Source organism: Paenibacillus jilunlii (assembly GCF_900102965.1).
GTDB classification, from domain to species: Bacteria; Bacillota; Bacilli; order Paenibacillales; family Paenibacillaceae; genus Paenibacillus_AQ; species Paenibacillus_AQ jilunlii.
The window spans coordinates 57,672-115,342 of the sequence record NZ_FNGM01000015.1 but is presented as its reverse complement, the minus strand read 5'-3'; the positions used below and the strand labels follow the sequence as shown (position 1 = coordinate 115,342).

Annotated in this window: 50 protein-coding genes (1 of these 50 only partly in view); 20 read left to right on the top strand and 30 right to left on the bottom strand. The window is 51.0% G+C overall.

The window, feature by feature from the left end:
- Window positions 1–250: 250 nt before the first annotated feature.
- Window positions 251–1,045, bottom strand: coding sequence for an SDR family oxidoreductase (locus BLQ82_RS22965; RefSeq protein WP_062520944.1), 795 nt, complete (start codon window positions 1,043–1,045; stop codon window positions 251–253).
- Window positions 1,046–1,058: 13 nt separating this feature from the next.
- On the bottom strand, window positions 1,059–1,367 hold the full coding sequence (locus tag BLQ82_RS22960) for a DUF1330 domain-containing protein (RefSeq protein ID WP_062520947.1): 309 nt from the start codon (window positions 1,365–1,367) through the stop codon (window positions 1,059–1,061).
- Between the two features lie 167 nt (window positions 1,368–1,534).
- Between BLQ82_RS22960 and BLQ82_RS22955 the strand changes: the two genes are divergently transcribed.
- A complete protein-coding gene (locus BLQ82_RS22955) occupies window positions 1,535–2,437 on the top strand; it encodes a LysR family transcriptional regulator (protein ID WP_244280953.1) in 903 nt (300 codons plus the stop codon).
- Here the strand turns inward: BLQ82_RS22955 and BLQ82_RS22950 are convergent.
- From BLQ82_RS22950 to BLQ82_RS22925, 6 genes are all read right to left on the bottom strand, one after another.
- Window positions 2,392–3,231, bottom strand: a complete 840-nt coding sequence (locus BLQ82_RS22950; protein WP_062520949.1) for a metallophosphoesterase family protein — start codon at window positions 3,229–3,231, stop codon at window positions 2,392–2,394. The two genes, BLQ82_RS22955 and BLQ82_RS22950, sit on opposite strands and share 46 nt — an antisense overlap.
- Window positions 3,232–3,352: 121 nt before the next feature.
- A complete protein-coding gene (locus tag BLQ82_RS22945; protein WP_062520951.1) occupies window positions 3,353–4,384 on the bottom strand; it encodes an alpha/beta hydrolase family protein in 1,032 nt (343 codons plus the stop codon).
- The gene (locus BLQ82_RS22940; protein WP_062520953.1) at window positions 4,381–5,037 is read right to left on the bottom strand and encodes a GNAT family N-acetyltransferase; all 657 of its coding nucleotides are present in this window, start codon (window positions 5,035–5,037) and stop codon (window positions 4,381–4,383) included. Before BLQ82_RS22940 ends, BLQ82_RS22945 begins: the two co-directional genes overlap by 4 nt.
- Entirely contained in the window at window positions 5,034–5,798 is a 765-nt protein-coding gene (locus BLQ82_RS22935; RefSeq protein WP_062520954.1) for a MerR family transcriptional regulator, read from the bottom strand. Before BLQ82_RS22935 ends, BLQ82_RS22940 begins: the two co-directional genes overlap by 4 nt.
- Window positions 5,799–6,636: 838 nt before the next feature.
- Window positions 6,637–7,203, bottom strand: a complete 567-nt coding sequence (locus tag BLQ82_RS22930; RefSeq protein WP_062520955.1) for a TetR/AcrR family transcriptional regulator — start codon at window positions 7,201–7,203, stop codon at window positions 6,637–6,639.
- A 261-nt stretch (window positions 7,204–7,464) separates the two neighbouring features.
- Window positions 7,465–8,085: a GNAT family N-acetyltransferase gene (locus tag BLQ82_RS22925; RefSeq protein WP_062520956.1), complete on the bottom strand. Its 621-nt coding sequence runs from the start codon at window positions 8,083–8,085 to the stop codon at window positions 7,465–7,467.
- Window positions 8,086–8,296: 211 nt separating this feature from the next.
- Here BLQ82_RS22925 and BLQ82_RS22920 point away from each other — a divergent pair, with 211 nt between their 5' ends.
- From BLQ82_RS22920 to BLQ82_RS22895, 6 genes are all read left to right on the top strand, one after another.
- Window positions 8,297–8,701 carry a hypothetical protein gene (locus BLQ82_RS22920; protein WP_062520957.1) on the top strand — a complete coding sequence of 135 codons (405 nt, stop codon included), beginning with the start codon at window positions 8,297–8,299 and terminating at the stop codon, window positions 8,699–8,701.
- Window positions 8,702–8,706: 5 nt separating this feature from the next.
- Window positions 8,707–9,108, top strand: coding sequence for a hypothetical protein (locus BLQ82_RS22915; RefSeq protein WP_062520958.1), 402 nt, complete (start codon window positions 8,707–8,709; stop codon window positions 9,106–9,108).
- Window positions 9,109–9,234: 126 nt separating this feature from the next.
- Complete coding sequence (locus BLQ82_RS22910) at window positions 9,235–9,606, top strand: hypothetical protein (protein ID WP_062520960.1); 372 nt, start codon at window positions 9,235–9,237, stop codon at window positions 9,604–9,606.
- Window positions 9,607–9,620: 14 nt separating this feature from the next.
- Window positions 9,621–10,856 (top strand): hypothetical protein, encoded by a 1,236-nt coding sequence (locus BLQ82_RS22905; RefSeq protein ID WP_062520962.1) that lies wholly within the window; start codon window positions 9,621–9,623, stop codon window positions 10,854–10,856.
- A 115-nt stretch (window positions 10,857–10,971) separates the two neighbouring features.
- Window positions 10,972–11,493 (top strand): DUF3231 family protein, encoded by a 522-nt coding sequence (locus BLQ82_RS22900; RefSeq protein WP_062520964.1) that lies wholly within the window; start codon window positions 10,972–10,974, stop codon window positions 11,491–11,493.
- 261 nt (window positions 11,494–11,754) lie between these two features.
- Complete coding sequence (locus BLQ82_RS22895; protein ID WP_425281039.1) at window positions 11,755–13,551, top strand: alpha-glycosidase; 1,797 nt, start codon at window positions 11,755–11,757, stop codon at window positions 13,549–13,551.
- On the opposite strand, the gene BLQ82_RS22890 is transcribed toward BLQ82_RS22895, so the two are convergent.
- The 5 genes from BLQ82_RS22890 to bcbE all read right to left on the bottom strand — a co-directional run bounded on the left by BLQ82_RS22890 (window position 13,548) and on the right by bcbE (window position 18,104).
- Window positions 13,548–14,813: an erythromycin esterase family protein gene (locus BLQ82_RS22890; RefSeq protein WP_062520966.1), complete on the bottom strand. Its 1,266-nt coding sequence runs from the start codon at window positions 14,811–14,813 to the stop codon at window positions 13,548–13,550. The two genes, BLQ82_RS22895 and BLQ82_RS22890, sit on opposite strands and share 4 nt — an antisense overlap.
- Window positions 14,814–14,917: 104 nt before the next feature.
- Complete coding sequence (locus BLQ82_RS22885) at window positions 14,918–15,220, bottom strand: spore coat protein (protein ID WP_062520967.1); 303 nt, start codon at window positions 15,218–15,220, stop codon at window positions 14,918–14,920.
- A gap of 15 nt (window positions 15,221–15,235) precedes the next feature.
- The gene (locus tag BLQ82_RS22880; RefSeq protein WP_062520968.1) at window positions 15,236–15,424 is read right to left on the bottom strand and encodes a hypothetical protein; all 189 of its coding nucleotides are present in this window, start codon (window positions 15,422–15,424) and stop codon (window positions 15,236–15,238) included.
- Window positions 15,425–15,476: 52 nt separating this feature from the next.
- Complete coding sequence (locus tag BLQ82_RS22875) at window positions 15,477–16,799, bottom strand: LTA synthase family protein (RefSeq protein ID WP_062520969.1); 1,323 nt, start codon at window positions 16,797–16,799, stop codon at window positions 15,477–15,479.
- A gap of 30 nt (window positions 16,800–16,829) precedes the next feature.
- Window positions 16,830–18,104, bottom strand: coding sequence for a bacillibactin exporter BcbE (bcbE, locus tag BLQ82_RS22870; protein WP_062520971.1), 1,275 nt, complete (start codon window positions 18,102–18,104; stop codon window positions 16,830–16,832).
- 176 nt (window positions 18,105–18,280) lie between these two features.
- Between bcbE and BLQ82_RS22865 the strand changes: the two genes are divergently transcribed.
- Complete coding sequence (locus tag BLQ82_RS22865; RefSeq protein WP_062520973.1) at window positions 18,281–19,135, top strand: manganese catalase family protein; 855 nt, start codon at window positions 18,281–18,283, stop codon at window positions 19,133–19,135.
- Between the two features lie 107 nt (window positions 19,136–19,242).
- On the top strand, window positions 19,243–19,875 hold the full coding sequence (locus BLQ82_RS22860) for a LysE family transporter (protein WP_062520975.1): 633 nt from the start codon (window positions 19,243–19,245) through the stop codon (window positions 19,873–19,875).
- Here BLQ82_RS22860 and BLQ82_RS22855 read toward each other — a convergent pair.
- Entirely contained in the window at window positions 19,872–21,317 is a 1,446-nt protein-coding gene (locus BLQ82_RS22855; protein ID WP_082722553.1) for an amino acid permease, read from the bottom strand. The genes BLQ82_RS22860 and BLQ82_RS22855 overlap by 4 nt on opposite strands.
- A 137-nt stretch (window positions 21,318–21,454) precedes the next feature.
- Here BLQ82_RS22855 and BLQ82_RS22850 point away from each other — a divergent pair, with 137 nt between their 5' ends.
- Entirely contained in the window at window positions 21,455–22,234 is a 780-nt protein-coding gene (locus BLQ82_RS22850) for a helix-turn-helix transcriptional regulator (protein ID WP_062520977.1), read from the top strand.
- Window positions 22,235–22,271: 37 nt separating this feature from the next.
- Here the strand turns inward: BLQ82_RS22850 and BLQ82_RS22845 are convergent, their stop codons facing one another.
- From BLQ82_RS22845 to BLQ82_RS22825, 4 genes are all read right to left on the bottom strand, one after another.
- The gene (locus tag BLQ82_RS22845; protein ID WP_082722554.1) at window positions 22,272–25,220 is read right to left on the bottom strand and encodes a glycosyl hydrolase 115 family protein; all 2,949 of its coding nucleotides are present in this window, start codon (window positions 25,218–25,220) and stop codon (window positions 22,272–22,274) included.
- Between the two features lie 328 nt (window positions 25,221–25,548).
- Window positions 25,549–26,247 carry an SDR family oxidoreductase gene (locus tag BLQ82_RS22840; protein WP_062520979.1) on the bottom strand — a complete coding sequence of 233 codons (699 nt, stop codon included), beginning with the start codon at window positions 26,245–26,247 and terminating at the stop codon, window positions 25,549–25,551.
- Between the two features lie 26 nt (window positions 26,248–26,273).
- Entirely contained in the window at window positions 26,274–26,729 is a 456-nt protein-coding gene (locus BLQ82_RS22835) for a VOC family protein (protein ID WP_062520981.1), read from the bottom strand.
- 456 nt (window positions 26,730–27,185) lie between these two features.
- Window positions 27,186–27,866: a hypothetical protein gene (locus tag BLQ82_RS22825; RefSeq protein WP_062520985.1), complete on the bottom strand. Its 681-nt coding sequence runs from the start codon at window positions 27,864–27,866 to the stop codon at window positions 27,186–27,188.
- Window positions 27,867–28,191: 325 nt separating this feature from the next.
- Here BLQ82_RS22825 and BLQ82_RS22820 point away from each other — a divergent pair, with 325 nt between their 5' ends.
- The 3 genes from BLQ82_RS22820 to BLQ82_RS22810 are packed head-to-tail and all read left to right on the top strand — an operon-like array spanning window position 28,192 to window position 31,216.
- A complete protein-coding gene (locus BLQ82_RS22820; RefSeq protein ID WP_062520989.1) occupies window positions 28,192–29,073 on the top strand; it encodes a carbohydrate ABC transporter permease in 882 nt (293 codons plus the stop codon).
- Complete coding sequence (locus tag BLQ82_RS22815; protein ID WP_062520992.1) at window positions 29,073–29,912, top strand: carbohydrate ABC transporter permease; 840 nt, start codon at window positions 29,073–29,075, stop codon at window positions 29,910–29,912. Before BLQ82_RS22820 ends, BLQ82_RS22815 begins: the two co-directional genes overlap by 1 nt.
- A gap of 38 nt (window positions 29,913–29,950) precedes the next feature.
- The gene (locus tag BLQ82_RS22810) at window positions 29,951–31,216 is read left to right on the top strand and encodes an ABC transporter substrate-binding protein (protein ID WP_062520995.1); all 1,266 of its coding nucleotides are present in this window, start codon (window positions 29,951–29,953) and stop codon (window positions 31,214–31,216) included.
- An 81-nt stretch (window positions 31,217–31,297) separates the two neighbouring features.
- On the opposite strand, the gene BLQ82_RS22805 is transcribed toward BLQ82_RS22810, so the two are convergent.
- Window positions 31,298–31,882, bottom strand: a complete 585-nt coding sequence (locus tag BLQ82_RS22805; RefSeq protein ID WP_062520997.1) for a TetR/AcrR family transcriptional regulator — start codon at window positions 31,880–31,882, stop codon at window positions 31,298–31,300.
- Between the two features lie 294 nt (window positions 31,883–32,176).
- On the opposite strand from BLQ82_RS22805, the gene BLQ82_RS22800 reads away from it, so the two are divergent.
- Entirely contained in the window at window positions 32,177–33,613 is a 1,437-nt protein-coding gene (locus tag BLQ82_RS22800; protein ID WP_082722555.1) for a DHA2 family efflux MFS transporter permease subunit, read from the top strand.
- A gap of 79 nt (window positions 33,614–33,692) precedes the next feature.
- On the opposite strand, the gene BLQ82_RS22795 is transcribed toward BLQ82_RS22800, so the two are convergent.
- The 6 genes from BLQ82_RS22795 to BLQ82_RS22770 all read right to left on the bottom strand — a co-directional run bounded on the left by BLQ82_RS22795 (window position 33,693) and on the right by BLQ82_RS22770 (window position 43,474).
- Complete coding sequence (locus BLQ82_RS22795; RefSeq protein ID WP_062521001.1) at window positions 33,693–37,454, bottom strand: GH32 C-terminal domain-containing protein; 3,762 nt, start codon at window positions 37,452–37,454, stop codon at window positions 33,693–33,695.
- A 168-nt stretch (window positions 37,455–37,622) separates the two neighbouring features.
- Entirely contained in the window at window positions 37,623–38,510 is an 888-nt protein-coding gene (locus tag BLQ82_RS22790; protein WP_062521003.1) for an ROK family protein, read from the bottom strand.
- A gap of 4 nt (window positions 38,511–38,514) precedes the next feature.
- Entirely contained in the window at window positions 38,515–40,011 is a 1,497-nt protein-coding gene (locus BLQ82_RS22785; RefSeq protein WP_062521005.1) for a glycoside hydrolase family 32 protein, read from the bottom strand.
- Between the two features lie 33 nt (window positions 40,012–40,044).
- Window positions 40,045–41,658, bottom strand: a complete 1,614-nt coding sequence (locus BLQ82_RS22780) for an ABC transporter substrate-binding protein (RefSeq protein ID WP_062521007.1) — start codon at window positions 41,656–41,658, stop codon at window positions 40,045–40,047.
- Window positions 41,659–41,717: 59 nt separating this feature from the next.
- A complete protein-coding gene (locus BLQ82_RS22775) occupies window positions 41,718–42,599 on the bottom strand; it encodes a carbohydrate ABC transporter permease (RefSeq protein ID WP_025703040.1) in 882 nt (293 codons plus the stop codon).
- 17 nt (window positions 42,600–42,616) lie between these two features.
- Entirely contained in the window at window positions 42,617–43,474 is an 858-nt protein-coding gene (locus BLQ82_RS22770; protein ID WP_244280958.1) for an ABC transporter permease, read from the bottom strand.
- 508 nt (window positions 43,475–43,982) lie between these two features.
- Between BLQ82_RS22770 and BLQ82_RS22765 the strand changes: the two genes are divergently transcribed.
- Window positions 43,983–45,029, top strand: a complete 1,047-nt coding sequence (locus BLQ82_RS22765; RefSeq protein WP_062525333.1) for a LacI family DNA-binding transcriptional regulator — start codon at window positions 43,983–43,985, stop codon at window positions 45,027–45,029.
- A 167-nt stretch (window positions 45,030–45,196) separates the two neighbouring features.
- On the opposite strand, the gene BLQ82_RS22760 is transcribed toward BLQ82_RS22765, so the two are convergent.
- The 3 genes from BLQ82_RS22760 to BLQ82_RS22750 form a co-directional block, all read right to left on the bottom strand.
- A complete protein-coding gene (locus BLQ82_RS22760; protein ID WP_062525335.1) occupies window positions 45,197–45,403 on the bottom strand; it encodes a P-loop NTPase family protein in 207 nt (68 codons plus the stop codon).
- A 213-nt stretch (window positions 45,404–45,616) separates the two neighbouring features.
- Window positions 45,617–46,753, bottom strand: a complete 1,137-nt coding sequence (locus BLQ82_RS22755) for a serine hydrolase domain-containing protein (RefSeq protein WP_244280951.1) — start codon at window positions 46,751–46,753, stop codon at window positions 45,617–45,619.
- A 43-nt stretch (window positions 46,754–46,796) separates the two neighbouring features.
- Window positions 46,797–48,770 carry an alpha-amylase family protein gene (locus BLQ82_RS22750; protein ID WP_062525337.1) on the bottom strand — a complete coding sequence of 658 codons (1,974 nt, stop codon included), beginning with the start codon at window positions 48,768–48,770 and terminating at the stop codon, window positions 46,797–46,799.
- Between the two features lie 161 nt (window positions 48,771–48,931).
- Here BLQ82_RS22750 and BLQ82_RS22745 point away from each other — a divergent pair, with 161 nt between their 5' ends.
- Window positions 48,932–49,801 (top strand): helix-turn-helix transcriptional regulator, encoded by an 870-nt coding sequence (locus BLQ82_RS22745; protein WP_074648522.1) that lies wholly within the window; start codon window positions 48,932–48,934, stop codon window positions 49,799–49,801.
- Window positions 49,802–49,861: 60 nt separating this feature from the next.
- Here BLQ82_RS22745 and BLQ82_RS22740 read toward each other — a convergent pair whose 3' ends face one another.
- Complete coding sequence (locus tag BLQ82_RS22740) at window positions 49,862–50,746, bottom strand: AraC family transcriptional regulator (protein ID WP_062525341.1); 885 nt, start codon at window positions 50,744–50,746, stop codon at window positions 49,862–49,864.
- A 118-nt stretch (window positions 50,747–50,864) separates the two neighbouring features.
- On the opposite strand from BLQ82_RS22740, the gene BLQ82_RS22735 reads away from it, so the two are divergent.
- From BLQ82_RS22735 to BLQ82_RS22720, 4 genes are all read left to right on the top strand, one after another.
- Complete coding sequence (locus tag BLQ82_RS22735) at window positions 50,865–51,995, top strand: glycoside hydrolase family 88 protein (protein ID WP_062525343.1); 1,131 nt, start codon at window positions 50,865–50,867, stop codon at window positions 51,993–51,995.
- Between the two features lie 55 nt (window positions 51,996–52,050).
- On the top strand, window positions 52,051–53,019 hold the full coding sequence (locus BLQ82_RS22730) for an alginate lyase family protein (protein WP_062525345.1): 969 nt from the start codon (window positions 52,051–52,053) through the stop codon (window positions 53,017–53,019).
- A gap of 247 nt (window positions 53,020–53,266) precedes the next feature.
- A complete protein-coding gene (locus BLQ82_RS22725) occupies window positions 53,267–54,259 on the top strand; it encodes a YiiG family protein (RefSeq protein ID WP_062525347.1) in 993 nt (330 codons plus the stop codon).
- A gap of 204 nt (window positions 54,260–54,463) precedes the next feature.
- A complete protein-coding gene (locus BLQ82_RS22720) occupies window positions 54,464–55,372 on the top strand; it encodes a GNAT family N-acetyltransferase (protein WP_062525349.1) in 909 nt (302 codons plus the stop codon).
- A gap of 219 nt (window positions 55,373–55,591) precedes the next feature.
- On the opposite strand, the gene BLQ82_RS22715 is transcribed toward BLQ82_RS22720, so the two are convergent.
- Window positions 55,592–57,671: the final stretch of an OmpL47-type beta-barrel domain-containing protein gene (locus BLQ82_RS22715; protein WP_062525352.1), read on the bottom strand. 2,447 nt of this gene lie beyond the right edge of the window; the window shows 2,080 of its 4,527 coding nt (coding positions 2,448–4,527); its start codon lies beyond the right edge, outside the window — the gene reads right to left on this strand; it ends in the stop codon at window positions 55,592–55,594.

Here is a 57,671-nt window from a genome sequence, read left to right as displayed (position 1 = left end):
CCTGTACACACAAGCAGAAACGGCTTCGCCGTCCTTTTAAGGGAGCCTCTGCTTCCGAAGCAGCGATACAGAGTATCGCCTTCAGGTACCGTTTCTGCCAAAAATAGAAGGATCATTTTTTACATAAGTATATAAATTTCGGCATATACAACAAAACCAGCCGTCACCGGCTGGTTTGCAGCAAATACTCCATACTCTTCTGCTGCGGTTACTATAATGTTCTATTTGCTGCATACCTCCATTTCTCCGGTTACACCGTCGGAATCGTCCCGCCGTCAATCACATATTCACTGCCTGTAATCGACGCCGCCCGGTCAGACACCAGGAATGCCACCAGCTCCCCAACCTCCTCCGGCAGGCCGGGACGGCCAAGGGGGATGCCGCCAAGTGAATCCATCAGCTGCTGCAGGGCAGCTTCCCGGCTTCCTGCCGCCTGGGCGATCCGGTCAATCATCGCATCCGCCGCCTTGGTCTGGATAAAACCCGGAGCCACAGTATTAATGCGGATGCCGCGCGGCGAAAATTCATTGGACAAACCTTTGCTGTAGTTGGACAGAGCCGCTTTGGCTGCGGCATAGGCCAGCGTAGTTTCATACAGCGGCAGACGTCTCTGAATAGAGGAAATATGGACGACGGCACCGGAGCCCTGCTCCAGCATCATCGGCAGCAGCCCGCGGTCCAGCCGGACAGCGGCGAGCAGATTCCAGTTCAAGGCCTGAAGCCAGTCTTCATCGGTCAGGACAAGCGCCCCGCCCGGAGGTGTACTGGAGCCTCCCACATTGTTCACCAGAATATCAATGCCGCCGAGCACTTCTTTTACCCCGTGAACAACCTTCTCCACTCCTTCAGGAGTGGCAATATCCGCCTGCACGAACAACCCCGGCTCCTGAAGCTCAGCAGGCATCGTGCGGGCCGTCGTCAGTACGGTTGCTCCGCTGCCTGCCAGTCTTTTGGCGATGGCTTCCCCCATGCCCCGGGTGCCTCCGGTCACCAGTACTCTTTTCCCTTCAAATTCATGTGATGGATCTTTATACGCTGCTGCCATTTCTGCTTCCTCCTTAGGATTGTGATGCTGCTGCGGGCACGCCCTCAATAATGATCCCGCGGTAGGTTCCGCCCCGGAGCCGATGCTGTACCGCATCCTGGTACGCGGGACTGTAATACCAGACCTTAGCCTCTTCAAAGCTGGGGAACTCAAGAATGGCCGCTCCTTCAATAGCAGGGCCCTCGATCACTTCATGGGTTCCATACACCGCAAGCGGGGTTACGGGATGGCCTGCCAGACCGCCGGGCGCTTTTTGTGAATAGATTCTGAGCTCTTCCGGATCATAGCTGTGCTCACGGATAAAAATAACATAGGCGCTCATTGCTCCCCTCCATTTCATATACAGTAAGTTGCTGTATCGCCGTGTCTGCTTGTCAGGCACAACGTTAGTTTACATCGCCTTTTTATATAAGTATAATTTATCTTATTCATCTGATTGATTACTATAATTCATATAAAATGGAGGGGCTTCTCCTGGAACTCACACAATTGGAATACTTCATTACCGTCGCCAAGCTTCAGCATATGACCAAGGCCGCTAAGGCCCTTAACCTGACCCAGCCCGCCTTAAGCCATGCCATTTCCAAGCTGGAGGATGAATTGGGGCTGCCGCTGTTTGACCGGGGCGGACGAAATATCCGGCTTAACCGTTACGGGGTGCAGTTCGCCAAGCGGGTAGAAGAGGCTCTGCGCAGCATTGAGGACGGAATGCAGGAGATCAGAGAGTGGTCCGATCCGGATACCGGCGTAATCTCCATATCCTATCTGAATATTCTCGGAGTTGATCTGGTACCTAACCTAGTCCAGGAGTACATGCAGGAGCACCCTAAGGTCCGTTTTGAATTGTTTCAGGGCAATCTAGGGGATCTGGATGAGCATTTCGGGATGGGGAGATCGGACCTGATGATTACTTCCAGGGAATCCACCGTGATGAAGCACGAATGGCTGACCATGCTGAAAGTGCCGCTGTACATCGTTGTTCCCGCCCGTCACCCCTTTGCCCGGCAGACTTCACTTAGTCTTACCAAGCTGTCCGGCGAACCTTTTGTCGGTCTCAAAAAAAACTGCGGCCTCAAAGCCACCATCACCGCCCGCTTCGACAATACCGGATTTCAGCTCGCTTCCACCTACGATGCGGAGGATCTGGTTACAGTAGCCGGCTTCATCAAAGCAGGACTCGGCGTATCTGTCCTTCCGCAAACGCCCGGGCTAATGCTGGAGGGGCTCGCCTGGATTCCGATTGCCGAGGAAGGCTGGGTATGGGAAATCGGACTCAAATGGCGAAAAGACCGCTACCTTCCGGCAGCGGTCAAAGCGTTTATTGATTTTGTTGAACAGCGGCAGGTTCATCCTGTAACAACCTGCACCCGAAACGCTTCAATACTGGCTTGATTCCCGTTAATCGTCAAGGCAACATCATAGTAGCCCCGGTCCCCGTTCGGCTTGCATTTATAATCTCCCGAGCATCCGCAGACGAAAAACTTTGTCTTGGTAAATCCCGGGTAGATATTGTTAAGCTTGCGGTAAAATAAATGCCCATGATGGGTAAATATCGCCAGCACCTTGTCTCTGGCCTTGGCAGGAATCGAAGCAAAAAATCTGCTCGTCTCAGCTCCGCTTAACACATGACTGGAGTCAACGGTAATTCCGCTCACCTTCAAAGGCCAATGAAAATCAATAATATAATCATGCTGGTCATCCAAATTCGTAAGCAGATTTATACTGGCCGGGGTGAACCGTCCAAGCGCACAATCCAGCCACACATACTTCACCCTGCCCTGTGTCCCCGGAAAATTCATCTTTCCCGAAACAGCCCCCAGATATTTGGTGAACAGATTCGCGGTACTTGCCTCCCAATTGCCTATCGAAGCTTTGTAAGGAATATTGCCCAGCGTGCCCGTCACAGTATCCTTGAAGTCTTTGTAAAAAGCATCCGCATGATTTCCGTGATCCGCACCTGCCTGCGTGTTGTCGCCTCCGAATATCACAAACCTCGGCTTCACGCCAGCAACCGCTTTGGGCAGAAGATTCTTAAATATGCTGGAGCTGTTCCCATATCCCACATGACTGTCCCCGATCACCGCAAAACGGATAATCTGGGCTTTAGCTGATGGTGTGGCTGTCCGTTTCCGTTCAGTCCTGGAGGACAGAGCTCTTTTTTTGACAGGTGAAGCCTGCTTTTTCATCGGGATCCCGCCCCTCTCTATGGATTAACAATATGTAATAGTATGTATATTCAATACCAAGTTACATATCTTGGACAAAGAGAAGCTAGGCCGGAGAAAATAACAGCCAGCAGCTATATTCCTATGCTCCGGGAGTTCTGCTTCCCGGCAAGCTCACTTTCTGCAGAAACTGTTCAATTTGCTCCATATACCCGTTGACCGTGATTTGTCTTGGTGCGAACAGGCTGATAAGCACGGCACGCAGCTTGGAACCGGCGGTTCGGGTGGACAGCATGGAATGCTCGGTATCCGGGAAGACCTTAACCGTGAGCAAGGATGGACTCACATTGTGGCGGTATACCTGTTCCGTTTCCTTCCAGTCTACATTCACATCCTCATCGCCCAGCAGCAGGAGCACAGGAGTTTTGAAGCGGTGCAGACCGGCGGTCGCGTCGGCCCGGAAGTTCTTGCTCACAAAAGTCCAGCGTTCCCGGGACATGACATCCCCCTTATGTGCGGCTTGTGCATATTCCTCATACGTTGCGCCCCTTTTCAAAAGCTCCTTTACTTGCTGTTCATACGCTGCCTGTGCGGAAATTTCATCCCCGGAGTATCCTTCCTTTGCCATCTGCCTGCGTGTATTATACTCGCCCTGGGTCAGCCAGTTGATCGCCGGAGATACCAGAATACTGAAGGCAAGCGGCTCCTTCCCCGCAAGCTTCGGAATTACCCATCCGGCCTGGCTGGCTCCCCACACCCCAATCCGCGAAGGATCAATCATCGGCTGTGTTCTGGCCCAGGCCAGCGCCTGGCGCGCTTCGTCTACCCGGTCATCGATGCTCTGGTCGAGCCAATTCCCTGCGGAGCCGCCAATACCTCTCTTGTTCAGCGACAGCGAAGCATAACCTTGCTTAGCAAGCATCTCCCATAGCGGCTTATAGCCGTCATCATGGGAAGCATTAACCGCTCCATCACCGTGAATGAACAGCACAAGCCCCAGCTTGCCGGACACCTCCTTGGGCAGGACAAGCGTGCCGGTTAATTTGCCCTGCGGAGAGGGAATTTCAATGGACCGCTCCTCCATATCAAAAGTGTTCTGCTCCAATACATAGAGCACCGCACCTGCACAGATGAGCATTAAAACGATAAGCGTGAGTTTTATTTTTCTTTTCATAAAAGCTCCTCTTGTTTAGATACCCGATTTGCTTGCTGCAGTGGCAGGACCATATACTCCCATCTCCATTCATGAAAAAGAAGAAACCTCACCAAACTGCGCTCTTCCGCCTGTGTGCGGAAGGAGATTTGTTCATACAGGCGCTTTGCGCCTGGATTATGCCCGGAGACATGCAGGCTCAGCACGTTCAGGTGTGGATCACTGCTGGCATAATGCTGTACCCAATGCAGCAGCTGCTTGCCTACCCCCTTCCCGCGGGCCGCCGGATGCACGGACAAATCCGCGATATAACATTCTCCCTCCTGCGGCTTATGGTCCAAAAAGTGCAAGGCTGTCAACAGCTTGAACATCTTCCGTCTTTCATCCCGGGTGATGACTGGTTTATGGTCCTCCCCTGCCAAAAGGCCAGCTCCAGCTTTCCGTTTGAGGCATAGTGTACCGATGACTTCCCCTTCCCGAAGCGCCACCAGCCTTTGGCTCGCCGGTTCTTCCGGAAAAGCATCCAGCAGCTGTTCAAACAAAGCTGCCAGCCCGCCCGGCTCAAGCCTTGTCAATGGATAAAACTTGCTATAGAACGCTTCCACAAGCAAATGGCTAACCTGCCGGTTGTACTCCGCCTGCATTGGTGCAATGATGACGTGTGCTTGCTTCATACGGTTTCGATCCGCTGCAGCAGCTCATAATGAAGCCTGTCCTGGCTGAACAGGGAAAGGTATGATTTCTCAATGAGTACAAGAGGTCCTGTCATATGAAGGGTTTTATCTGCTGCATACGAACTGAATTGCTCCATCCGCCGCTTCAGTTCATCTTCATGGGCTGCGGGAAACTGGGAGGACAGATAATCTCCTGCTGGCAGCAGCAGACTGGCTTCCTCCGTGGCTTCCGTGCAGAGGACAGCAGGACCTTCCCCCTCGAACACATAATGAATATCTGCTTCGAACAGGTTGAGACCGGGACCCGCTTGACCGGCAAGCTGTCTGGCCTCCAGTACATTCTGTGAGCTGAGCCCGAACCAGCGCCGCAAATTCACAGCCTCCCGCCGCTTGACCCGGTAAGCCTCCATCTCTTGACCGAAGTCCCGGTGCTCCTGAAGCACCTTGCCTATGAACAGCTGAAGCTGCTGGAGCCGCAGAATCTCCGCATGCGTATTCTCCAAAGAGGTCTGAAGCATTTGCCGGACCTGGTCCGGGCCAAAGCCCGTCATGCATTCTTTGACTGCCTGAACCGGCAGCCCCAGCTTCCGCAGCAGCAAGATATGGGCCAGCTGATAGATCTCATGCATACTGTACATCCGGTACTGGTTGTCGCCAATATAAGCAGGCTGAAGCAAACCCTTTTCCTCGAAATAGCGGATCTGGTGCACCGACACATCCATAAGCTTAGCCAGCTCACTGATGGTAATCTCATTTCTCACGTCTCCTCACTCCTTCCCCGGGATGCATCTTTAAGATACACCTTAGGTCTGGCCTAAGGTCAACGCCATTTTCTCAGAATAATTTAGATTTCTTCCGTTGTGTTCCGCCGTTGTGGATTTCAGTTTAGCGTTGCCTGGAGAAGCCTATATGAATCCTTCAGCCATCCCAAGTGGAAAAAAGATAACTAATCTTGCTCATTTCACCCCTGATGAGGTAAAACGGCCTAATTAAGTTCCCTTTTTCCACTTCAATCTCACAATTGCTGATTTTGGGGAGAAATAAGCTCCCTTTTTCCAACTAGCCACTGCTTACCTGCTTCGTTGCAAGCACTATTTAGAAAAAGACTCCACAAGGTTATCAACTTTCGACTGATTGGGTGAACTCTGTTGAAGGCCTCCCTGTTATTTATCATCTGGTTTCATGATTCTCCATTTTTCACATTGTATAGTCTAGACCAACCAACGAAAAGACCCTTATCCCCTTACACTTATCCTCAACTGAAAAAACACATAATTACCTATACAATAAAAAAGGGCATGCCTACCGGATCCTTCCGGTGAACATGTCCCAACAGTCCGGCTATGCAGATATGCAGCGTATAGTCCATCAATAGTGCGGCCATGGCGGCATGGATCTTCAGCAGCCATGCAGGCAATGCAGGCAATGCGGGCAGGCCATTTGCAGCACACTGAGCGATTACAATGAATAATCATCCGGCTGCATTCCCTGCAGCCAGCTTGTGTCTTACAGCCGCAGCAGCTCCGATCGCTCCAGCCTGGCTGCCCAAGGCTGCCTGCCTGATGGTCAATGGATTATGAGGGTTGCTTCATTTAATTATTACAAAGATTCTGCCTTGATCAGGCCATATAAAATAATATCACTCATAGCCTTGATGCCGGATTCGAAGCTGACCTGATGGCCCGCAATAAACTCATAGTCCAGCAGCTTTTTCAGTGTCTCATTCAGCATAAGCTTGAGAATGACGGTGTCCACCTTGTGCAGCTCGCCACGGTTCATCCCTTCCTCCACCAGTTCAATAGCACCGTCCCAAATCATATCCAGGTGATGATTCACCTTCTCGTAGAGCCGGGGATAATACCGCTGAAAGTCATCCATGTGCCGGATAATCGTGCCTATCGAATAGGCGTCGGGAATATTCTGAAAATAAAGCCTCATTTTCTCCTGAATAGGGAGCGCTGCATTTTCCAGAATTTCTGTATCCGATTGGATAATCTGCGAAAAGACGAAATCAATCGTTTTCTCTATCATTTCATCTTTACTCGAAAAGTAGGTATACACGGTGCGTTTACTCGTGCCCAGTTCTCTCGCCAGGTCCTCCGTGGTAAACCGCGTGCCTTTGGCTCCAAAACATTTCAAAATTTTCAAATAGACCTGGTCGTCCATGTTCTTGCCAGTCCACCCTTCATCTATATAAGTTGAACTTTAGTTTTACATTGTGGGGTATAGACGTCACTGCGGGGAATGTTTGGACTTCCAGCCGCTGTTGTCCCCAGATTTCTTATATTGAATCGCCTTTGGCGGTTGAAATCCGGTGACAAAGGCGGACGCTGCCGCTCTTCCAGTTCCAAACTTCCCCTCCGCACTTTTACCCTTTTTATGAATTTTTCAAGTTCAACTTATATCTTACCGTCTACACCTGAATTCTCAGGTAAGGATACGCGGAAGGGGTTTTACCATACGGTACAGATAATACGGTTTGTTCTCTATGGAATCAGTAATCCGGTATCCCAGCCGCTCATACAGCTTGATGGCCCGGAAGTTCTCTTGCCTGACGGTCAGGGAGCATTTGCCGTAGTTGTTTAATCTGGCTTTGTCCTCTGCATGCTGAATTAATTTGGAACCTGCCCCGTATCCCCGGCTTTCCGGCAATGCAGCCAATGCCCCGATATGGTATTCATCCGCTCTTCCCTCCTTCAAGCTTACCATAGACCACAGCTCCTGCAAATGCAGCAGAGAATGCTTGATAAGCTTCCATTTACGCAGTTTGATTAGCTCCCGGGCGGTGGGCCAAGCCAGCTTATCCATCACAGATACCGGGTAGCAGGAGATAATTCCAATCGTTCTGTTATCCAACCTTGCTTCAAAAGCATATTGATGGCTGAAACGGTTTTTTCCGAGAACCCATAATTGTTGCAGGGTGTTCTCAATTAATGCTTTATCTGCCGTTCCGATCACCGGATAGGCCATATAATCCAGTGCCATCCCCAGGAGTCTGCCTCCTGACGCCGATTTGGGGTTGCCGTGTGTGATTGAAATATGATCCATATATAAGCTCCTTCCGATTCATATTGGTACTTAAATAGTTTTTATAGTACCAAAATACCCGAAGCCCTGCCTTTTGTCAAACAAAGCCGGTTTCACGGATCACATCAAGAATTCACATCAGGTCTGCAATGTTTCTTGTTACGTCCAATCATCCAACTGTCAAAGCACATAATTTATTACTGACCAAATATATGTTAAGGAGCTGAGTACCGTGGCCCAGATTCTCGATTTCAGTAAAAGCGTTGCCGCCAGCTTCAGCCAATCGATCTCGATTCCCATTGTTGCTTCGCCTTCGAGCAATACGCTCGCCCAATTCGGTTTGACAACCGGGACAGGCGGAAATGTATGGCTTGATGCTTCAGTCGGCACCCAGACCACCCTGGGCAGTCCGGATTTACTGTTCACCATTTTACGGGGAAGCACGGCCATTTTTTCAATTACGGCCAGTGCGCTAAGTGCCAATCAGTTTGATCCGATCAGCTTCTCTTTTGTGGACAGTGGTTTGACTGCAGGATATTTTGCCTATACCCTTACCGTTTCTCAGGTCAATTCAGCTGTCCTGAACAGTGCAAATCTGGTAGGTCCCGTGTTGTTCTCGGGCCTTTCTCTGGTGTGACCGCCATGCCGCAGATTATTGATATTGGTAAAAGCATCCCGTCCAGCTTCTCCCAGTCCACCTCTTTATCCGTTTTAGCTGTGCCGAGCAGCCTGATTCTGGGGCAATTCGGATTAAATGTCTCCACTGGCGGATCAGTCTTGCTGGGAGCTACAATCGGCCTGCAGAATACCGGCAGCAACCCGCCCGATGTGATCTTCACGATCGTGCGCAATGCGGTGGCGATCAGCAGCTTCCGTTCCAGTAGTACCGCTGCCAATGCGTTTGATGCAGTCAAATTATCTTATGTAGATTCAGGACTTGCTTCCGGCTACTATGCTTATTCCATAACTGCCTCTTCTGTATCGGGCGGAAATCTTCCCAACATTATCGGACCTATTGTATTTACTGGCCTGTCCATTCTTTAAGCCCCGCAGAGGGAGCTTCGCCCTCCCTCTGTAATCATACATATTCTGGAATTCCGGCATAGGACAAAATCGCTCCACATACGTTTTACTAAACGTCGTCAACCAAGGCCGGAAGGAGTTCATGCCATGCCTTTTACAACGGGAGCGGTGTACAATCCCCCAACAGGCTCCACCCATTTGGACCGGATCCAGATCTCCTGCTTGAACGATTCCATAGTTTCCCCCATTAACCTCACCTTGCAGATTTTTCATTTCCGGGGAGCAAGCTTCACACGTGTTGCTGTCGGAGAAACCCTTTTCCAGCTCAATCCCCAGCAGCTTGTTGTCCAGACCTATTCAGTTACTCTTGCCGATTACTATGAGGTCCAGGTCAATTTCTACAGCGCGGTTAACACCATCATTAACATCTTTGCGCTTGATGCAAGCGGGAACATTCTGGACCGGATTCTGCAGCCTGAACTTACATATTTTGACCGCTTATCCATTATTTCTACCTAAAATGAGGTGATCCATTGGCTAACGTCAACATTACTGCCGCTTTGCCGGGGAATCATATCGAGCCCTCGATAGCGGTAAGTACGCTGGACCCGAATGTTATGTGTGTCGTGGCCGTTGAAGACAGTTCAGGAACTGCATTAACAGGCTTCTATCGTTCAATCGACGGTGGAGTGACCTGGTCAAATACCGTTCTGCCGCAAGCGCCAGGATATATGAGTGCAGAAGCGCCAACGATCGATTATACGTTTCCCAACACGTTCATCGTGGCGGTTCACTTTTTCAATGAATTCCGGGACGGGACAATTGCCACCTATACCTCTTTTGACAACGGGCTTACGTTCAATCCTCCGGTCATTGCACAGCAAGGCTACGGCTTATACGTTCACAACGATGAGCCTTTTATCGCGGTTGACCGCTCGCCCTCCAGCCCGTTCATTGGAAATGCTTATATAGGATATACGCCACTTTATGATCTGGCTTTGAATTCGGCCATCTTTTTCCAGCGTTCTCTAGACAAGGGGCTCAGTTGGGAACGTCCGCTGCGAATATCCGATCCCAGAGGACAGCTTAACCGCGCTGCTCTGGCTGTAGGACTCGCGGGAGAGGTGTATGCCGGTTATATTCAGCTTCGTTCCAATCTTCCCACGTATGCATTTATCAGAGCTTCCCTGGATGGCGGAATCACCTTCAACCCTCCAGTGACCCGGGGAGCTACGTTCATCGCCAGCACGGTTCCCGTGCCTAGTCCCCTGCCTGTGCCCAATTATGCGTTCCGGGTGCAGACGAACCTCAGCTTAGGAACCGACATTTCCGCCGGGCAGTTCGGGGGGTTTGTGTATGCGGTCTGGAATGATTTCCGCCTGGGCTATGCAGATGTCTTTTTTTCCCGTTCTCCGGATGGGTTGCTGTGGTCCACACCCGTTAACATCACAGGAGCACCGGCAGGCTCACAGAACTTCTCCCCTTCCATTACCGTCTCCCCCTCCAACGGAACCATACGGGTGATCTATTACACCAACCGGGTGGACGGATTTCTTCTGGATGTTTTTGCTGCCGAGTCTTTCAATGCCGGCGTCTCCTTCGCCAACCGGCGGATATCCGACGTTTCCACCAATCCGAATGGGAACTCTCCCACACCGGTTGTGCTGATCGGCGACTACATCACTGCAGCCACCAAGTTCCCGGATACGCTGGCTGCTGTCTGGAACGATTCGCGGCTTGGCAAGCAGGATATCATTTTCGGAACTTAAGGACATTCACATTATTTTTTTGCATCCAGGACATACTATGCAGCAAGTAGAAACGGCTGCGCCGCCCTTTTGAAGGCGCGGGCTTTCTAAAATTGAAGATAAAAGGAGCATGTGTATGTCTGGGATTTTAGGCGGAAATGCAAAAGATGAACCGATGCATTATGGAGAAATTTATAATGTCTGGCAGGCTTCGATGGTCGCAAAAGGTGCTATTTCCTTTTATCGTGCCTTTCTGAATCATGCGGGTGACCATGATCTGAAAAAAATCCTGAGCTCATTAATTGATCAGGCTGAACTGGAAGTAAGCGAATGCGACAAATTATTGACTGACAACGGTATTGGCACTGCTCCGGCGCTGCCCGACAGACCCCAGGCCAAGCTCGAAGATATTCCCGTAGGGGCAAGATTTACAGATCCTGAAATTGCCGCCAAAATTGCCGCGGACGTCGCCACTTCATTGGTGGCCTGCAGCCAGGCGATGGGACAAAGCATCCGTGAGGATGTCGGCGCCTTATTCGGCAAGTATCACATGACCAAAGCAGCCCTTGGCGTGAAAATTCTGAATATGCTTAAAGAAAAAGGCTGGCTTATTCCTCCGCCGCTTCAAGTCAAAAGACAAGAGACTGTGAACGCTTAAATCAGGACCAGCCCTTTCGTTTCCAGGCGGGAACAGAAAGGGCTTTGTCTTTTCTAACCGGTAATATCAACGGGAAACCTCCGTTTGTAATAATTTGTTTGCTCCCCGGAATAACGGGGTACAAGATCTTTAGCCGCCCAGTGAAATCCAATTTGTTCAAACGGCTCAGCGCTGAACTGGGTCTTTTTGTGTGAACCGGGAGTTTACTTTTGATCTGGCCGGCTACAATATACTTAATTCGAGAGTTTGGGAGGGACTTCTATGCATACCAAAGAACAAGCATTCCAAGCTGCAGGCAACCGTACACTTATTCAACGTGAAGCACTCCATCATGTTCCCCACAGCAACTGGGCGTATCTCTATGACAAGGATACCTTCCATCTGCGTGTCCGGACAGGGAAAGGGAATGTCAACCAGGTCTTTGCTCTCACGGGCGACAAATATGATTGGGAGCATTATCATGAGGAGCACAGGATGCACAAAATAGCATCCGACCAGGTTTTTGATTATTGGGAAACGGCTGTGAAGCCGGAAAACAAGCGTTTCTCTTACGCCTTTCGCATGCAGGCAGGAGACGAAACCCTCTGGATGACGGAAACCGGATTTTTTACAGAACTGCCAGCACCACCCGATGGTTACTATGAAAGACCTTATATCCATGAGATCGACCTGTTCAAAGCCCCCGATTGGGCCAAGTCAGCCGTATTCTATCAGATCATGCCGGACCGTTTTGCCAATGGGGATCCCGGAAATGATCCGGTGAATGTGGCGGCATGGGGAGATACGCCCACAGCTGAAAGCTTTTTTGGAGGCGATCTGCAAGGGATTATAGATCATCTTGATTATTTGGCCCGGCTCGGAATTACAGCTATTTACCTGACGCCTATCTTCGAAGCGCCAAGTAATCATAAGTATGACACTACCGATTACAGAAAGGTTGATCCGGGTTTCGGTAATGTGGAGCTGCTTAAGAAGCTGGTGACAACCGCCCATGCCAAGGGGATCCGGGTGGTTCTTGACGCCGTATTTAACCATATCAGCGCACAATCCCCCCAATTCCAAAGTGTGATTGAGCATGGGGAACACTCGGAATATGCCGGCTGGTTTCATATTCATAATTTCCCTGTGAAGGTTACGGACGGAAAGCCCAATTATGATGCCTTTGGTTTTTTTGCGGACATGCCTAAGCTGAATACGGTGAACCCTGAGGCCCGGAAGTACCTGCTTGATACCGCCGGCTACTGGCTCAAGGAAGTGGGGATTGACGGCTGGAGACTGGATGTGGCCAACGAAATTGACCACACGTTCTGGAGGGACTTCCGTAAACTTGTCAAAGACATTAATCCGGAGGCATTTATTATTGGCGAGGTCTGGAGCGACTCCATGCGCTGGCTAAACGGAGATCAATTCGATTCCGTGATGAATTATCCGCTGGCCAGCCGTTTGATAGAATACCTCAACAACGGCGATATGGACGCCGGTCGTTTTGGCGAGCAGCTCGGGAATCTTCTGATGCGTTACCCTCAGCAAGCCAACGAGGTGCTGTTCAATCTGCTGGCCAGCCATGATACTCCGCGGATTCTCACACAGCTGGGCGGGGACCCGAGAAAGCTGAAGCTGGCCGCCGCCTTCCTGTTCACCTTTACGGGCACTCCCTGCATCTTCTACGGCGATGAAATCGGCCTTGAGGGTGAGGGTGATCCGGATTGCCGCAAATGTATGATCTGGGAGGAGGAGCGCCAGAACCGTGAGCTTTTCGAAAGCTATCAGTCTCTGATCCGGCTGCGGAAGGCGTTTCCGGCTTTGCAGACCGGCCGGTTCCGCATCCTGGCGGCTAATCCGCAGGAGCGTGCTTTCGTCTATGAACGGGTGGATGAGGATGCCCATTTCGTCATTTCACTGAATCCCTCGGAGCAGCCTGCCACCCTGCCCCTTCCTCTTAAGGGTCACTTCCAGGATGCCTTGAATGGGGAGAAGCTCATTCCTGCGGACGGACAGGCTGTGCTGGATCTTGCTCCATACAGCTACAGAATTCTGATCAAAACGGACGAAACCTAAGCTTGGATCAGCCCCATCTCAACCGGCGACAACGCGCGGGTATGATCCAGATAAATAAAAGCGTCATAACGTCTGGGGAGGGTTGAGGGTACATAATTGCCCCTCTCCCTTTCGGGATGGTAGACAACGCCAATGGCCCGATGACCGATGACCTTCTGGTTCAGGACAGTCTCTTCCTGGCTGAACAAGAGCAGCTTGTCCTCAGCCCCATCCCGGTGCAGGAGCTCCTCCCAGCTGTTTTTCATGGCTGGCGGCACCTGCATTATTTCTGGAGGAGCTCCCCAGGCTCTACCTGCAATTACCGTTCCCCGGTATGTTCCGAATCCCACCGCATAGACGGCGCTGCCATACTTTTCACGCAGCAGTTGTCCCACATTGACCATCTGCTCCTGCTCCATATCGGTTGCCCGGGCGTCACCGATATGTGTGTTATGCTCCCACACCACTGCCCGGGCCCCTTCACCATGAAACTCCATCAGCTTGTCCAAGGCCGCAACCATATGGCGGTCCCGGATATTCCACGAGCCGGAGTCGTGCCGGATCATCGTCCGGTAATACGATTCCGCTCCCTGTACCGTCATCGCATTAAGCTCAGCGCTTAAGGCATTTTCCCGGTCAGCCGGATGAGCGTCTTTCCATTCATCTTGAAGTTTGCTTAGCAGTGCTATGACTTCGTCCTCACAGCCCTCCCCATACAACGACGCTGAAATCCCGTACGACTGCTCGTCCCTGCCAAAGGGCTCGAAGCACTCAAAGGCCTGTTTTGCCGCTTCCAGGTCCGCACTCCCCTTGGACGAGAGATACTTGAGAATTTCGTCCATCGATTCCCACAGACTGTACATATCTATGCCGTAAAAGCCTACCTTCTCCCCGTCCGGGCGTCCTTCATTATAGCTGCGCAGCCACTCGGCCAATTCAAGAATTTCGCGGTTCGCCCACATCCAGGTGGGCCAGCGGGTATAATCGCTTAGTGCCGCCCGCGCATGGGGAGCAGCATCGGGGTAACCCTTAATATAACGGTTCAACGTGTAGCAGGAGGGCCAGTCGCCTTCTACTGCGATGAACCGGAAGCCTTCTTCCGTAATCAGCCGTTTGGTTATTTCGGCGCGTACGCTGTAGAACTCTGAAGTCCCATGAGAAGCTTCCCCCAACAGGACATAATTTGCGTTTTTAGCCTCAGCGGCCAGACTGTCCAATGCTTCAGGACGGCCAAAAGGCAACGCCAGCTTCCGGATCGCTTGCATAAGGGTTGAATCATCCATGTTCCTTCACTCCTTGAATATTTACTTATGTAAAATGAAAACCGCCAAGTCAGTAAGCTTGGCGGTCCTCATCTCTGTCTAGGGTCTAATAGCCTTGTCTGAAGCTATTGAACATTGGGAAGGGACAAAGCCTTATCTGCATTCTGGATATCCATTTGCAGTTGTTGTGCCGGATCGTAGGCATTGTAGAACCCATTATCGCTCATGTAATTAAACACACGTTCATGTAATCCTACAGCCTTGCCGAATTGTGCATTTAATGTACTTCTTACTTCCGGACTGGCGGACTCGGAGATGGCTGCCGCATAACTTTTCAGACCGCTTTTGCAGGCCATCAATAAATCAGTGGCAATGGCCTGATCTGTCATCGCGTTCATTCCTGTTAGGTTCTCTACAATTGGATTCATCTTCTGCCTCCTAAATTAGACGAGTAAAGATCTGATTTGCTGAATGTCTTCAATACCTCCGCGGATGTCTTCCTGAATGATTCCTTTCAGCCCCGCATCCGACACCAATGGCAGCATAGTCTGACTTTTGGTCAGACAATTTGTTTTGAAAGTAAGCAGCTCATGTAGCTCCAGCATTTCATGAACACCTAAACGGTTCGCCATGATATTCCCCTCCTTTCTCCCCCATTGTTATATCCCAAAGCCGAAATTATATTCACCGGAGCGGGAGATGCTCTACATAGCTGTCCGACCGTTTCAGGCGGTCCATAATAAGGTCATAGTCTGCCTTATAGGGTGTAATATCCTGAACCCGCTGATGGGTTCTAATCAAGGTGGCTTTCCCATCCTCAAAGCCTTTTTTACCGGGGATAAATAACACCTTGTCATTAAAAAACGAGCCTGCGGGCAGGTAATAGCGCATGCCGACAACATTATGCCCGGCGTTGACCAGATCCTGTCCAAAAGCCGTAAACCCCTCTTCCTTAAGATCCAGGCCCATTATATTGGCGATTGTCGGAAGAATGTCAATTTGTCCGCCGGTCTGGCCGATCGCTCTCCCGCTATGCTGTCCCGGCAGGTGGATCAAAAGCGGCACATTAAAGGTGCTGATATGCTTATGATAGGGAATGTTCAAGGCATCACTAATCTTTTGGGGATTGTACTTTTTCTTATTCAGCCCAAAATGGTCTCCATACACAACAAAAACACAGTTATCCCACAGACCGGTTTGTTTCAGCTTACCGATGAAGGTTCCCAGTGCATAGTCCGCATAATGAACGGCTGTAAGATAATCCCCGAGGGTTTTCCCGTGTAACGGGCCGTTCAGCTTCAGCCGCTTCCTGTCTTCCGGAATGGTATACGGAGAATGGCTGGAGACGGTCACAAACTGGGCATAGAACTTCTGGTTCTGCTTGGCCAGAGCAGTCAGCTTCTCGAACCCGACACGGTACAACTCCTCATCAGAAGCCCCGAACCGGTTAAACTTCTCTTTGCGGAAATAGGGCTGATCATAATAGGTATCAAACCCCAGTGCGGGGTACATCTGATTCCGGTCCCAGAAGCTTGCCTCATTCACATGGAAGGTATCCGCAATGTACCCCTGCTTATGCAGCAATCTTGCCAGGCTGGGCAGCTTCCGGTTTCCGTATTTCGATGACATGGGCACCGCACCCGCAGGGTAAATGGAGGTATTCGCTGTAAACTCGGCATCTGAAGTATTCCCGCGTCCGATTTGCTGAAACAGCTGGGGGAAATATAAGCTTTCCGACTTCAATGTATTCAGAACAGGAGTCAGCGGCTGGCCTTCAACCGATTGGTCCAGCAGGAAATTCTGGAAGGATTCCAGCTGAACCAGGATGAGATGGTATCCTTTTCCAACCCCATAATAAGCTTTGGGGCCATCATTCGGTTGGACAGCAAGCTGCTTCAGACTGGATGAAGGCAGCATCTTCCGGTAGGGATGCCATATCGCAATGATAATGCCCACGAGGAATACGGCCAAGATCTTACAGGTTCTCCGAATAGAGAATATACCCATCGCTTCGCCTCTCCTCTCCATCCTGATCGCTTAGCGTGCGCGCTGCCGCTGCAGCGGGTTGCTTCTGATTTTCCCGGACTTCATAGGCTTATCCTCCTTATTCCCGCCTTCGCTCGGCTTCACCGCGAACAACGTCAGCAATCCGCCGACTGTGCCGACAGCCGCCATCGTCCCGAACAGCACCCAGTGCCCCCGGGTCATCAAAAGCGAAACAACGGGCGGACCCAGTGCCACTCCAATAAACCGCATGCTGCTGTATAAAGAGGTAATGGTCCCCCGGTTTTCCTTCTCAATGCTTTCCGTAATCAACGCATCCATGCAGGGCAAAGCCACACCAATCCCGATTCCGCTTAGACTCAGAAACCCAACCATGAAAAAAATATTATTGTTGAAGCCGGTAATGACCATGGCTGCCGTCAGCAGCACCATGCCTCCAAAACCAAGCCATTTCATAAGCGCTTTGTTTTGGCCAATGATTTTGCCGCTGCCATAAGAGGCCAGACATAGCAAAGCCAGCGGAATCGCCAGCACAAAACCCTTGGAGGAACCGTGGAGATTGTATTTGGCCTCCAGGGTTTCGGATAAATAAAACAAGACCCCGAAGGTAACAAACATACAGATCCCGCCAATGGCGAAAATAGCATAGAGCCAGCGTCCCTTTTCATGCAAAATATCCTTGATTTCTCCTAAAAACCGGCGCAGCGCCTTCTTCTCCGGCTGCTCCTCAGCCTCCGGTTTCTTGACCAGGAACACAACCAGCCCAAATGAAATCAGACAAAGAATAGGAATTGCTATAAATGGGGCATACCACAGCACTGTGCCCAAATAAGCGCCCAGAATGGGGCTAAGCACCTTGCCAAAGGTATTGGAGGTCTCCACGACACCCAGGCCTTTGCTGACTTCCTTCTCATCCTTGAACAAATCCCCAATAAAAGGAATCACTATCGGGAAGGCTCCGGCAGCCCCGATCCCCTGGATGAAGCGCCCGGCCAATATGACCCAGTAAGCACTCACTCCATTCATAAACCACGCTGCGGCAACACAGCCGGCTCCGCCTATAGCCGCAATAATCAAGCTGGGCAGAATTACTTTTTTCCGCCCAAAACGGTCGGATAAGTACCCGGCAATCGGAATCATCAGTATTGCAATTAGTCCGTAGACGGTGATAATCATACTGACCTGAAAAGCGCTGATCCCTAGCTCATTGGAGATTTGCGGCAGAATGGGCAGCAGCATGGAGTTGCCCAGTGTCATGATCAGCGGGATGGAAGCCAGTGCCACCAGAGCCCCTTTCTTTCCCTTCATGGTAGAACCACCTTTGTCGTTATTCACATGTTGATATTGTGGTTTCTTCTGGACGATTTATACACGCATATCCAAGAGGGAAAATGTCCCTGCGGGCCCGGTGAGAGTATAAACATGAAGCTGCTAAGGGGAAGATATCCATAATCATTGCAAATCACTTCGAGGAGGTTTTTAATCTGTATTTCTATAAAGAAGGATTAATCAACAGTATTGCAGTAGATAAGCCGGACCCGGCAGCGGCCAAGGTCCTTCAGGAAATTCTGGGCGGGCATTACGGGGAAATGCGTACCATGATGCAGTATTTTTTTCAGAGCAGTAATTTTCGCGGGAAGGAGCTGCAGTTCCGGGATTTGCTGCGGGGCATTTTTATGGAAGAAATTGCCCATGTTGAGCTGGTGCAGCACACCATCAATCAATTGTTGAACGGATCAGGGAAAGATGAAGCCGGTAACGGCGGTGCAGACCAAGCCCCTTTGGACGAAGCGGTGAAACATGCCAATCCCCATCATTATATTGTGGGAGCGCAGGCTTCATTGCCTGTTGATGCGGCCGGCAACCCATGGCTTGGCAATTATGTATACAGCCACGGGAATCTCATCGGGGATCTGTTGAATAATGTTGTGCTGGAATCTACTGGTGTGCTGCAGAAAACACGGATTTATGAAATGAGCTCCAACAAAACCTTCCGTGAAACGCTCGCCTTCCTGATTGTGCGGGATAACGCCCACCAGAATGCCTTCGCCAAAGCGCTGGAGACACTCGGTGTTAATTGGGGCAGCATCTTCCCGGTTCCCAATTATGATATCAATAAATACCCGGAATGCCGCAAATTTGTGGACTTGGGATATCATAACGCCCAGTTTAATTTCAGCATGGAGCCGAACCGTATGGGCGAGATCTTCCAGGGAACCTCTCCAAGCCGCAGCAAAGGAACGCTCGAAGTGGTCCCTCCTCCAGTTGGATTTCCTGTGCCAATGATGCCGGAACTGGCTAATGAGCACAGCCCCGGATTGCATGATATGAATGTATAAAATACTAACTAAGGCCCCCGATTTTCCGGGGGTCTTCATTTTGTTGTCCTACAACCCTGCCTGGAAGAATAAGCTAACTACAGAATAGTAAAAGGAGGGCGGGGACTATTAATGTATTCATAGGGTATATCTTTTTGGGGCTGTCGCTTTCAGCTCCGATTGGTCCGATCAACGCAGCACAATTGGACAAGGGTATCCGGGGGGGCTTCCTGCATGCCTGGTTAGTTGGGCTTGGAGCCATAAGTGCAGATATCATTTATATGCTTCTGGTTTATTTTGGAGTCATCCATCTTCTGGATGCGCCGTTTGTCCGGGCTTTCTTATGGCTGTTTGGGTTCTTTGTGCTGGTGTATACAGGTGTGGAGAGCATTAAAAGTGCGGGCATGATTACGGCTTCGGAAATGAGAGACAGTGAAGCCTCCCACGCCAAATCTTATCTGGCAGGCTTCCTGATGTCTCTATTTAATCCGCTTTCCATCCTGTTCTGGCTGGGGATTTACGGCTCCATTCTCGCCAAAGCCGCGAACGAATATCCTCTTCAGCAGCTGCTAATCTACAGCGGTGCTATTATACTTGGAATTCTTCTCTGGGATGTATGCATGGCGGCAGCCTCCAGCGTGTTCCGCAAATTGCTGACGGCCCGGGTGCTTAAGGCGATCTCCGTGCTGTCCGGGCTTTCGCTGGTCGCCTTTGGCTTTTATTTTGGAGTACAAGCCATGCGGCTGCTGTTTTTCCATTAGAGCCTGCTCTTGCGCTTGAGGATGCCAATGATCCTGAACTTCGGTCCTCCTGCCAGCCCGTGATGCCGGGCCGTCTGTTCCTGTGCAGGGCTGTCTTCAGAAGAAGAGGCCCCGCTTTTATTGCGGACCTTATGAACAATGAGGTCAGTCCCTACAATCAACGCTACGAGCAGCAGGCTGATGTATAATCCAGGACGGCTGAGCTTGTGAAAAAGAGTCCCGGCAACCGCCAGCACGATCAGCACCAGCCCGGTCCAGCGTTTCAATCCGCTCCATTTCATTGGCTTCAGCAGCTTCCCTGATGACAGCAAAATAAAAGACCAGTTATACAAAAGCATTAGTCCTGCTGCCGTAGTGATATATTCATATACTTTCCCCGGGAGCAGTAGAGACATCACGATTGCGGCAATTAACCCGCCGGAAATGAGACACAGGGCGTACAGCGGATATTTTCCCTTCAGCTTCTTGGAGAACAGCCGGGGCGCATCGCCTTCCTGTGCCAAGGTAAGCATCATTGAGGTCACGGCATAGAGCGAAGCGGTCATCGTTGAAAATCCGGCGATGATCAGTACCCCGTTGAACAAATGCGGCACAAAGGCCAGATGATCACTGCTTAAGGCAAGGACAAACGGACTTTCTTTGGGGTTAAAAGCCCTTAATGGCACCATCGTTACCGCGAGGCCAATAGAGACGACATATACGGCAGTCAGCGTCAGCAGCATTACTTTTCCCGCCTTCGGGGCCTCCTCCGGTTTGTTCAGCCGGTTAGACATAATTCCCAGTACTTCAATGCCGCCATACGCGTAGAAGGCAAACAGAAATGCCGACCACAGGCCTATCCCACCGGCTGGAAACAATGCCTTAGCCGTAAGCGGAAGCTTAGGTGTATATTTGCCGCCCCCGATCCATCCCGCCAGCAAAGCCGCTGCCAAAACCATAAACATTAAGATGGCAGCTATCTTGATGACCGCCAGCACATTTTCGACACGGTCAAACCCTTTATTGCCGAAGAAGACAATCATCAGCCCCAGCAGGCCAAAGCCTGCTGCGAAGATCCACATAGGCACAGCCGGAAACCAGAACCGGGCAAAAATGGCCAGGGCGGTCAGCTGGCTTCCCATGATCAGCAGCTCCGAGAACCAGTACACCCAGCCGCTGGCAAAGCCCGCCCAGCTCCCAAAGGCCTTTTTGGCATAGGTACGGAAAGATCCCTGCTCCGGATGATCCGCCGTCATTCTGGATAAGGCGTCAAATACTACATAAGTGCCTGCGGCGGCAAGAATATACACCAGCAAAACCGCCGGTCCTCCAATGGAAATCGCCAGACTGGACCCCAGAAAATAACCGGTGCCAATGGTCCCCGCAACGCCCAGCAGACTTAGCTGCCACCATTTCAGTTTTTTGTCGTCTTTTGCCTTCCCTGAAGCTTTATCCAAATCCATTCATTCCTCACCTGTTTGGGATTTTAAATGTTCACCTTCCTTAGGCTTCCCACACCTGTTAATTTTCATTAACGGCCAGGCATTTAACATTACAATCCATGATGCTATGATGATGTACGGAAGGAGGAATAGCTCTCATGGACATTAGCCAATATGAGAACCTTGTGCCAAAGGTTTTTCTGTTCGTCGACCGCAAATGCTTTCCGGACTGGGAGATTGCCAGAAGCCCCATTGATTTCCATGATCTGACGTTCATCCTTGAAGGCCGTGCGGATTATTACATTAACGATCAGAAATTTACGATAGAGGCTGGCGACATGCTCTACGCGCCTTCGGGGTGCATACGCGAGGCCCAGACCTGCAAGCAATCTCCAATGCATTCCTATGCCTTTAATTTTTGCTGGGAAGGGCCGGATAATCAGGTGCAGCTGCCTTTCGATACCGTTACGAGGAACTGGAGGACCAAAGAAATTATGGACGATATCCGGGAATTCTCCCATGTGTGGATGGGCAAGCAGCCGCTCTACCGGATGAAGGCCCGGGCTATTTTCCAGCTGATCGTATACCGGCTGCTTAGCATCGCCCACCATCAGGAGGCACCGCTGGTTGATCCGCGAGTCCATAAAGTGATGGCCTATATCATGGATCACTATTCAGAGAACATAACCATTTCCGATCTGGCCGCCGGGGTCGGCCTGAATCCCGTATACCTGGGCAAGCTGTTCAAGCAGAACACCGGCCTGGCCTGCAAGGAATTCATGAACAAAGTGCGGGTAAACAATGCGGAGATGATTTTGTCGGCAGGCGGTTTCAATGTGTCGGAGGTCGCGGAGCATTGCGGGTATCATGATGTTGCCTATTTCAGCAATGTATTCAAAATGATAAAGGGCTATCCCCCGTCATCTGCGATGAAATAACGGAGGACACTCGGCAAAGCGAATATCTTCCGCTCTCCTACTGCTGCCCTGTATAGAAGCTCTCTTCAGGTCCGAGGTAAGAATATGGCAGCGGAGCAGCGGACAAAACCAGCTTTTGCAGAACCAGTCCGGCATCCAGGCCGTAGAAACGGAGGGTATGCAGCCCTTTGGCCAGCACATGGGAAGTGGCCGGGGTATGAATATTATCCATCACGGCCCGGCACCACGGTTCATGATCATGATTGCCTCCCTCATAGCCCATCGGCAGAGCGTCTGCAACCACCGGTGTTCCGTTATCCAGGCTTGCTGCATATTTCAATCCGCTGGCCGGTGAGAGATTATTCGTCGGGGCAATATAGGCCGTCAGGGTGTATTCCCCATCATCACGCACCAGAATCCGGTACTCCAGATAAGGTGCCTGCTCCGGCTGGGCAAAAGACACGCCGTCCGGGAACATTTTGACCGAGGATAACGTGCGTCCATAGTTCCCGATAACCTTCCACTCTACCCCGGACCTAGATACACGGCTTATGGCATGCTCCGCCTCTATGGACACGACTTGGTGGGCTTCAATAAAAGTCATCGGCGGCACATCCTGAAGGCTGGTCCAATCCACAGCCACCTGTACCTTCACGGCTGCTCCGGCGCTCGAAAGCGTAATTTCACCAGAAGCCGCCTCCTCCAGCTTATCCCAATCCACCGCTGCCTGAATGGTCGCTCCCGTGTCAACCCACCCCCGGGTTGGCTCCAGCTTGATCCAATCTTCGCTGCTCTCCGCGTGATACTCAAATCCCGCTTCTCCACCATTGCTGATCGTAATGTCATAAGTTTCTCTCAGCAGATTGGTAAAGGCCGGGAGGCTGGCCGTCCCTGATACATAACCTTGCTCTGTTCCCTCCACATCAACAATCATTAGCAGGTCCTTGACAGGGGTTATGGTGGCAACCTCCGGATATTTCCATCCTTCCGCATCCCAGTGGACATAGCCCACATGAGCCGAGCTCATCATACCCTGCCATTTACCTCCCGAGATGCCGGTATTATAGATCTGCTGCAGATGTTTATCCCGCTCGATGGCTTCTTTTGTCAGATTCGCATAGGTGTTGGCAAGTACGCTGCCCCTTTGTGCATATAGTCTGTTCAGTCCCGCAAAGATGTTCATTTTGACCACATTCGCTGAAGCTGCCGCAGGATAGTAGACGAGCTGATAATAGGCATCCTTATGCTGTTCGGCAATCAGCGTGTAAAAGGTATCCGCAGCCTGCTCAAGCTCTACCGCTTGCTTCAAGACCCGCCCGGCCTCATGGTAATGGAGCAGACTAAAGGTTGCGGGCGTGACGATTTCCGGTTTGCGCCTTCCGTTCATCCGGGTGTAGCCGGATAATATCTGTGCGATTCCTTCTACTGTATCCGGTTCCAGTGTATGGCCGAACTGCTGCTCCACCCACCGCTTGGTATACTCTCCGGTCCGGTTAGCCGCCCCCGTGCCCCAAGCCTCAAAGTCATAGGCCAAATCCAGAAAATAGGATACCGGCAGCTCCATCGGCTTCAAATCCCCGGCATTGACGATCCATACATCCCGGATGCCGTAATCGAACGCCATGGACATCTGTTCCCACACCTTCTCCAGCGGAATGGTATTTACCCATTCATAGGAAAACGGACCGCCATGGTAGTCAAAATGGTAGTACATGCCCCAGCCTGCACTACGGCGCTGCTCGTGGGCTGCCGGGATTTTGCGGAGATTGCCAAAATTGTCGTCCGCCAGCAGAATGATAACATCCTTTAAGACGTCCCAATCCTTCAGGCCCTCCACTCCGGCGGTGCCATACCAATACTTCTCCACTTCCTTATAGACAGCCAGAATTTGCGGCGCATGTTCAAGATTATATTTTCTCAGCAGTGTTTTTTGCGTCAGGATGATGTCCTTAAGCAGCTCAATATTCTCCCGGTCGGAGCCTTCCAGTGCAGAATCAGCCTCGCCCCGCATCCCGAGGGTAATCAGGTTGTGGAAAATCCCGTTGCGCTTGATTCCGTCTTCCCAAAAAGCGGTGATAGCCTCTTTGTTCCGGGCAAAGTCCCACAGGTTGCTTGTTCCGTACTGATGGTACACCTTTTGCCATTCACTGCCTGCCCGGAACAAGGGCTCATGATGGGAGGTGCCCATGATAATGCCGTATTCCTCAGCATGTCTGGCATTAGCCAACGGGCTGCTTTTGCCGTTCAGGCTGAACTCGGCGCTCCACATCGCAGGCCATACATAATTCCCCTTCAACCGGAGGACCAGCTCAAATACTTTGTCGTAAAACTCTTCATTGAAATCCCCAAACGTTTGGGTGACCCAAGAGCCAAGCGACGGCCAGTCGTCATTGAGAAAAATACCCCTGTATGTTACAGACGGCTCCTTGGAGGTTACATTCAGCAGGCTTGTAGAAATAGCCAGCAGCGGCTTCTTCTCCGGGACAACATCCGCCCAGTAGACCCAAGGGCTGACTCCGATCCTTTCCGAAATCGAATAGATACCGTAGATCGTCCCCCGTTTATCGCTGCCCGCAATAATGAGCGCCTGCTCCACTCCTGCCATAGGCCGTTCAACCACCTGAATCCGGTAGCATTCCCGTTTACCTTGAATCCCGGATACATCCAGGGTTCCATCTGCAATTAACCGGTCAATAAGCCCATTGCTGCCGATAGACCCGGCAATAACGGCCGTTCCATCCAGCTTACCGGGTTCTGTGCAGATGTCAGGCTGCGTACCAGTCACCAGGTGTACATCTGCTGCAAAAGATCCGGCCACCCGGCATAACCCGGCATAATCCTCCCCCTTGGGATCTATGTAAATTGGAGCAGCCTTTCCCGCCTTCACAAGTGTGAATTCCCGCAGCGGCACGGACTCCGGCTGTTCTACTTCAAGTGGCTGTCCCGTTTCGCGCGGGTTTCCCGGAGTCCCGACCCCCGTTGTATTCAAAGCGTGATTCGGTATCATTAATATATCTCCCCTTGGCATTGTTAATTTCGTGCTTTCAGGCACATTATAAAGGTAAGCGGTTTCAGCCTCCATGGGTAAACTAGCAACTTTTTGTAATTACTAAATAGAAATAAAAAACGGAGAAGCCCTCAACAATTGTTGTCAGGGTTTCTCCGTATGAGTGGATCAGATGTGGGGGCAGGGACAGGTAGACCGGATCGGCTTGTCTGGGATGGGCTACTCCGGAATGAGCTGCTCCGGGATAGGCTACTCCGGGATGGCTACTCCGGGATGGCTACTCCGGGATGGCTGGTCCGGAATGAGGTCGATCAGTTCCCTCCCCTGTCTAAATATCCATGTCCTTGCCTGTATAGTCCATGAACATGAACCGGCCTTGCGGAGCAGTGCGCTGCTCTATCAGGCTGATAATCCCCCCGGCGCTGCGGCGCGGGTCTGTGGGTGCCTCTGCGCCGCCCATGTCCGTATGCATCCAGCCGGGATGCACGCTGAGCACTTGTACGCCGCGTTCCTGCAAATATACATGCAGCTGCTGCGAGAACATATTCAGCGCCGTTTTGGAAATGGCATAGGGATAGTCACCAGGGTACGCATTCGAGATGCTCCCTGCTTCGGACGAGATATTGATGATTGAGCATTCGGGTTCCGTGAGGAGCGGCAAAAAATGCTTCACCACCCGCATCGGCCCGTACAAATTAATATCCATCGTAATCAGCATATCCTGCAGATCCAGCGCTTCAATCTGTGTGTCTCTGGCGGTCAGGACCGCTGCATTATTAATAACCGCGCCGAGCGTCCGCCCTTGCTCTTTCAACGCCGCGGCCAGCGAGGCAATTCCCGCTTCGTCCGTCACATCCAGTGCGGCTATGGTCAGCTTCGCTCCATGGACTGCAGCAAGCTGAGCCAATGCCTCCTGTCCCTGTTCAGGGTTCCGGACCCCGGCGATGACTCCATGCCCGCGGTCCAGCGCTTCGGCAGCCAGCTCAGCACCCAGCCCCCGCCCGGCACCGGTAATTAGAATATTCATAATGCATCCTCCTGTCTTTACATCTTCTAGTTGTTGTCGTTCTCCAGCAGTTCCACCAGTACCTTCAATTCCTTGAAAGTATCCATATAAGCATAACGCCCTCCGGTATACTCCCCCTTCTGCTGGAGCGGGAAGCCCTTGCCTTCGAGCAGCATGATCTTTTCCTTCATCCCTTCGACGGCAAATGCAATATGATGCGGTCCTTCCCCATGCTCATTCAGGTAATCGCGCCACGTGCTCGGCTGATGATCCGGTTCAATCAGCTCCAGCTGCAGGGAACCCATATCGAAAAAAGCGAGCTTCGCCCGCGCCTCCGTCTTCCCGCCGTTATACCGGGTCTGAGCAATATCTGCCGTATCCGTCACGACAATATCCGGCTTTTCCAGTCCAAAAAAGTCTGCATATGCCCTGCTAACCTTCTCAATGTCGTTCACCAGAATTCCAATCTGCGTAATCACATGATTGCCCAGCCACCCTGACATACATCATAACCTCCTTGTATTTGTATTCTGACCAGTCTACCATACCTATACAATGAAAAGGCTGTCAAGCCTGTGAGGGCGGCCGTTCGCGGGCAGATCAAAGGTATTTTCACCTCTCATTTTGCCCCGCGGGTCGTTTGCGGGCAGATCAGAGGTATTTTTACCTCTCATTTTGCTCCGCGGGTCGTTTGCGGGCAGATCAGAGGTATTTATACCTCTCATTTTGCCCCACGGGTCGTTTGCGGGCAGATCAGAGGTATTTATACCTCTCATTCTACCCTGCAGGCCGCTTCTAGGCAGATCAGAGGTATTTATACCTCTCATTCTGCCCTGCAGGCCGCTTCTAGGCAAATCAGAGGTATTTATACCTCTCATTTTGCCCCGCAGGCCGTTTGCGGCCAGCCAGCTCCTTGCGGCTCTCCGAAGCCCCCGCAATCTGGCCCGATTACAGTAACCCTACCATAACTCGTCCTCCATAAAAGAATGAATATATTCATACCGGCACACCCTATTGCTGCCAGGGGCAGGAACAGGCCGGAATTTTCCTTTTTCACATAAAGCGTTCATCTGTTTTTTGACTGTACGCGGATTCACTCCAAGCTCGTTTACGAGATCAACAGGCCGGATGAATCCGTTCCAACGTGCCGCTAACCGCAGTATGTCGCTCTCCAGTCTTGTATACGGGCGCTCCTGTCCTTCCGATTTCTTTAACAAACATGGAGCGAGCAAGGATTTGAGGAGAGAAATGGTCAGTTCCGGAGCCGACTCCAAATCATCATAGGGAACCGCGACCACACGATACCCGGAGATTTGCAGATAAGTTTCTCTATTTAACTCCTGACGGTATCGGGTACGGTCCGTATTTTGCACATGAGGCCCGTACCCCTTGATCTCAAAAGCAAACTTCACCTGTCCAGGCTTCCAGACAAAATCAACAAAATAAGGCCGGCCCCGCCAATCGTTCACTTCGAACTCCGGGTGCAGATCATCCATGTGACCAAAAACCGGCCACCAGACCCGCTCCACAAACATTTGCTCTCCATGCCGATGTCCGCGCTCCAGCCGGTCCAGACGTTCTCCACTTCTCCGGTTCTTATGATACTCCAGCCATTTATGGTGTTCTTCGGCAAATCCCATCTCAAGCTTCCCCCTTGGCACAAAAAAATCCCGCACCCCAAGAAGCCATGGGATACGGGACGTTCTTCGTCCGTTTTTCTAGATTATAGTGTGTGCAGTTCCCCTGCGTCAATGACATCATACACGATGGTGTTCATCCGCTCAGACTATAATGTGTACCCGCCAATCGTTCACTTCGAACTCCGGGTGCAGATTCTCCATCCGCTCACCGTTAAAATGTTGCCATCCCGGAGCAGAATATGGAAAATATTAGATTTTTTGTTTCGGTTAATTGACGTCCGGTTATTTAATGGAATGTCAACAATACACCAAGGGGTGAGGAGCGATGGACCTTAAAAGAAAATCACGCCTGATGCAGCAGTTTATTTTTGTCGGGCCAACTTCCCTGTTTTTCTTTGTGATTGTACTGATTCCATTCTTTTTGGGGCTTTATTACTCGTTTACCAGCTGGAACGGAATCTCACGGCATGTCGAGTGGACCGGGCTGCGGAACTATATTCATATTTTCACCAAGGACCCTTCCTTCCTGAATTCATTCTGGTTCACGGCCAAGTTCACTTTTTTCGGCCTGGTGCTGACGAATCTGCTTGGCTTCATGCTCGCCTATGTGCTGACCCGCAAGCTGTTTACGCGCAATGTGCTGCGAACGGTGTTTTTTGTCCCCCATGTCATTGGCGGCCTGCTGCTCGGGTTCATCTGGCAGTTTATCTTCGTTAGAGGCTTCGCCTCCGTGGGGCAGGCGACGGGCTTGTCCTTTTTTAATCTGCCTTGGCTTGGTACGGGAGCTACATCGTTTTGGGCTATTGTGATCGTTTTTGTCTGGCAAAATGCGGGTTATCTCATGGTGATCTACATTTCGGCCATCAACAACGTTCCGCAGAGCCTGATCGAAGCCTCCAAAGTGGACGGAGCCGGACGGATGCAAGCCTTGCGCCATGTTACCATTCCGCTGGTGATGCCGGCTGTAACCGTTTGCTTATTCCTGTCCATCTCCTGGTCCTTCAAGCTGTTCGACCTGAACCTGTCGCTGACCAAAGGCGGCCCCTTCAAAGCCACCGAGTCGGTCGCGCTCAATATTTACAACGAGGCTTACACAATCAGCAGGTTTGGGATGGGTTCGGCCAAAGCGATGGTTTTTTTCGTGATTGTTGCGATCATCTCGCTGCTCCAGGTTAGAGCGACCAAGAAAAGAGAGGTGGAGCTATAATGGAGACTACCGCCAAGAAATTCAATATTTCCCTGCTGCTGGCCGAACTGCTGATGATTCTGCTGGCTCTTGTATTTCTGGTTCCTTTCTATTTCCTGCTGGCCAATTCGGTTAAAAGCTACAGCGAAATTCTGTCGGATTCCGCCGCGCTGCCTTCCGTGTTCCAGTGGAACAACTACGCGGAAGCCTGGAAAGCTACTGATTTCCCGCATGCGTTCCTGAACTCTTTGGTGGTCACCGTAACCAGCAATGTGCTGCTGGCCTTCCTCTGCTCCATGTGTGCCTATAAAATGGTCCGCAACAATACCAGGTATAACCGCATGCTCTATGTGGCTCTCGTGGCGGCGATGGTCATTCCTTTTCAGGCAATCATGATCCCGCTGGTGCAGATCGTCAGCCGGCTGGGTGTGATGGATTCGACCGCCGGTCTGATTCTGGCCTACCTCGGTTTTGGTGCTCCCATGACCGTCTTTCTCTTCCATGGATTTGTGAAATCCGTCCCGATGGATATCGAGGAGGCCTCGCGGGTGGATGGAAGCAGCCCTTACGGCACCTTTTTCCGGATTGTGCTGCCGCTGATGCAGCCGATCATCGTGACCGTCATTATCCTGAACACCCTGTGGATCTGGAACGATTACCTGATGCCTTCTCTTATTCTGCAGGACCCGGCGCTCCGTACCATACCCATCGCCACTTACTCTTTCTTCGGGCAGTATACGAAGCAGTGGGATCTGGCGCTTCCGGGTCTTGTGCTCGGGATTACGCCGGTGGTTATCTTTTTCCTGCTGATGCAGAAGTATATTATTGAAGGCATTGCCCAAGGCTCTGTCAAGGGCTGAGAATAGCAGTAACTTTCAGGCAGAGAGGATGAATGAATATGAAAAAAAAACGTGGACTTCTCCTCGCCTGCTCCCTGCTGCTGGCTGTGCTGACAGCCGGCTGCGGACGCGGCACGGGCGAGGCAGGCGGAATCAAAACCGTGCGTATCTACCAGTTCAAGGTCGAAATATCCGAAGCGCTGGCTAAGCTGAAGACCGAATTCGAGAAGGAGCACCCGGACATCCGGCTGGAGATTCAGAGCGTCGGCGGCGGCAGCGACTACGGCGCCTCCCTGCGGGCGAAATTTTCTTCCGGGGATGAGCCGGATATCTTCACCATCGGGGGCAACAATGAACGCGATATGTGGCTGGAATACTTGGAGGACCTAAGCGGGGAAGCCTGGGCCAAGGATGTGAAGCCGCTGGCCGCTGAACAAATGACCGTAAACGGCAAACTGTACGGCATGCCGATGAATCTGGAAGGGTACGGCTTCATTTATAATAAAGATCTGTTCAAGCAAGCCGGAATTACCCAAAAGCCGCTCACATTGACCGCGCTGCGTGAGGCGGCCGAAAAGCTGAAGGCCGCAGGCTTCACCCCTTTTGCCAACGGGTATCAGGAATGGTTCGTGCTCGGCAACCACAATGTGAACGTAGCCTTCGCCCAGCAGCCCGATCCTGAAAGCTTCATCGCCGGTCTGACGGACGGCTCCAAGCGCTTCGCCGGAGATCCGGTTTTCTCCAAGTGGCTCAGCCTGCTGGACCTGACGGTGGAATACGGCAACAAGAACCCGCTCTCAACCGACTATAATACCCAGGTCACTATGGTGGCCAGCGGGGAAGCGGCGATGATGCAGCAGGGCAACTGGACCCAAGGCCAGATCGACGGTATTGACCCGGATCTGAATCTGGGCATCCTGCCGATGCCGATTGACGATACACCGGAAGACAACGACAAACTCTATGTAGGGGTGCCAAGCAATTGGGTCGTCAACAAGTTCTCCCCCGTCAAGGAGGAAGCCAAAGTCTTCCTCGACTGGCTGGTCACCTCAGAAACGGGCAAGAAGTACATCACGAAGGAATTCCAGTTCATTCCTGCGCTCGACAGCATTAAGGGTACCGAAGAGGATCTGGGTGCCCTTGGGTCGGAGGTATTGGAATATACAGATAAGGATCAGGCACTGACCTGGAACTGGTCGCGTCTGCCAAATGGCATGCCGCAGGAATTATCCAGCAGCATCCAGGGCTATCTCGGCGGCAAGCTGACCAAAGAAGGAATGCTGAAGGAGTTCCAGGTCAACTGGGATAATCTAAGTGTGCAGTAATGGAACGGCATGGAGAACGGGTCTATGTGCGTGCCGCTCAAGACTGACAGACGGAACCTTTGAACAGTGCTGCTTCCCCGGTTATTGATACCGGAGCGAAGTGATCTGTTTGGCCAGATATTGCGGCGAATACGGCATGTCATTCCGCAGCCAGGCGATAATTGTACCAATCAAGGCGGCGGAACCGTACCAGGTCGCAACATCCTTTTGTATAGTTACTTGGGAACTGTCGGCGGCACTCACCCTTCTCTCCACCCGTGCAGCAATCATATCCGCAATCAGGTTGAACAGGCGATCCGAAAAAATCGAGCTTCGTCTTGAGGTAAGCACCGTCTTGTAGAATCTCGCATTATCGGCAATATACTTAAGCAGGTTCTCAAGGACGGGCCAATCCTCATGTTCTCCCGCCACTGAAATCCCCGTATTCTCGCTGTTCACCACCTTAGTTATGTCCTCGACCATTTCATCCGCCATCTTTTCCAGCATATCCGGGATATCCTTATAATGAAGATAAAACGTAACCCGGTTGATTTTGGCCCGCTCTGCAATCCGGTTTACCGATATTTTCTGAACATTCATTTCTTCCATTAGTTCCACAACAGCATCTTTGAGCAATTCACGCGTCCGGAGTACACGGGGATCTGTACGGGGCGTTGTATTATTCATCCTGTTCTCTCCATTCTTTTACCTTTTTCAGATAGACTACATTTCCTTTAAATTTGTAGTTTTTCTGACTGAAATGCTACACAACTCTATCGATTGTAAACTAATATACACTTTCACGAAAATCGTTGCTTGCTTGCATGAAAATTTCATTTATAATCAACTTTATACATTGTAAACTATACAACACATTGTAAATTTAGTCTATGTTCGGCGATTTTGAAAGGATGGAGTGGAGTGAGTAACAAGACAGAAGCAATAAGCAGTTCCGTAAAAAAAGGCCCCATATTGTTCATTATGATTCTGGGCGCCTTTCTGGCGACCCTGAACCAGACGGTCATGAGCGTTGCCACGCCGGAACTAATGCATGATTTTAATATTACGGCTGCTACAGCGCAATGGCTGACCACCGGCTATATGCTCGTTAACGGGGTATTGATCCCGATTACGGCATTTCTGATGCAGCGGTTCACAACACGTGAGCTGTTCCAGAGCTCGATGTTTATATTTCTGGCCGGAACGGTCGTATCGGCCCTAGCGACCAGCTTCCCTGTTCTGCTGACCGGGCGAATGATTCAGGCTGCCGGCGCCGGGATTATTATGCCGCTGCTTACCAACGTCATCTTAACCCTTTTCCCCCGCGAAAAACGGGGAGCAGCCATGGGTATGGTCGGGTTAGCCATTATTTTTGCACCTGCAATCGGCCCTACATTGGCCGGATATATTCTGGAGCATTATTCATGGGAAACTATGTTTTACGGGATGCTCCCGCTGACGGCCATTGTAATTATCTGCGGATTTATCTATTTGAAGAATGTAGCGGAACGCTCATATCCAAAAATTGACCTGACCAGCGTCACCCTCTCCACCATCGGCTTCGGAACGTTGCTGTACGGCTTCAGCCGGGCGGCCAGCGCAGGATGGTCGAGCACAGAGGTAATCGTTACTCTGGCAGCAGGCGTCCTGTCACTCGGTTTGTTCACCTGGCGGCAGCTGGCTTCTTCCAGCCCGCTGCTTGATCTCCGGGTCTTCAAATACAACATGTTTTCGTTAACCACTATTATTAGTATCGCAGTTACGATCATCATGTATGCGGATATGATGCTCCTGCCTCTGTATCTGCAGAATGCCCGCGGCTATACAGCTATGGAGTCCGGGTTGCTGCTGCTTCCCGGCGCGCTTGTCATGGGGCTGCTGATGCCGGTCACCGGCAAGCTGTTCGACCGGTTCGGGGCCAAATGGCTTGCCGTCACTGGTCTGCTGATCACCATATTAACGACTCTGAGCTTTGTGAACCTGACAGACTCGACCAACTACACGTACCTGGTGCTGATGTCAACAGGCCGGCGGATCGGGATGGCATTGCTGCTCATGCCTATTCAGACCTTAGGTCTAAATCAATTGCCTTCCAAGCTGAATGCGCACGGAACAGCGATCTCCAATACGATCCGGCAAGTAGCCGGTGCCGTGGGCACTTCACTGCTCGTCACTGTGATGACCAGCCGGACCACAACACACTTGATGGATATGATGGCTGCAGGCGGAGCAAAAGGCTCCTCCAAGGAACATATGATTATGGAAGCTTCTATCCAGGGGATCAACGACGCCTATCTCGTCATTGTAGGTATCGGCATCGCCGGCTTGCTGCTGGCCTTCTTCATCAAACGGGTCGGGCAGGCTTCCGGGCAGGAGTCCGAAGCTCAGCTGAAACAGGCGATTGCCGAAAAAGTGTAAGCCAGGTAAATTAGCCCTTTGGACTATACAAAAAGAGATCAACGGTCAGAAGCCGTTGATCTCTTTTTTGAGTATTCTGTTATGGAGTTATTGTCCACTTCTGACGCATTTCATCTGTCCGGTACTCCTCTAAAATAAGCTTGGTGCCATCCCCGGATATGGCCAGAGCCAGCTGTTGATGAGCAGAGATAATGGCAGCCGAGCCATCCTCATTCTTACGGATGATCCACCGCTGATTATTATAGCCAAGATAAGTATAGAGCTGAATTGTATTCCGTCCCGTGTCCAGATCAAGCGCCTGGCCGGCGGTCGTGCGGATGGAGTAGGAGCCTGCTTCATCTCCTGTCGGCACAAACACCCATTTCTGATCCGCAGCTTCATTGGCATTCCGCACTTTAACAGCTTCGCCATTTGCCAGGCTGTCTGTATACAGGGATTTACCGGATGCAGTATTCACCAGGCTTGAGGTCATCAGGTCCGCCGGCTCTCCCCCGGTCACCTTTACATTCTGATAAGAGGCCTCCCCGCCAAAGACATGAAGCCCGAAATGGCCCTCTGCAAACGTTCCGTCCTTCAGGTCCATGATCTGCTGTCCTCCCATATGCACGATAATGCGCGGGCCTTCCGCTTGAATCTTAAGTTTGTAGGTTTGACCCGGCAGGATGAAGGCCGGAACCTTCGCCAGAACCTGCCGTTCCTCGAATCGCCCATCGATCTTGTAGAACAAGCGGACAGACTTCAGATTAGGGTCCAGATTCAAGTAGTAGCCGCTGCGCCCATCCCCGCTTGCGCGGAACAGAAGTGAGCCTGCCCCGCCGGCTTCGCCAAGCTTCATGTCGGCTTCATACGTAAAATTGCCCGCCTGCTCTTGGGCCATATCATTTGCGTCGCTGGAGTATTTTCCGTGAATCCCATCCCCTGTGACGATCCATGAAGCCATGGACAAGTCCTTGGTCCAGCCGCTGAGATTGGTATGAAATTCGCCGCCGTATACTTTGACCACCAGGCTGGCAGATGCCTTGCCGTTCGGGGTGGATACCGTAATGACGGCCTCTCCTGCTTTTTTTGCCTGAAGGGTTGCCTGGGAAAAGTCTGCTGTATGAATAGCTGCCACCTCTTCATCGCTCGACTTCCACTTCAGCGGGTGAACACCGCTGCCGGGCCCGTTCTCCACTGCCGCCTGCAGCGTCACGCTGTCCCCGGTCCCCAGTTCACGGTCAGCAGTATCCATCACAATCCGGGTGGCTGCACCGCTATCTGAATTCCATACCGGTCCCAGCTTATTCACTTTCAGAGATATCACCTTCACCATGCCGCCTTGGGAATAGAAGCTCATTGCCCTGCTGGCCGGGTCAGGAAAAATAACTTCCGAGAACACCACCTTGCCCCCATTGCCAAAAACCTCAACAGAGGATTCATCCACCAAAATCCGCAGCTTGATCCGCTTGTTCTCCGCTGTCATTGATGCTTCATGCCTTGTACTAAAAAGGCTGGAGAAATCCGTTATCCCGGAAGCGGACCGGTCAACAAATAGCTGGCTTTCACCCACCTTGTAGCCGACAACCGTCTTCTGTTCCGCCCCCTCGCGTACGTTAAACCCAAACTCTGTTGCGGAGCTGCCGTCCGGAATCTCCAGTTCGGCTTCAATTTCATACGCACCGGATACAAGACCTTTCAGCAGGTTGGGAGAAGAAGCACTGACCATCTTATCCGCTGTAGTGAACTGCCTGCTGCGCAGCTGCTCTATTTCCTTAACCGGACTCTGGGCGAGACGAGGCCCCTCATCGGTCATGACCAGGGTAACCTCTCTCGGAACCGTCAGCGCTCCCTTCCAGCCTGAAGTCGGGAAAGCAAACGGATAATCCCAGTTGGACATCCACGCCAGCATCACTCTGCGCCCATCCGGCATGTCCGAGAAAGACATGGAGGCATAATATTCCTTGCCAAAGTCTGTCCGCAAGACCTTACCAGCCGGGTTGTCATTCACGAATTTACCTTCAGCAGTCAAACTCCCCACAAAATATTCCGAGTCCGAACCTCCAGTTGCCGGATTCGCGCCCGTGCTGATCATAAGAACCCATTTCTTCTGCGACGTCCCCTGTACAGTCAGCGGGAACAAGTCAGGGCATTCCCATACACCGCCACGGACATAATTCCCATACCCCCAATTATCGGTCAACGTCCAGTCCAGTAAATTGGTTGAGGTGAAGAAACGGATATGATCGCCACCGGACACCACCATCACCCAGCGGTTATTCTCATCATCCCGGACCACCTTGGGATCGCGGAAATCCCAGCCGCCCGGATCTTCTCCGTTCTTGCCGGGGTTCTCAATCACAATTGGACGGTCCTTGGCATATTCCCATGTGCGCCCCTTATCCTTGCTGTAAGCCAGGCCAATCCGCTGGTTGCCGTTAGGACCATCCGGGTTATAGGAAGTATAATAGGCAATCAGGCCTTTTCCGCCCGAATCCGTGAACAGGCCTGATGCATTCGTTGCATCCGCTACAGCAGCCCCGGACCAGACATGCCCGTAATCATTCCATGGAAGTGCGACCGGCAGGCGTTTCCAGTTCAGCATATCCTTGCTGACGGCATGAGCCCATGTCCCTCCATCCTGATGGAAGAGATGGTATTCGCCTTCGAAATAGACCAGCCCGTTCGGGTCACTGGCGGAACCGCGGACCGGCGTATAATGATATTGGGGACGGAAAGTTTCATTATAATAACTGTCAGCATCCATAAGATAGGTTTCCTGAAAGTAAGCGTTTCCCGTTTTCACCACAAGACCGGCGTGTCCGGTTGAATACGCAGTATCTTTTATATCAATTGCGGCGGGTGTATAACCATCCAGGAACACTTGAATCCGGCTGCCAATTGCCTTGATTTCCACATGATGCTTTGCGCCGGTTCTGCTCGGATAAGTGTGCTCTGAGCTGGCAATTGCAGTTCCGTCCGCTTTTGTCAGCTTTACACGGACCTGGTTCCCTTCCTTGGCAAGGATAGCTTCATAGCCACGCACTCCATCGGCAGTGGAGCGGAAAGCCAGCGCTGCAACAGCATTGGAACCTAAAGAAATTGTTCCCTCATATACCAAATCAGCGGCTTGCCTGGTATAGATCCGCTGTGCTTTGCTTCCGTTTACAGAAGTACCTTTTTGCCCCCTGAGGTCAGGCTGCCACTGTCCTTTATTTACAAGCACTGTACCCAGGTTTCCTTTCAGATCACTTACCGTTATATTCTGGAACAGAGCAAAACCATCCCGCACATGGAGTCCAAGACGGCCGGAACGGTATGTACGGTCCTGAATCTCGATCACAGGCTTGTACTGATTCCCCCAATATACCTTCAGTGAGGTCCCTTCAGCTTTTACTTTGAGATGATAGATTTCCCCCTCCTTGAAGGAAACCTGACGTTCTTCGTATAATTTGCCCGCCCCGCCTGCCGCATCTTTTAAACGGATCACCCCGGACCCGGGTGCAAGCTGCAGCATATACGAATTCTTCCCGTCATCATTCGAACGGAAGATCAAGGAAGTATCCGCTTTCATTTCCTTGAGCATCACATCGGCTTCGTACAGAAAATCTTCTGCCACTGTTTCGGAAACAGCCATTACACTAGCCTGCGGATCGGATGTCAGCAAAAGCCCTTCTGCGGTATTCTCCATTCCGCCCTTTCCTTTGACTTGCCATCCCGTCAGATTCGTGTTTACATTGGCAGCGTTCTCAAAAATAGAAAGCCCCTCCTTATCCCGTTCCCCAGCGGCGTAAATGCCCGATGAAGCCATAACCATTCCTATAACCATCAGAATGCACAGTGCTGCTTGGAATTTTTTCTTCATCTATTAGCCTCCATTTCTCCTCTGCGAAATTTTTACCCTCTTATTAAAAAGCTGGCCAGTTACAGTTGCATAACTGGCCGGTTGCATATTGAATGGACGTGACTCCGGGAAATGTTTGGACATCCCCCTCCATCACTTATATCCCTTTTTCTAATTTTCAAGTTCAATCTATACAGACGCCTGGTTATTCCATGCGGCAAGCCCTAATGCCAGGGCGCCGTATAGTCCCGCCTGATGGCCAAGGCCCGGTGGAACAATATACTCATCCATATGATCTAAAATAGCACTTGAACGGACATAACCGTTCAGATTACGGAGCACAGCCTGCCGGATCAGCGGGAATAGCTGCAGCTGCTGCATTACGCCGCCGCCCAGAATAATTTTGTGTGGAGACAGCAGCAGAATGGCACTGGTTATGGACTGGGCAATATAAAAGGCTTCTATTTCCCAGGCGGCATGGTCCAGCGGCAGCTCGTGGCCCTTTTTGCCCCATCTGCCTTCAATGGCAGGACCCGCCGCCATTCCTTCGAGGCAGTCCCCATGGTAAGGACATATGCCTGCGAAATCATCTTCAGGATGCCGTCTGGTCAGTATATGCCCTCCCTCGGGATGTACAAGGCCATGAATGATTTTGCCTTCCGAATACACGCCAACACCGACACCGGTACCAACGGTATAGTACAGACAGCTGGACAATCCTTGCGCAGCTCCCCATTTGGCTTCGCCATATGCGGCTGCATTGACATCGGTATCCCAGCCGTACGGAACCGGAAAGGCACGCCGTAAAGTCCCCAGCAGATCGTAATTCGCCCACCCCGGCTTAGGGGTTGTTGTAACGCAGCCGTAAGTCGGACTCTCCGGGTTGATATCGATCGGACCAAAGGAGCCCACCCCGATCGTCTCTACCTGTTTGTCTTGAAAATATTCTATCACCTGAGGGAGGGTCTGATCCGGATGTTCGGTTGGAAGGCTCAGCCGGTCCAGAATATTCCCGTTTTCATCCCCGATCCCGCATACAAATTTGGTTCCGCCTGCTTCAATGGCTCCTATACGCATTCCATCAGTCCTCCGATTGCTGGTTATCGCCATTTGCGGCAGGCCGAACTAATTTGTAGATATCCAGTGAAAGGAACGGGATCTCTTCATTTTCCGCAAATACAGCAAGTCCCGCTGACTCAGGCTTGGGGAAAATCAGATCTGTAATGACCGCCTGGCCTCCATTGCCGAACACCTCAACTGAAGTACGGTCCACAAAAATACACAGATCATTGGTCTCACCCGGAGCCTGCAACACTGCCGTATGACGTCCCGGGAACCATTCGTGGAAATCCTTCTGGCCTGAAGCCAGCCGGTCTACATACAGCTCTCCGGTCTTCCCATCGATTCCGGTCAAGGTTTCTTCCCCATCCCCAACTCTTACCTTGATTCCGGCAGACATGCCACGGATGAACTTCACCGCGATCTCGTAAGCATCAAGCTGGAGACCGGCTAATGAAGCGTTGATTTCCTGCACAGTAGCATTTTCAAATGAGAGAACAGGGATGCGGACCATCTCCAGCTCTTTGGCCGGCTTCTGAATGAGCAGGATTTTCCCTTCCCTGGATTCAAGGTACAGCTCTCTTGGCAGGGTCATCGCCCCCCGGAACTCTTCTGCCGGAGTCTGCGGCGCATACATCCAGTTGCTCATCCAGCCGATAAACAGACGTCTTCCATCGGCTTCAGGCACATCCGACCAGCTTACCCCTGCATAATTGTCCCTTCCATAATCAAGCCAGCGGATATTCCGGGAATCCTCATCCGTAGTAAATACGTATCCATCAAAATCACCGGTGAAGTACTGCGTTCTGGAGCCTTCCACAAAAGCGGGGTCTGCGCCGATACTCACCAGCATCACCCATTTGGTGTTCGCTGTATCTCCGTCCACATGCAGCGGGAACAAGTCCGGGCATTCCCACACGCCGTCATGAGAACCGATGCCCTTGCCGAATTCACTGGCAAAGGTCCATTGGATCAGATCAGGGGAATGATACAGGCATACTGTCTGGCCGCTAGCAACGATCATTACCCATTGGTCAGTCTCCTGGTTCCAGAACACCTTCGGATCACGGAAATCGATGAAGGCATCATGTTCAAGCACCGGATTGCCTTCATATTTGGTCCAGGTTCTGCCGTTGTCATGGCTGTAAGCGAGACTTTGGCGCTGAATAGGCGGTTGCCCTTCGGGCATATCCAGGTGATGGGTAAAGATGGCAACCAGCCCCGGTTTATCCGCAAAAAATCCCGTCGTATTGTTCCAGTCCACAACCGCACTTCCCGAGAAAATCATCCCAAGCTCATCCGGAAAGAGTGCGATAGGCAGCTCTTCCCAGGTGACAAGATCCTTGCTAACCGCATGGCCCCAGTGCATGGCCCCCATGGTCATTCCATCCGGATGATGCTGGAAAAACAAATGATATTCTCCTTCGAAATAGACCATCCCGTTCGGGTCGTTCATCCACTTGGCTTGGGGCGAGAAATGATAGACACCCCGGTAGTTTTGTTTTGTAATAGCTGACATTATAGCTCTCTCCTTTACTCCACTGCCTATTGTTTATTTTTGTGTTGCTCTGTCATAACCGGTTTGTTTAATTTTCAGCCATTCCTGCAGGCCCAGCCGGTCCAGCTCTTTCAGATATTCATCCCACTGCTCATTCACTTTGCCGTTCTGGTACCACTCTGTACGCATTCTAAGGACGTAGGCGAACAAATCCGTTTCAATCGTCGTCAGGCGGTCCAGCTCTTCAATCGAATTGAACACGCTTGGCATTACATTCTCCGCTTTCATCTTCGGCGCCATGATGTTCTTGATAATGTCCATTCTGCCTTTGGCATCATCCGGCATGGTGGTATATTTGCCATAGTAGGAATCGAGGACGGCCAGTGGTCCGCCGATGCTTGTTTTCTCACGAAGCTCAACAGGAGCCGCACCTTCCAGCGGCAGATGTTTCAGCATGCCTTTGGCTTCATCCAATTCGAAGATGTTCTGCTGTGTCTCATCCCCATAGGTACCCCAGTTGTCCTGCACGGACTGGAGCGGATCATACAGCTGGTCCACCCACTTCGCCGTGGTTTCCAGGTTTTTGTTGGCGCTTGTCACGACCATTTTGCCGCGCCCAAGGCCAAGGGCATTGGTTCTCGTTACATTGACTTCGCCATCCGGGCCAGCGAGCGGAGGCATTACATCATAGGCATCATTAGCTCCGGAGATGTTAGCCTTATCCCAGGAGAAGTACAATCCGTAGCGTTGATCCTTTCCTTTGGCCAGGTACGTACTCCAGTCCTGCGTGTAAGCCTCGATATCAATAAGTCCTTCTTTGTTCAGCTCATTGACAAATGAAATGGCGTTCTTATAGCCTTCTTCCGCCGCGGTAAAGATCACTTTGCCGTCATCGCTAACTACCGCATGGTCGGGGTTCTCCCCAAGTCCGAAGGAAGCAAAGAGGAAGGCCAGATCTTCCGCGCCCGGCTTATTGATGAAGGACAGCGGGATTTCATCCGCCTGGCCGTTGCCGTTCGGGTCCTGCGTCTTGAAGGCGATCAGCACTTTTTTCAGCTCATCTGTCGTTTTTGGCATCTCCAGGCCCAGCTTCTTCAGCCATTCGACGTTGATCCAAGGCATGCTGTCTACAGCCTGAATCCGCTCTTTGCCGTTGCCCAGCTCTTCAATCCAGGGAAAGGCATAAATATTGCCGTCCGGCGCCGTAATCATGCTTTTGTATTCAGGAGCTTCTTCCAGCACTTTTTTAAAATTGGGCATATTCTTCTCGATCAGATCGTTCAGCGGAATGATGGTACCGTCTTTGGCGAGTTTGAGCAGCTCGTAGTCGCTATAGTCGGCATTAAAAATCGCATCGGGCAGGTCGCCGCTGGCCACCGCCAGGTTTCTTTTTTCCACAAATACATCTCTGGTGAAGTTTTTCCAGTTAATATGAACATTTGTTTTTTCTTCAAGACGTTTATTGATCAGCTTGTCATTCGGATCGGCCGGGGCCAGCGGGGAGCTTTGCGTAATAAAGTTCAGGGTAACTTTGCCGCTGGGGTCCTGTTCTTTACTCGCTGCACTTCCTCCGCCGCCACCGCTGCATGCACTAAGGAACATGAGAGAGGCAAGCACAGACGCAGAAGCTGCTTGGGCTACAACTTTTGATTTTGTCAGTTTTTTCATGGAAACATGACCTCCTGAGTAGGATGAATGTAAATCTGTATCTATGTTCAGCCCGTCCCCTATTTCAGGGAACCGAGCATGACACCTTTTTCAAAGTACTTCTGGAAGAAAGGATACATAATGATCAGCGGCAGACTGGAAACTACAATGGCAGCATATTTGATGATTTCGGACAACCGCTTCATTTCCGCCATGGCGAGCTGATCACTGATCATGCCCGGATCGACCTGATTCTGAATCAGGATGGAACGCAGTACGAGCTGCAGCGGATGAAGGTTCGGATTATCCAGATAAATCATGGCGTCGAAGTAGGAATTCCACTGGCCCACAAAGGCATACAGGGCAAGCACGAAGATAATAGGTTTGGAGAGCGGCAATACAATGCCGATGAAAATCCGCCACTCTGATGCCCCATCTACATTAGCTGCCTCCCTTAATTCATTGGGCACGCCCTTAAAAAAGGTCCGCGATAGGATAATATTCCATACGTTGACTGCTCCGGGAATGATTACAGCCCATACCGTGTCAAGCAGGCCCAGATTTTTGACCAGCAGGTAAGTCGGCACAAGGCCCCCGCCAAAAAACATCGTAATAATGAACAAGGTCATAAAAAACCCTTTGCCCTTCAGCCTGTCATCCGACAGGGCATAACCTGCGCAGATAGAGACCAGAACCGTAAGCACCGCAAAGGCCACGGAGTAGAAAACAGCGTTTCCAAAACCGCGGATCATCGCCGGATTGGTAAGAATCATTTTGTAGCCGTCTAATGACCAGTCCGAGATTTTGAAGGATAATCCATGGCTGAGCAGTACCGACGGGTCCATGAAGGAGGCAATCACCACATAAACGAGCGGCAGCACCACCACCAACACAGCGAGCGTCAAGAATGTGGCATTCAGCGCGAGAATAAAGCGGTCCAGCCGGGAATGTTTGATAAACATGTACAGGTACTCCTTTCTTAGTAAAGGCCGTCGCCCTCATTCAGCTTCTTCACAATGAAGTTCACCGTAATGAGCAATACAACGTTGATGAGAGAGTTGAACAACCCTACTGCGGCTGAGTAAGCGTAGTCGCCTGATTGCAAGCCTATTTTGTACACATAAGTCGGAATGATCTCGGATGTCGGCAGGTTGGTCGCCGTTTGCATAAGATAAGCCTTTTCAAATCCGATCGACATGATCCCGCCCGCAGCCAGAATAAACACAATGGCCATAATCGGGCGAATGGTCGGAAGATCGATATGGCGAATTCTTTGCAAAAGATTGGCGCCGTCCAGATTCGCAGCATTATGTAACTCAGGGTCAACGTTGGCAAGAGCCGCCACATAAATAATTGAGGCCCAGCCTGCACTCGTCCAGATATCCGATAGAATGTAGATCCAGCGGAAATACTCCGGACGGGACATGAACATTACAGGTTCACCTGTAGCCCAGGTAAGGAGCTGGTTGATCGGCCCTGTCGGGGACAAGAAGATAAACAGCATCCCCACCACAACCACTACGGAAATAAAGTTAGGTGCATACAGAAACAGCTGTATATTTTTCTTGACTGCAGACTTGCGTACCTGATTCAGCATCAAGGCGAGCAGGATGGGAACGGGAAAGCTCAGAACCAGCCCGAAAAAACTTAATTTAAGCGTATTCATAAAAATGACTTCGAAATTGGGGGAAGAAAGAAACTTGTTAAAGTTGTACAAGCCTACCCACTCACTGCCCAGGATTCCTTTGATGGGACTGAAATCTTTAAAGGCGATGATCGCGCCATACATGGGACCGTATTTAAAAATAAGGGTCAGGATCAACGCCGGAGCGAGCATTAAATAAAGAAAGTAATGCTTCTTTATAAAATTTAGCAAGGAACCCGAAGATCTGGGCACCGTACTTCTGGCATCCGCTTTTATTGTGTTTTGCAATGCCTTTGCCTCCATTTCTATTACAAATTTAATGTGTGATGCAAATACAGCTCACCGTATCTGCGGCCCTCAAGCCCTGCTGCATTTACAATTTATCAGACAGTTCACCATACGTCAATAAATTTTGTAAAAATATTTTTGTTCATTTGACAATAAAAAAAATTCAAAAATAGCTATTTCTCTTTGTAAAATAACAAATAGTGGGTAAAAAGTAGGGTTTTTTTGTAATTTTCAGCTTTACACATTCACATTTAGTAATAATACTCATGATATTTTTGCACATAAGTTAATCAATTAATGTAAACTAATTTGTGCATTTGTAAATTCTATATTGCTATTTTTGGAAAACTATTATACATTTAAGAAAGTTAAGACGATGAGAAGATATGATATAGAGGTGAACGTACAATACATGGCTAGAGATAAAGTAACCATACAGGACATCGCGGATGCTTTGGGAATCTCCAGAAATACGGCCTCCAAAGCTTTGAACGGGGCTGACAGTATTCCTGCTGACACCAGAGACAAGGTGATCAAAAAAGCGGTTGAGCTTAAATACAAACAATTTTCTTATATGGATACAGCTATTAGCTCCTCCGACAAACAAGGCAATATTGCACTATTGACCTGCAATCTGCCCAACGGCTCACACTTCGGTTCCCTGCTGATCAGCGGGCTGGAGAAGGAAATCAGTACCAAGGGCTATACCCTATCAATTTATTTCGTCCGTGAGAATGATATCAACGGCATGGCTCTGCCAGGTAACTTTGAACCCTCAAGTGTGGATGGTATCATCTGCATTGAAATGTTCAATAAGGCTTACAGCAAGCTGATCACGGATCTTGGCATTCCGACTATTTTTATTGACTGCGCTGCCGATATGGTATACCCGGAATTGAAGGCTGATCTTGTTCTAATGGAGAATGAGCACAGCACTTACTCTTTAACCCGGAAACTGATAGATCATGGATACACCAGCTTCGGTTTTGTAGGCGATTACAATCACTGCAAAAGCTTCAATGAACGCTGGACCGGATTTAACAGAGCTCTTACTGAATGCGGAATATCCCTGAATCCGGCCCATAACATTGTAGCGCCAGACCGGAACTTCAATATCAATATGGAGGAAAACTGGATGGGGCATCAACTGGATGCCCTGGAAGAGCGGCCATCCGTCTTTATCTGTGCCAATGATTTCATTGCCATCAGTGTTATGAAGTCTCTGAAGAACAAAGGGGTTAAAGTACCGGAAGAAGTTGCTGTATGCGGATTTGATGATGCTTCGGAGTCGCGGGTTGTCGAACCTCATCTGACAACCGTACATATCTACAGCAGCCAAATGGGGATTATTTCAGCTGAAATTCTATTATCCAGAATCAAAGACAACACCAGGCCGTACCAGGTGACCCATGTTGCAACGGATATGATATTCCGGGGGTCCACGCCTGTTCTCAACTAAAGAGATTTCGCAGATCCGTCCCAATCAAAGATCGAAGCGTAGAAACAGGACAAGGGTCCGGTGTTCTTCTAAGAACGCCGGACCCTTGTCCTGTGATCTTTAACTGATAAGGGATTCCATTCGCTGAAATAAAGTGAAAAAAACTGAATATGCTTAATTGTAAAAACTTAAAGATGGATAACTTTGTCAGCCAAAGCTGTCAATTCATCCTCATGGGATATGAAAATCACAATATAGTCCGCTCCATTGACCATATCTACTTCTATATCTACTTCTAAATCCCTCTGCTTCATCTCAAAATCTCTAGTTTTCATTTTATAAGCAGCTTCTAACTGCTTCGTAATTCTAATACCTGCCAGAGGAACAGCCGCCATAATAAGGTTTTCTTTTACATTCTCACTCTGGAATATCAGTTAACATCTCCATAATTCGGCTGCGACAGGGTTCGCCCAGATAACTTATCGACTTCTCCAACGTCGGAGATGCCTTTGCCGGAGGTTACCCTCAATTTGTTTATTTCTAGTCATAATAAAAACTCCTCTTCAGACTTGTTGATTAGACAAGCACTGAAAAGGAGTATTATCACTTCATAAGCAGGTGTACACGATATTTCTCAATCGCGGGTGCACAAACGGCTCCTGATTGTTCAGCATATGCTGCGCATACATCACGGTCAGCTGCGAGGCCGGATCGATGACGGCCAGGCAGCCGGCAGCACCGCTCCAGCCAAATTCGCCGAGCGGGCTCAGCGAGCCGCTGCGGGCCTGGGAGATATGGGTTCTGACGCCCAGCCCGTAGCTGTAGCCTTTCAGCTGCTCCCAGGAGAAATCGCCGCGCATGCCCTCGGTCAGCTGCTCCGTCCGCATCAGCTTCACCGATGCCGGTGACAGAATACGCACGCCGTCCGGGCTTGTTCCCTGATTCGTCAGCGCATTCAAGAATTGCGCGTAGTCGGTCACGGTAGACAGCAATCCCGCCCCGCCGCTCTCGTATTCGGTTCCGAGCCGGAACCCGTTCCCGTCCTTCCGCACGGGCTTGCCGAGCTCATCGCTATATTCGTACTGCGGTGCCAGGCGGCTCCGCTGCTCGTCCGAAAGCTCGAAGCCTGTATCGGCCATGCCCAGCGGCCCGGTAATTTCCTCCCGGATATACGTGCTAAACCGCCGGCCATCCACAGCCTCGACGAGTGCTGCAAGGACATCATGGCATAAGCTGTAATTCCACCGGGTACCCGGTTCGAACTGCAGCGGCTCCTTGGCAAGGGCCTCCGCAATGGCGCGTGTCGGCATTTTGCCGTTAGTGCGTCCCACAGCTTCCTTAATGGAAGGCAGCCCCAGATCATAGGAGAAACCCGCCGACATGGTGAACAGATCACGTACCGTAATCGGATGCACCGCCCGCTCCAGTACAAGTTCGCCGTCCGGCAATCTCTTTTTTACGGTCATTTCAGTGAATTCGGGCAGATAGTCCGACAGCCGGTCATTCAGCAGGAAGGCACCCCTCTCCGCGAGCTTAAGGGCCGCCGTGCAGGTCATGATCTTGGTCAGAGAGTAGAGATTAATGATCCGTCCGTCATCGATTGGCGTCTTCTCTTCCAGGTTGGCATAGCCGTTGCGGTAACGGAAAACCGGTTCGTTGCGGTACATAACAAGCACCTCCGCCCACGGGATACGCCAGGAGGTGATACGGTCGATAAATGAAGACAAGGGTTCAAAGTTCATCATTCGCCATCCTCTTTTTGAAAAGTATAATTATCAATATTGAGGCTCATTCATAATCAAGAACCACCATTTGATGGCATTCCAGCACGGGTACCGTGTAGTGAACGGTCTGTTCTTCCCGGCTGAAAGGAAGCGGTGTCATCTGCGGAGCCAGATACACATTCCGGACCCGGCCTTCCGTTCGGACAGAAACCTGGACATCGTATAGCGGGATAATATCCTCGATCACTTCAATGTTCTCGCCTCTGCGGACCGGTGACGCATACAGCAGATGATTGACCAGGCGCTTCTCCTCCTTCTGCTCCTGCAAAGTGACGATGCCCTGCGCCGGAAGATTCGTATGCAGGGTTTTGTCAGGAAGCAGCCGGTTCAGCGCATGCAGAACGGTTTCCTTCACAATCAGGCTGCCTTTAGCAGCGTAATCTTCGAATACATTCCATGCGATATAGATGCCATTGCCGTTTTCGACCATGCCGGGTCCACCATTAACATGGCTGCTTGGCGTATGCTGGTGCGAGCAGAAGGTAAATACATCACGGTTAAAATAGGGATCTTCACGGCGTCCAAGCTCTGTGCCCCCGGCAAGCTCAATCTTCTGCCCCTGGGCATAAAAGATGAAGGAGGCCTCCTGCAAGCTCCCGGGCTTGAAAGCAGGACGGAAATAATCGGGACGGTAAGGATTGGCTTCCACATGCCGCGCCCCGAAATCGACTGCAAACTGCGTCCCTTCCGGATCAAGCCCGGACCAGCCTGTTGCCAGAATTTTACCGCCCTGCTGCAAGAACAGCTCCAGTTGACCGCGCAGCCCGTCATCCACAGCCACATAATCCGGCAAAATCAACACCTTATAGGCTGTGAAATCATGCTCTTTGTCGATGACGTCAAACAGGAATTTTCCCTCCAGCAGGATGCGGGCAGCTCCTGCATCTGATGGCGGTTTGCGCCCACCTGTCTGTGCCTGCGGGTGCACTCCGGTCGCTTCGAGTGACAGCAGCGCGACATCCGCAACGTTCGTCGCCTGAGTGCACCATCCTTCTTTGCTCTCGACCTCACGGTAAGCTTCTCCGATCAGGGCATAGGTCGCTTCATCCATATGTCCGTCGGGATGCAGCTGATCACCGATTGAACATCCTGCGCCATTGGCGATACTGAGTGCGGTTTCATAGCGGAGTGCGTTCGGATGCTTATAGCCGCCGAATTCTCCCCAGGACGTATGGAATTTACCGGTCATGCCAAGGAATTGGACACCCAGCGTCTGCGCATATCTGGCCGACAGCGGGAAATGGTCATAACCCCAGCCGCCCGTGGGCAGTGATTCCAGCTCCAAGTGGCTGTTCATCCCTGCCAGATCACGGCGGCCGCGCGCAATGTGTCCGCCATTATGGAAGATCGGCAGTCCCGGCTTGATTGCTTCCGCTGCTTCCTTCACCCTGGCCGTATAATTGGCATAGGTTCTCTCCCAGAGTCTGCGCATCGCCTTCTCATCCCGCGGGTCTCCGCCCTCGCGCCGCACGCTCTCTATACAGCTGTGGCAGTAACATTTGCGCACACCCACAATATCGAAGAACAGGCCGTCCAGATCATAGCGCGACACGACCTCGCGGGTCTGGGCAATCAGGATATCCAGATAAGGCGTGTTCATGCAGAACTGATGATATCCCGGTTCCAGGAAGCCCTTCACCCAGTTCGTCTGATCGTTTTCGTCCCGGATAAGCCATTCCGGATGGCGCCTGGCCAGCTTCTCATCCAGACCGGCTGATAGATATACCGGCGTCTTTACGTTAATTTCATGGGCGGCTTCGATCTGGGCTCCAAGCAAATCGAAGCTCAGCCCGGGATGAATCTCATTGGCTTCCGACGGATGATAGGCCCAGCCATGGTGGCATTTGGAGAAGACTGTAACAGAATCCACGTTGCCCAGCTTCAGCATTTCCTGAAACTGTTTTTTGTCAAAACGGGCTCCGATCGGTGTAATGGCTTCGGAGGTGTGATAATCGAGATGAACCTGGCGAAATCGCATGTTTTCCCTTCCTTTCCGGATCTTATACCTTCAGTATACTGACTTCCTCCGGGATCTGACAGGTCCTGAATCGACTTATAATAGCACATTTTCTACCTTATTGAATTTTACCATGCTACAATGAATCCATTGATAACAGGTTCTGAAAGGAGCACGCTGCAATGAATTGCCTGGAGCTTGCCATTCCTCCGCTGCCGCAGCTGGTGACCATCGGCCATGCCTTTTGGCCCCCGGGGCAAAAGCATGAAACCCGTTCGTTCGATGTATATGACATGCTGTTTGTTTTAAAGGGCACCTTATATATGACGGAAGATGAGGTACCTTACGAAATCAAGGAAAGCTCCATGCTGGTGCTCGAACCGGGCCGCAGGCATGCCGGGCATCGTCCTTGTGAAGAAATCACGGAAATTTACTGGATTCATTTTGTTCATCCGGCACCGGTCCGCACGATTGACAGCGGCAAAATCCCCTGGTCCTTTCCCTATGTCAAAGGGACAAATCTCGATGTTGCCCCGCAGCAGCAGGTAATGTATATTCCGAAGTTCACCAGTTTGCATAGCCCCGACGTTCTCCCGTTCCTGGAGCAGATGGTTGAGCTTCATCAGGCCTTGTCTCCGGCAAGCTCCTTACCGCTGCAGACGCAGCTGGCCGGCCTGCTGGTACAATTACAGGCTGCGGCGAAGATGCAATATGCCCCCCGGGCAAGACAGCTCTGCGATCAGACGATCGCTTACCTCCAGCAGCATCTGACCCGGCCCTTCAACGCCAGGCACATGGAGCAGACGCTTCATTTCCGGTTCGACTATCTCGCCCGGTGCCTCAAAACATACACGGGGATGAGTCCGCTCCAGTACCTGCATGATCTCCAAATCAAGAAAGCCAAATCATTGCTGGAGAATATGGAGCTTTCCGTCTCGGAGGTAGGCCGGCAAGTCGGTATCGAGAATGCCAATTACTTCATACGGCTGTTTCGGAAACAAACTGGCATCACACCCGGAAATTACCGCCAGATCCGGAACGGGAAGGCTTGAAGGCCAGGTCGAATCAGGCTTACCCGTTGCCATGATAAGGCTTGTGCGGAAACCAACCCGCTATTTGGCCGTATGGTGAAGCGCCGAGCGGTAGTCCAGAGGCGTCATGCCTTTATGTTTCTTGAACAGCTTGCAAAAATAAGGGGCGCTTAAGCCCCCGACCTCGCGGGCGATTCTCTGTACGGACTGCCCGGAGTTCCCCAGCAGCACGCAGGCTTCACGGATTCTCCGGGCCGTGACATAATCCGTGAGCGATACCCCAGTGTACTGTTTGAACAGATGGGATACATAGTAGGAGGACAGATGCAGTTCCCCGGCCAGCAGCTCCAGACTGAAGGGCTGCCTGAAATGCTCTTCAATCCAATCCATAACCGATTCGATATGGGCCGTTGTTTTAACGGACCAGCCTTCCGGCGGCAGTTCCTCTCCCGAGATGACCGCCAGCTGGAGATACCGCAGCAAGGAGATCAGGAACAGGATACGGGCCTCCTCCTGCCCCTCACCCGGTTCAAGCACTGCCTGAATATGACTCTCCACTGCTCCCATCAGCCGACTGTCATCAACAGCAAATCTGGGCGAAGACAGAGCCCCTCTGGACAAAAAGCGGAGAAATGCCTCAAGCTTGGGATATGGAGCCAGAAACGGCTCCAGATACCGGGGCTCAAAGGTCAGATTCGTCCGGACATAGCGGACATCCCGGGTACCCCGTGGGGCGGGAATCTCCACCTTATGCAGCTGGTATGGCTGAAAGCAGAACAATGATCCCCCTTGCAATTCATAGGTGCGGCCCTCCACCTCCACGATCCCTTTCCCTTCATGGATAAATAACAATTCCAGACCCTGATGCGCATGAAATTTATGAAAGTGATCCTCCTGCAGTTCATCCCGGAAAGCCAGAAAAAATCTGCTGTGACCCGGATCCACATGTTCAATATGTGACGCCAACTTCCAACGCCTCCCCGCTGCTATAATCGCAATTTGGTTACATTTTAGCACAACCGGCAATCATTCGTCCGGTTATATAATAGAGGCAGCATGATAACGCGAAAATGGAGGATATATTATGTGGGCACAAGCCATCGAAGACGCTTTGCGCGTAGTTTCACACAATATTGAACGTTTTGGAGACAAGTTCCCTGTTACAAGCACCCAAGGAGACCGGATTTACCGGCTGACTCCGGGTAACGATTGGACCGAGGGCTTCTGGACCGGGCTGCTCTGGCTGTCTTATGAATACTCCAAGGACCCCCGGTTTCGGACGGCCGCTATGTCAACCTTGGACAACTTCCGGGAGCGTCTGGAGCACCGGACGGGCCTGGAGCATCATGACATCGGATTTCTCTATTCTCTCTCCATCAAAGCCCACTGGATTCTGGAACGGGACGAAAGCTCCCGATCCGCCGCCTTGCAGGCTGCGGATGTTCTGCTGGAAAGATGGCGCGAAATTCCGGGAATTCTCCAGGCGTGGGGCCCCAAGGATGATCCCGAGAACGGCGGGCGCATAATCATCGATTGCCTGATGAATTTACCGTTGCTGCATTGGGCTTATCAGCAGACCGGCCGTGAGGCCTACCGTCAGGCCGCCGAGCAGCAGACGGCCTTAAGCCGCCGTTTTCTGGTCCGGGGAGATGACTCCACGTACCATACCTTTTACTTTGATCCGGTGACCGGGGACTCGATCCGCGGGGGCACCCACCAGGGGAGCCGGGACGGCTCGACCTGGACCCGGGGCCAAGCCTGGGGCATTTACGGTTTCGCGCTGGCCTACCGGTATATGCGGCAGCCCGGGCTGCTGGAAACCTCCAAGCGGCTCGCCCGCTATTTTGTGGACCGCCTCCCTGAGGATGGCGTGGTGTTCTGGGATTTTGATGTGCCGCAGATTCCGGAGACCAAACGGGACAGCTCCGCTGCAGCCATCGCCGCGTCGGGTATGCTGGAGCTGGCTGCCCTGCTTCCAGAGCATGACGCTGACCAGGAATGGCTGGCACAAGCAGCCCGGAGAATCGTTGCCTCCCTTGCCGCCAACTACTCCACGAAGGGTGAGCCGGATGCACAAGGACTGCTGAACCGGGGTTCCTATGCCGTCCGGCTTGATATCTCGCCTGATGATTATGTGATCTGGGGGGATTATTTCTATCTGGAGGCTTTAATGCGGCTGGAGCGCGGAGTGCCGGGCTATTGGTATGAGCGGTAATGACTTTGAAAAGCAATGATTTTGAGCCAGAAACCGAAAGGACAGATGCACACTTATGAACAGCCAGGCTGCATTACAACAGCTGCTGCAAGTAGCAAATGACAGCATGCCGGTTAGCTGCCACGCCGTTCCGGAATGGCATATTCCCGGCTTTTATTTCGATATGGCCGGCCATCAGGCAGCCAAACGACTGATGGAGGAGGATGCCCAGGCGGCGTACACAGCGGCGTTGGCCTACCGCCACACCGGCAGGACCGCCTATGCGGATAAGGCACTTGAATTGATTGATGGCTGGGCAGCCATCAACAAGATGCTGACCGGCGATGACGGCCCGCTGGTCTCCGCCTATCTCGGAACAGGACTGATCCGGGCGGCTGAGCTGCTCCACAGCTATTCCGGCTGGCGCAAGGAGAACAAAGACCAGTTCATTGCCTGGATGACCGGGGTGTGCCTGCCCGAATGGGACCGCATCCCGCTCCGGAACAACTGGTGGAGCTGGAGCTTGTATGCCCAATTATCCTTGTTCCGCCTGATGGACGACCAAGCCCGTTTTGCGGAAGAAGTCGCCAATCTCAAGGAGCATATAGACAGCTCTCTTGAAGCTTCCGGGCTCATTCCGGAGGAAACAACAAGAGGAAACAATGCGATCTGGTATCATTATTTTTCCCTTGCTCCCCTCACGGCTGCCATCAAGCTAGTCGATGACACTACAGGTGAGAATTTATTCCACTGGACCTCTCCGGGCGGAAAAAGCGTTAAAAAGGCACTCGACACCTTCCTTTATTATGCCGATGGGCGCATAGCGGAATGGCCGTACGGCAACGATCAGAAATTCCCGGCTCCGCTGGCTTCCGATACGTGGCCGCTGGATTTGTACGAAGCCATGTCCAGGGTTTACAGTGATCCTGAATATGAACGTTTCGTTTCCCCTTATCGCCCGATTACTGGTAACAAGAACAGTAACAGCGGGTTTTATCAGTCATACGCCTGGATTTTCCCCGAGCTGCAGTTCACATACAGGTAGCCACACTGCACCGTCAGGTGCAACAGAGCCTTGGACCCCTTCGTCCAAGGCTTTGTTGTTGTACAGGATGTTATGATCTTCCTGCGATAGAAGTTTAAACGCCTAATAATTTGATTTGTGCCGACAAAGAAATTTTTAAAATTTTGCTCCTCAAGTCTCAAGACCTATTCACCAAATAATTTTAAAATTGAATAGATGTTTTTTTACATTCAGCATTGTTAAATTACTCAGTCGGAGGAATTACTTTTTGAGAAAACTATCATTCGTTATTGCTGTTATCTTGTTAGGTGCAATGTTGTCCGCTTGTTCTGCCATTACATCCACCGTCGATCAAGCGCCTGCAGGCGTTACGTCCGGCGAGAGCAAAGAAATCGATAAATACAATGCGTATGTGGGGCTGAATAACCTGATGACAGGTAGAATTAATGAGGTTCTAGTTCATTATTTCGAGAAGTTCGGAGTTGATACACAGCCTGTAATTGAGAAGAACTTCAGCTTCATCATGCTCGACGTTGCTGAAACTGAGCGGGAAGTTGTTGATAAAGCGAACGGCTATACTGCAAGCCAGCCCGCTTTTGCGGACGCAGACCCCCTAGTGATCAAACTGACACCGGTCATTAAAGATTTGTTGTCCGTCCTGGACGATATGAAAGCCTACTATGATACAAGGGGCTACGTGGATGATGATTTCGCAAAAGGAAAACAGCTGCATACCAAGCTGGTAAATGCAAATCTCGCTTACGAGACTGTCGCCAACCAATACTTCACGGCTTTGCAAAAATTGGGTAATGAGCAGCGGCTGGCTGAACTGCAAAAACTAAAGGATGCAGACCAGCAGATCAGGTATAATGCCTTGAAGTTCATGATAGATGCCGAGGCTACGGCCATTGAAATGGATGAACAGGGAATCACCGCCGGCAATGTGCTGCAGCTTGATATGACGAAGTATAAAGCCAAATACGACATCATGACCGCAGATCTGAGTGCGCTCATGACAATCTTAAAAGACAAGGAACGAATTCAAAAAGAAGGGATTAACAGCTTCAGTATCGAGAACTATGTTCATTCAGCCACTGAGGCAAAGGCAGCCGCTTCAAAAATCATTGAACGCATCAATAAGAAGGAACCTGTATCTGATTCTGACCTGAACGGCCAGTTCTTGAACACTACAGATGGTACACCTGAGAATTTCAATTATCTTCTAAGCAAGGCAGTCGAACGATATAATGAAATGAATTAAGCGTGTCTAATGGCTGGGCCTGCGAAATCAATAGAATGATAATTCGATTCAGACACGACGGCAGCCGGCCAGATGATCGGCTGCCTTTTCGTTTCGCTCCCTCGGGCAGGATAGTTTAGTTAAACCTGATATTTACCTTATATAATAAAACTTCCAATAGTAAACTGAAGGAGTGTGAACATAAAGACCATAGGGGGAATATTTGTGTTTTCTAATGAAAATATAGATATTGATGAAATAGACTTAATTAATGATTACAAAGATCGTAAAGTTTACAGAGATAGTTTTAATGAGCTAGCGTCTCTGGTCTTTGATATTAACTTTGAAGATTGGTACCAGAAAGGATTCTGGGATGATCGTTATATATGCCATTCCTTCATCAGAGAGGATGTCGTCATTGCCAATGTTTCAGTTAGCAAAATGGACTTGTTGATAAACAAGTCAAATAAAAAAGCGATTCAAATTGGAACGGTTATGACTCATCCCGATTTTAGGGGGAAAGGACTTTCTGGAAAATTGATGAGGCATGTTCTAGATATGTATGAGCACGATTGTGATATCTTTTTCTTATTCGCTAATAGTACTGTGATCGATTTTTACCCAAAATATGGATTTGAATCTGTTGGTGAATCACAATTGAAGCTTAAATATTATCCCACTCCAAATGCGGATACCACCTTGCGCAAGCTGAATTTCTCCAATAAAGAAGACTTGGCATTTATCAAAAAAATGGTTTTGTCTCGCAGACCTGTTTCAGATCAATTTGGTGTTAGTAATAACCAAGGACTCTTTATGTTTTACGCTATAAAAGTATTTCCCGAATCAATATATTATTCGCAAAAGGACGAGGCTATTATTGTCTATCAACAAGAAGGTCATGTACTAAATCTATATGATGTAGTTAGCCAATCGTACGTTAATTTAAATCAATTAATTAATCGTATTGCTAATGAACAAACAGGATATATTCATTTTCATTTCACACCAGATCCATTCACTGATAAAGTACCATATGAGTGGATGGACAACAACGGTGATGTGCTCTTTATAAAGTCTAACTTTACCTTAGACAAAAATTCAAAGTTCTGTGTGCCTTTATTAGCACATGCTTAATATTATATTTTTGTTTTTTCATATGGAGCTAACGGGCAGTAATGTAATCGAATAGCTGAAAATTTGATGACAGACTGGAGTTAGATACGATGATCAAAGGTTTCGGAGGGGTATTGCAAAGTTGTTATTCATTACGGGGAACAACGGCTGCGCTGTCCAGTGAAGGACGGCGCAGCCGTTGTTTCGTTCATACTTAAATCCGCAAATCCGATCCCGAGCTTAGTCCTGCGTCCCAACCCTTCCCAGGATATCTTCCGCATCCCGCAGCAGATAAGAAGCGGCTTCAGTCTGGATATGCTTGCCGCTCTGGGCCTGCACCTGGTGAAGGAAGGCTTCCACTTGCCCGTGGTCCAGTTTCTTGCTCAGACTGTTCGCAATGCCGTGATTGTCTATCCACGATTTCTCCCTGAACAGGCTGACCAGCGCTTTCAGCGAGTTAACGTCGGCATAGGTCGAGAACGTTACTGTGCGCTCCTGCGTATTCCCCGCGACATCGCTGGCGGACACAGCGAACGTGTGGCTGCCAAGATCCAGCGTGTACAGCGGAACCGAAGCCCCCTGTTCTACGGCTTCACCATCCAGCAGCGCAGCGGTTTTGCCGTCAGCCACACCGGATATGACATCGGCGGCGGTCCACGATATTGTCAGAGTTTCCGTGCCTGCATAAGCTCTCGCGGCCGGCTCTGCAACGGATAGTTCAGGGGCGCTGCTATCCAGCTTGAAGCTCAAGGTCTGAATGCCGCCCGTATTTCCGGCGGAGTCAACCGAGCGGTACTGTAGCGAATATTGGCCATCCCGGCTGAAGGTTATCGGCCCCTGGTATGGCAGCCAATCTGTACCGCCATTTACGCTGTATACGGTGTCAGTCACACCAGAATCCGTATCTGAAGCTTTCAGCTCTATTGTCACCGGGTGAGTATACCAGCCATCCGAACCGTCAGGAAGTGCCGGAGTTATGGCGGCTGTAGTTACAGGAGCGGCCCGGTCAATCATTGTAAACTTGACGTCGTCAATCCACATTGCGCTAAAGCCGCCTACATAGAAACCTACCGTTCCTGACGGGTTATGGGCAGAATCTGTACCATCCAATCTCAGTTCACCATTCACATATACGCGGATGCTGGAACCCTCGGCCAGAACACGGATGTTGTATTCCGTATCCGGCTGCAGGTCTGCGGCTGCAAAATTCTTGGTTTGAAGCACCGTCCAATTCGGACTGTACAAAATCCACTGCGAGGTGCCATCCGCCAATTTTTTGTATGCGATCTTGCCGGAGTTGCTGGAGGCGGTACGGTCATACACATAAAATGTACCCGCTTCCGGCATGTCCGCTGGTGTTTTCAGCTTGAAGGTCAGATCGTAATCCGTAAAAAGCTTCGGATGAAGCGCGGAAGCCCCCTTCAGTATTTTGTACATTTTGTTTCCGTTCACTGTCACAATGCTGCGGTTCGGATCTACCGGCCATCCGTTCGCTCCTGAATCGTAATCCGTGAAGTGAAGGATATTCGAAACCACGATCCGGGCTGAGGCTGAAGCCGACGGATTGACGGCCGAGGCAACGGTTACCACAGCCTCCCCTGTGCCCAGAGCCGTGACGGTTCCGTTCCCATCGACAGAAGCGATCTCCGGATGGCTGGACTTCCAGACAACAGCACGATTCTCGGCGTCCGACGGGTCGAACTGGACCTGCAGCTGCTGCTGCTCATTCATCACCATGTTGACGCTGCTCTTATCGAGCAGCAAGCCAGCCACATCCTTTGTCGGCACCGTAAATTTGATGTCGTCGAACAAGAGATAGTCGAAGCCGCCGGCGTAGAAGCCGACTTTGCCGGAAGGATTAGAGGTCGGATCAGTGCCCTTCAGCTTGAGCTTGCCATCTAGGTAGACACTGATCTCGCGGCCCTTGACAATGATCTTCATGTTGTAGACGGTATCCGGCAGCAGGTCCTGAGTGGCCAGCGTATTCTGCTTCACCGTACCCCAGGCCGCATTATAGAGAATCCAGGAAGAGGTTCCGTCGGCCAGCTTCTTGTATCCGATTCTGCCTCCGCTGCCGCCCGGATTCAGCCGGTCGAACACGTAGAGCGTCGCTGATTCCGGGATCGCCGGAGGCGTCTTCAGCTTGAAGGTCAGCTCGTAGTTGCTGAAGTCGTTCTCGTTCAGCGTTGTCGCACCCTTCAGCAGCTTATACATGTGGTTGCCGCCGTCAGTCTCCACAATAGTCCGGTTCGCATCCATCGGCCAGCTGTTCCTGCCGTTCTCAAAAGTCGTTTCATCCATTATCCCGTCTCCGACCTCG

Bases quoted from the DNA above. Each gene is read 5' to 3' on its own strand.
- BLQ82_RS22825 (WP_062520985.1), bottom strand. From the start codon at position 27,866: ATGGGATTTGCCGAAGAACACCATAAATGGCTGGAGTATCATAAGAAC.
- BLQ82_RS22840 (WP_062520979.1), bottom strand. From the start codon at position 26,247: ATGAATATTCTAATTACCGGTGCCGGGCGGGGGCTGGGTGCTGAGCTG.
- BLQ82_RS22925 (WP_062520956.1), bottom strand. From the start codon at position 8,085: ATGGATCATATTTCAATCACACACGGCAACCCCAAATCGGCGTCAGGA.
- BLQ82_RS22885 (WP_062520967.1), bottom strand. From the start codon at position 15,220: ATGAATCCAATTGTAGAGAACCTAACAGGAATGAACGCGATGACAGAT.
- BLQ82_RS22795 (WP_062521001.1), bottom strand. From the start codon at position 37,454: ATGAAGAAAAAATTCCAAGCAGCACTGTGCATTCTGATGGTTATAGGA.
- BLQ82_RS22950 (WP_062520949.1), bottom strand. From the start codon at position 3,231: ATGAAAAAGCAGGCTTCACCTGTCAAAAAAAGAGCTCTGTCCTCCAGG.
- BLQ82_RS22775 (WP_025703040.1), bottom strand. From the start codon at position 42,599: ATGTTTATCAAACATTCCCGGCTGGACCGCTTTATTCTCGCGCTGAAT.
- BLQ82_RS22855 (WP_082722553.1), bottom strand. From the start codon at position 21,317: ATGGATTTGGATAAAGCTTCAGGGAAGGCAAAAGACGACAAAAAACTG.
- BLQ82_RS22760 (WP_062525335.1), bottom strand. From the start codon at position 45,403: ATGGCGGCTGTTCCTCTGGCAGGTATTAGAATTACGAAGCAGTTAGAA.
- BLQ82_RS22930 (WP_062520955.1), bottom strand. From the start codon at position 7,203: ATGGACGACCAGGTCTATTTGAAAATTTTGAAATGTTTTGGAGCCAAA.
- BLQ82_RS22890 (WP_062520966.1), bottom strand. From the start codon at position 14,813: ATGGATGATTCAACCCTTATGCAAGCGATCCGGAAGCTGGCGTTGCCT.
- BLQ82_RS22880 (WP_062520968.1), bottom strand. From the start codon at position 15,424: ATGGCGAACCGTTTAGGTGTTCATGAAATGCTGGAGCTACATGAGCTG.
- BLQ82_RS22835 (WP_062520981.1), bottom strand. From the start codon at position 26,729: ATGTCAGGGTGGCTGGGCAATCATGTGATTACGCAGATTGGAATTCTG.
- BLQ82_RS22745 (WP_074648522.1), top strand. From the start codon at position 48,932: ATGAATTGCCTGGAGCTTGCCATTCCTCCGCTGCCGCAGCTGGTGACC.
- BLQ82_RS22965 (WP_062520944.1), bottom strand. From the start codon at position 1,045: ATGGCAGCAGCGTATAAAGATCCATCACATGAATTTGAAGGGAAAAGA.
- BLQ82_RS22755 (WP_244280951.1), bottom strand. From the start codon at position 46,753: ATGATGAACTTTGAACCCTTGTCTTCATTTATCGACCGTATCACCTCC.
- BLQ82_RS22960 (WP_062520947.1), bottom strand. From the start codon at position 1,367: ATGAGCGCCTATGTTATTTTTATCCGTGAGCACAGCTATGATCCGGAA.
- BLQ82_RS22810 (WP_062520995.1), top strand. From the start codon at position 29,951: ATGAAAAAAAAACGTGGACTTCTCCTCGCCTGCTCCCTGCTGCTGGCT.
- BLQ82_RS22800 (WP_082722555.1), top strand. From the start codon at position 32,177: ATGATTCTGGGCGCCTTTCTGGCGACCCTGAACCAGACGGTCATGAGC.
- BLQ82_RS22730 (WP_062525345.1), top strand. From the start codon at position 52,051: ATGAACAGCCAGGCTGCATTACAACAGCTGCTGCAAGTAGCAAATGAC.
- BLQ82_RS22815 (WP_062520992.1), top strand. From the start codon at position 29,073: ATGGAGACTACCGCCAAGAAATTCAATATTTCCCTGCTGCTGGCCGAA.
- bcbE (WP_062520971.1), bottom strand. From the start codon at position 18,104: ATGAAGGGAAAGAAAGGGGCTCTGGTGGCACTGGCTTCCATCCCGCTG.
- BLQ82_RS22785 (WP_062521005.1), bottom strand. From the start codon at position 40,011: ATGTCAGCTATTACAAAACAAAACTACCGGGGTGTCTATCATTTCTCG.
- BLQ82_RS22940 (WP_062520953.1), bottom strand. From the start codon at position 5,037: ATGAAGCAAGCACACGTCATCATTGCACCAATGCAGGCGGAGTACAAC.
- BLQ82_RS22790 (WP_062521003.1), bottom strand. From the start codon at position 38,510: ATGCGTATAGGAGCCATTGAAGCAGGCGGAACCAAATTTGTATGCGGG.
- BLQ82_RS22945 (WP_062520951.1), bottom strand. From the start codon at position 4,384: ATGAAAAGAAAAATAAAACTCACGCTTATCGTTTTAATGCTCATCTGT.
- BLQ82_RS22820 (WP_062520989.1), top strand. From the start codon at position 28,192: ATGGACCTTAAAAGAAAATCACGCCTGATGCAGCAGTTTATTTTTGTC.
- BLQ82_RS22850 (WP_062520977.1), top strand. From the start codon at position 21,455: ATGGACATTAGCCAATATGAGAACCTTGTGCCAAAGGTTTTTCTGTTC.
- BLQ82_RS22900 (WP_062520964.1), top strand. From the start codon at position 10,972: ATGTCTGGGATTTTAGGCGGAAATGCAAAAGATGAACCGATGCATTAT.
- BLQ82_RS22845 (WP_082722554.1), bottom strand. From the start codon at position 25,220: ATGATACCGAATCACGCTTTGAATACAACGGGGGTCGGGACTCCGGGA.
- BLQ82_RS22750 (WP_062525337.1), bottom strand. From the start codon at position 48,770: ATGCGATTTCGCCAGGTTCATCTCGATTATCACACCTCCGAAGCCATT.
- BLQ82_RS22765 (WP_062525333.1), top strand. From the start codon at position 43,983: ATGGCTAGAGATAAAGTAACCATACAGGACATCGCGGATGCTTTGGGA.
- BLQ82_RS22910 (WP_062520960.1), top strand. From the start codon at position 9,235: ATGCCTTTTACAACGGGAGCGGTGTACAATCCCCCAACAGGCTCCACC.
- BLQ82_RS22915 (WP_062520958.1), top strand. From the start codon at position 8,707: ATGCCGCAGATTATTGATATTGGTAAAAGCATCCCGTCCAGCTTCTCC.
- BLQ82_RS22895 (WP_425281039.1), top strand. From the start codon at position 11,755: ATGCATACCAAAGAACAAGCATTCCAAGCTGCAGGCAACCGTACACTT.
- BLQ82_RS22780 (WP_062521007.1), bottom strand. From the start codon at position 41,658: ATGAAAAAACTGACAAAATCAAAAGTTGTAGCCCAAGCAGCTTCTGCG.
- BLQ82_RS22875 (WP_062520969.1), bottom strand. From the start codon at position 16,799: ATGGGTATATTCTCTATTCGGAGAACCTGTAAGATCTTGGCCGTATTC.
- BLQ82_RS22735 (WP_062525343.1), top strand. From the start codon at position 50,865: ATGTGGGCACAAGCCATCGAAGACGCTTTGCGCGTAGTTTCACACAAT.
- BLQ82_RS22770 (WP_244280958.1), bottom strand. From the start codon at position 43,474: ATGCTCGCTCCGGCGTTGATCCTGACCCTTATTTTTAAATACGGTCCC.
- BLQ82_RS22805 (WP_062520997.1), bottom strand. From the start codon at position 31,882: ATGAATAATACAACGCCCCGTACAGATCCCCGTGTACTCCGGACGCGT.